Annotated in this window: 54 protein-coding genes; 37 read left to right on the plus strand and 17 right to left on the minus strand. The window is 57.8% G+C overall.

Annotated elements, in window-relative coordinates:
* Positions 1-141 precede the first annotated feature (141 nt).
* The 12 genes from EKM88_RS12065 (at position 142) to EKM88_RS12120 (ending at position 12,020) form a co-directional block, all read left to right on the plus strand.
* Positions 142-507: a thioredoxin family protein gene (locus EKM88_RS12065; RefSeq protein WP_404819980.1), complete on the plus strand. Its 366-nt coding sequence runs from the start codon at positions 142-144 to the stop codon at positions 505-507.
* Positions 497-1,240, plus strand: coding sequence for a threonine/serine exporter family protein (locus tag EKM88_RS12070; protein WP_125706512.1), 744 nt, complete (start codon positions 497-499; stop codon positions 1,238-1,240). The genes EKM88_RS12065 and EKM88_RS12070 overlap by 11 nt, the downstream gene beginning before the upstream one ends.
* A 23-nt stretch (positions 1,241-1,263) precedes the next feature.
* On the plus strand, positions 1,264-1,725 hold the full coding sequence (locus EKM88_RS12075; protein ID WP_125706514.1) for a threonine/serine exporter family protein: 462 nt from the start codon (positions 1,264-1,266) through the stop codon (positions 1,723-1,725).
* 980 nt (positions 1,726-2,705) lie between these two features.
* Entirely contained in the window at positions 2,706-3,902 is a 1,197-nt protein-coding gene (locus EKM88_RS12080) for an ABC transporter substrate-binding protein (RefSeq protein WP_164512102.1), read from the plus strand.
* Positions 3,903-3,927: 25 nt separating this feature from the next.
* Positions 3,928-4,806 (plus strand): branched-chain amino acid ABC transporter permease, encoded by an 879-nt coding sequence (locus tag EKM88_RS12085; RefSeq protein ID WP_125706518.1) that lies wholly within the window; start codon positions 3,928-3,930, stop codon positions 4,804-4,806.
* A gap of 2 nt (positions 4,807-4,808) precedes the next feature.
* Positions 4,809-5,783 carry a branched-chain amino acid ABC transporter permease gene (locus EKM88_RS12090; protein WP_125706520.1) on the plus strand — a complete coding sequence of 325 codons (975 nt, stop codon included), beginning with the start codon at positions 4,809-4,811 and terminating at the stop codon, positions 5,781-5,783.
* Positions 5,752-6,534, plus strand: coding sequence for an ABC transporter ATP-binding protein (locus EKM88_RS12095; RefSeq protein ID WP_125706522.1), 783 nt, complete (start codon positions 5,752-5,754; stop codon positions 6,532-6,534). Before EKM88_RS12090 ends, EKM88_RS12095 begins: the two co-directional genes overlap by 32 nt.
* Positions 6,527-7,225, plus strand: coding sequence for an ABC transporter ATP-binding protein (locus EKM88_RS12100; protein WP_125706524.1), 699 nt, complete (start codon positions 6,527-6,529; stop codon positions 7,223-7,225). Before EKM88_RS12095 ends, EKM88_RS12100 begins: the two co-directional genes overlap by 8 nt.
* A 519-nt stretch (positions 7,226-7,744) precedes the next feature.
* Entirely contained in the window at positions 7,745-8,407 is a 663-nt protein-coding gene (gene deoC, locus EKM88_RS12105; protein ID WP_125706526.1) for a deoxyribose-phosphate aldolase, read from the plus strand.
* Complete coding sequence (locus EKM88_RS12110; protein WP_125706528.1) at positions 8,407-9,600, plus strand: phosphopentomutase; 1,194 nt, start codon at positions 8,407-8,409, stop codon at positions 9,598-9,600. The genes deoC and EKM88_RS12110 overlap by 1 nt, the downstream gene beginning before the upstream one ends.
* 20 nt (positions 9,601-9,620) lie before the next feature.
* A complete protein-coding gene (gene deoD, locus EKM88_RS12115; protein WP_125706530.1) occupies positions 9,621-10,328 on the plus strand; it encodes a purine-nucleoside phosphorylase in 708 nt (235 codons plus the stop codon).
* 204 nt (positions 10,329-10,532) lie between these two features.
* On the plus strand, positions 10,533-12,020 hold the full coding sequence (locus EKM88_RS12120; RefSeq protein ID WP_164512098.1) for a C40 family peptidase: 1,488 nt from the start codon (positions 10,533-10,535) through the stop codon (positions 12,018-12,020).
* Positions 12,021-12,099: 79 nt separating this feature from the next.
* Here the strand turns inward: EKM88_RS12120 and EKM88_RS12125 are convergent, their stop codons facing one another.
* The 3 genes from EKM88_RS12125 to EKM88_RS12135 are packed head-to-tail and all read right to left on the minus strand — an operon-like array spanning position 12,100 to position 15,954.
* The gene (locus EKM88_RS12125; RefSeq protein ID WP_125706534.1) at positions 12,100-12,924 is read right to left on the minus strand and encodes a sce7725 family protein; all 825 of its coding nucleotides are present in this window, start codon (positions 12,922-12,924) and stop codon (positions 12,100-12,102) included.
* The gene (locus tag EKM88_RS12130; protein ID WP_125706536.1) at positions 12,921-13,592 is read right to left on the minus strand and encodes a hypothetical protein; all 672 of its coding nucleotides are present in this window, start codon (positions 13,590-13,592) and stop codon (positions 12,921-12,923) included. The genes EKM88_RS12125 and EKM88_RS12130 overlap by 4 nt, the downstream gene beginning before the upstream one ends.
* Positions 13,582-15,954 carry an ATP-dependent DNA helicase gene (locus tag EKM88_RS12135; RefSeq protein ID WP_125706538.1) on the minus strand — a complete coding sequence of 791 codons (2,373 nt, stop codon included), beginning with the start codon at positions 15,952-15,954 and terminating at the stop codon, positions 13,582-13,584. The genes EKM88_RS12130 and EKM88_RS12135 overlap by 11 nt, the downstream gene beginning before the upstream one ends.
* A 684-nt stretch (positions 15,955-16,638) precedes the next feature.
* Between EKM88_RS12135 and EKM88_RS12140 the strand changes: the two genes are divergently transcribed.
* From EKM88_RS12140 to EKM88_RS12165, 6 genes are all read left to right on the plus strand, one after another.
* A complete protein-coding gene (locus EKM88_RS12140) occupies positions 16,639-17,283 on the plus strand; it encodes a hypothetical protein (RefSeq protein WP_125706540.1) in 645 nt (214 codons plus the stop codon).
* Positions 17,284-18,129: a sulfite exporter TauE/SafE family protein gene (locus EKM88_RS12145; RefSeq protein WP_125706542.1), complete on the plus strand. Its 846-nt coding sequence runs from the start codon at positions 17,284-17,286 to the stop codon at positions 18,127-18,129. It begins immediately after the preceding gene.
* Positions 18,129-18,494 (plus strand): DUF1634 domain-containing protein, encoded by a 366-nt coding sequence (locus EKM88_RS12150; RefSeq protein ID WP_125706544.1) that lies wholly within the window; start codon positions 18,129-18,131, stop codon positions 18,492-18,494. The genes EKM88_RS12145 and EKM88_RS12150 overlap by 1 nt, the downstream gene beginning before the upstream one ends.
* Positions 18,495-18,597: 103 nt before the next feature.
* Positions 18,598-19,527 carry an L-lactate dehydrogenase gene (locus EKM88_RS12155; RefSeq protein ID WP_125706546.1) on the plus strand — a complete coding sequence of 310 codons (930 nt, stop codon included), beginning with the start codon at positions 18,598-18,600 and terminating at the stop codon, positions 19,525-19,527.
* Positions 19,528-19,668: 141 nt separating this feature from the next.
* On the plus strand, positions 19,669-19,959 hold the full coding sequence (locus EKM88_RS12160) for a type II toxin-antitoxin system RelB/DinJ family antitoxin (RefSeq protein WP_225418480.1): 291 nt from the start codon (positions 19,669-19,671) through the stop codon (positions 19,957-19,959).
* Entirely contained in the window at positions 19,956-20,243 is a 288-nt protein-coding gene (locus tag EKM88_RS12165; RefSeq protein ID WP_125706548.1) for a type II toxin-antitoxin system RelE/ParE family toxin, read from the plus strand. The genes EKM88_RS12160 and EKM88_RS12165 overlap by 4 nt, the downstream gene beginning before the upstream one ends.
* 298 nt (positions 20,244-20,541) lie before the next feature.
* Here EKM88_RS12165 and EKM88_RS12170 read toward each other — a convergent pair whose 3' ends face one another.
* The 9 genes from EKM88_RS12170 to EKM88_RS12210 form a co-directional block, all read right to left on the minus strand.
* Positions 20,542-21,399 carry a MurR/RpiR family transcriptional regulator gene (locus EKM88_RS12170; protein ID WP_125706550.1) on the minus strand — a complete coding sequence of 286 codons (858 nt, stop codon included), beginning with the start codon at positions 21,397-21,399 and terminating at the stop codon, positions 20,542-20,544.
* A gap of 11 nt (positions 21,400-21,410) precedes the next feature.
* Positions 21,411-22,103 (minus strand): N-acetylmannosamine-6-phosphate 2-epimerase, encoded by a 693-nt coding sequence (locus EKM88_RS12175; RefSeq protein WP_125706552.1) that lies wholly within the window; start codon positions 22,101-22,103, stop codon positions 21,411-21,413.
* A 21-nt stretch (positions 22,104-22,124) separates the two neighbouring features.
* The gene (locus tag EKM88_RS12180) at positions 22,125-23,702 is read right to left on the minus strand and encodes a PTS system mannose/fructose/sorbose family transporter subunit IID (RefSeq protein ID WP_125706554.1); all 1,578 of its coding nucleotides are present in this window, start codon (positions 23,700-23,702) and stop codon (positions 22,125-22,127) included.
* Between the two features lie 12 nt (positions 23,703-23,714).
* Positions 23,715-24,182 carry a PTS system mannose/fructose/N-acetylgalactosamine-transporter subunit IIB gene (locus EKM88_RS12185; protein ID WP_125706556.1) on the minus strand — a complete coding sequence of 156 codons (468 nt, stop codon included), beginning with the start codon at positions 24,180-24,182 and terminating at the stop codon, positions 23,715-23,717.
* 15 nt (positions 24,183-24,197) lie between these two features.
* Entirely contained in the window at positions 24,198-25,067 is an 870-nt protein-coding gene (murQ, locus tag EKM88_RS12190; protein WP_125706558.1) for an N-acetylmuramic acid 6-phosphate etherase, read from the minus strand.
* Positions 25,068-25,227: 160 nt separating this feature from the next.
* Positions 25,228-26,157 (minus strand): DUF7916 family protein, encoded by a 930-nt coding sequence (locus tag EKM88_RS12195; RefSeq protein ID WP_125706560.1) that lies wholly within the window; start codon positions 26,155-26,157, stop codon positions 25,228-25,230.
* Positions 26,158-26,176: 19 nt separating this feature from the next.
* Entirely contained in the window at positions 26,177-27,607 is a 1,431-nt protein-coding gene (locus EKM88_RS12200) for a PTS transporter subunit EIIC (RefSeq protein WP_125706562.1), read from the minus strand.
* Between the two features lie 18 nt (positions 27,608-27,625).
* A complete protein-coding gene (locus EKM88_RS12205) occupies positions 27,626-28,105 on the minus strand; it encodes a PTS sugar transporter subunit IIA (RefSeq protein WP_125706564.1) in 480 nt (159 codons plus the stop codon).
* A gap of 170 nt (positions 28,106-28,275) precedes the next feature.
* Complete coding sequence (locus EKM88_RS12210) at positions 28,276-29,127, minus strand: PRD domain-containing protein (protein ID WP_125706566.1); 852 nt, start codon at positions 29,125-29,127, stop codon at positions 28,276-28,278.
* 519 nt (positions 29,128-29,646) lie between these two features.
* Between EKM88_RS12210 and EKM88_RS12215 the strand changes: the two genes are divergently transcribed.
* From EKM88_RS12215 to EKM88_RS12260, 10 genes are all read left to right on the plus strand, one after another.
* Positions 29,647-30,225, plus strand: coding sequence for a uracil-DNA glycosylase family protein (locus EKM88_RS12215; RefSeq protein ID WP_125706568.1), 579 nt, complete (start codon positions 29,647-29,649; stop codon positions 30,223-30,225).
* Between the two features lie 211 nt (positions 30,226-30,436).
* On the plus strand, positions 30,437-31,189 hold the full coding sequence (locus tag EKM88_RS12220; protein ID WP_125706570.1) for a MurR/RpiR family transcriptional regulator: 753 nt from the start codon (positions 30,437-30,439) through the stop codon (positions 31,187-31,189).
* Positions 31,190-31,385: 196 nt separating this feature from the next.
* Entirely contained in the window at positions 31,386-32,723 is a 1,338-nt protein-coding gene (locus EKM88_RS12225; protein WP_125706572.1) for a PTS sugar transporter subunit IIC, read from the plus strand.
* A gap of 85 nt (positions 32,724-32,808) precedes the next feature.
* Complete coding sequence (locus tag EKM88_RS12230) at positions 32,809-34,266, plus strand: 6-phospho-beta-glucosidase (RefSeq protein WP_125706574.1); 1,458 nt, start codon at positions 32,809-32,811, stop codon at positions 34,264-34,266.
* 3 nt (positions 34,267-34,269) lie between these two features.
* On the plus strand, positions 34,270-34,578 hold the full coding sequence (locus tag EKM88_RS12235) for a PTS sugar transporter subunit IIB (RefSeq protein WP_125706577.1): 309 nt from the start codon (positions 34,270-34,272) through the stop codon (positions 34,576-34,578).
* A gap of 24 nt (positions 34,579-34,602) precedes the next feature.
* Positions 34,603-35,529, plus strand: a complete 927-nt coding sequence (locus tag EKM88_RS12240) for an ROK family protein (protein ID WP_125706578.1) — start codon at positions 34,603-34,605, stop codon at positions 35,527-35,529.
* A gap of 122 nt (positions 35,530-35,651) precedes the next feature.
* The gene (locus EKM88_RS12245; protein ID WP_125706580.1) at positions 35,652-36,230 is read left to right on the plus strand and encodes a TetR/AcrR family transcriptional regulator C-terminal domain-containing protein; all 579 of its coding nucleotides are present in this window, start codon (positions 35,652-35,654) and stop codon (positions 36,228-36,230) included.
* Positions 36,231-36,373: 143 nt separating this feature from the next.
* Positions 36,374-37,015 carry an SDR family oxidoreductase gene (locus EKM88_RS12250; protein WP_125706582.1) on the plus strand — a complete coding sequence of 214 codons (642 nt, stop codon included), beginning with the start codon at positions 36,374-36,376 and terminating at the stop codon, positions 37,013-37,015.
* A 278-nt stretch (positions 37,016-37,293) separates the two neighbouring features.
* The gene (locus tag EKM88_RS12255; RefSeq protein WP_404819981.1) at positions 37,294-37,512 is read left to right on the plus strand and encodes a P8 family protein; all 219 of its coding nucleotides are present in this window, start codon (positions 37,294-37,296) and stop codon (positions 37,510-37,512) included.
* Positions 37,513-37,678: 166 nt separating this feature from the next.
* Positions 37,679-38,089 carry a peptide deformylase gene (locus tag EKM88_RS12260; protein ID WP_125706584.1) on the plus strand — a complete coding sequence of 137 codons (411 nt, stop codon included), beginning with the start codon at positions 37,679-37,681 and terminating at the stop codon, positions 38,087-38,089.
* Positions 38,090-38,138: 49 nt separating this feature from the next.
* Here the strand turns inward: EKM88_RS12260 and EKM88_RS12265 are convergent, their stop codons facing one another.
* Both EKM88_RS12265 and EKM88_RS12270 read right to left on the minus strand, forming a co-directional pair.
* Positions 38,139-38,819 (minus strand): DUF554 domain-containing protein, encoded by a 681-nt coding sequence (locus EKM88_RS12265; protein WP_125706586.1) that lies wholly within the window; start codon positions 38,817-38,819, stop codon positions 38,139-38,141.
* 520 nt (positions 38,820-39,339) lie between these two features.
* The gene (locus tag EKM88_RS12270) at positions 39,340-39,714 is read right to left on the minus strand and encodes a DUF1093 domain-containing protein (RefSeq protein WP_125706588.1); all 375 of its coding nucleotides are present in this window, start codon (positions 39,712-39,714) and stop codon (positions 39,340-39,342) included.
* A gap of 149 nt (positions 39,715-39,863) precedes the next feature.
* Here EKM88_RS12270 and EKM88_RS12275 point away from each other — a divergent pair, with 149 nt between their 5' ends.
* From EKM88_RS12275 to EKM88_RS12310, 9 genes are all read left to right on the plus strand, one after another.
* A complete protein-coding gene (locus EKM88_RS12275) occupies positions 39,864-40,706 on the plus strand; it encodes a PfkB family carbohydrate kinase (RefSeq protein WP_125706590.1) in 843 nt (280 codons plus the stop codon).
* Position 40,707: 1 nt separating this feature from the next.
* Positions 40,708-41,253 (plus strand): ECF transporter S component, encoded by a 546-nt coding sequence (locus EKM88_RS12280; RefSeq protein WP_125706592.1) that lies wholly within the window; start codon positions 40,708-40,710, stop codon positions 41,251-41,253.
* A gap of 103 nt (positions 41,254-41,356) precedes the next feature.
* Complete coding sequence (locus EKM88_RS12285) at positions 41,357-42,808, plus strand: peptide MFS transporter (protein ID WP_125706594.1); 1,452 nt, start codon at positions 41,357-41,359, stop codon at positions 42,806-42,808.
* A 23-nt stretch (positions 42,809-42,831) separates the two neighbouring features.
* A complete protein-coding gene (pepF, locus tag EKM88_RS12290) occupies positions 42,832-44,628 on the plus strand; it encodes an oligoendopeptidase F (protein ID WP_125706596.1) in 1,797 nt (598 codons plus the stop codon).
* Positions 44,629-44,882: 254 nt separating this feature from the next.
* The gene (locus tag EKM88_RS12295) at positions 44,883-45,776 is read left to right on the plus strand and encodes a metal ABC transporter solute-binding protein, Zn/Mn family (protein WP_225418481.1); all 894 of its coding nucleotides are present in this window, start codon (positions 44,883-44,885) and stop codon (positions 45,774-45,776) included.
* A 1-nt stretch (position 45,777) separates the two neighbouring features.
* Positions 45,778-46,047, plus strand: coding sequence for a 30S ribosomal protein S14 (gene rpsN, locus EKM88_RS12300; protein WP_125706598.1), 270 nt, complete (start codon positions 45,778-45,780; stop codon positions 46,045-46,047).
* A 26-nt stretch (positions 46,048-46,073) separates the two neighbouring features.
* Positions 46,074-46,193 (plus strand): putative metal homeostasis protein, encoded by a 120-nt coding sequence (locus EKM88_RS13370; RefSeq protein ID WP_164512100.1) that lies wholly within the window; start codon positions 46,074-46,076, stop codon positions 46,191-46,193.
* Between the two features lie 86 nt (positions 46,194-46,279).
* A complete protein-coding gene (gene rlmH, locus EKM88_RS12305) occupies positions 46,280-46,759 on the plus strand; it encodes a 23S rRNA (pseudouridine(1915)-N(3))-methyltransferase RlmH (RefSeq protein ID WP_125706600.1) in 480 nt (159 codons plus the stop codon).
* Between the two features lie 186 nt (positions 46,760-46,945).
* Entirely contained in the window at positions 46,946-47,536 is a 591-nt protein-coding gene (locus tag EKM88_RS12310) for a hypothetical protein (RefSeq protein ID WP_125706602.1), read from the plus strand.
* Between the two features lie 241 nt (positions 47,537-47,777).
* Here the strand turns inward: EKM88_RS12310 and EKM88_RS12315 are convergent, their stop codons facing one another.
* The 3 genes from EKM88_RS12315 to EKM88_RS13525 form a co-directional block, all read right to left on the minus strand.
* Positions 47,778-48,008, minus strand: coding sequence for a hypothetical protein (locus EKM88_RS12315; RefSeq protein WP_164512101.1), 231 nt, complete (start codon positions 48,006-48,008; stop codon positions 47,778-47,780).
* Positions 47,986-48,180, minus strand: a complete 195-nt coding sequence (locus tag EKM88_RS12320) for a hypothetical protein (protein ID WP_125706606.1) — start codon at positions 48,178-48,180, stop codon at positions 47,986-47,988. Before EKM88_RS12320 ends, EKM88_RS12315 begins: the two co-directional genes overlap by 23 nt.
* A gap of 317 nt (positions 48,181-48,497) precedes the next feature.
* Positions 48,498-48,701: hypothetical protein (locus tag EKM88_RS13525; RefSeq protein ID WP_225418482.1), on the minus strand; the 204-nt coding region annotated here is incomplete at its 5' end.

The raw sequence follows: 48,701 nt of genomic DNA on the forward strand, positions 1-48,701 counted from the left end.
AACACAGAAGTTAAGCTTCTCTACGCCGAGAGTAGTTGGTGGGTGACTGCCTGCGAGGGTAGGAAGCTGCCGCGCTTTTTGAAAGGACCGTGTCACGGTCCTTTTTTTGTGTCCGCCAGACGCGTCGAGGCGGGGCAAAACATGCTAAAATGGAAGGCACAACGAACAAGGGGAGGCGAGCAAATGGCAATCAGCGTCACAAGTCAAACAATGCCGGCACAGTTAGGTGATGGGGTGACGATCGTCGACCTCTGGGCGCCATGGTGCGGCCCGTGTCGCATTCTGAGCCCGGTGCTCAAGGAACTGGAACAGGAGCTGCCGCTGCGCCTCCTGACGCTGGACGTCAGTTCGGACACGGCGGTCGCCACCCAGTACAACGTGCAGAGCATTCCAACCATGCTGGTGTTTCGCGCGGGGCAGCCGGTGGAGAAGATCACCGGGGCCTACCCGAAGGCGAAGCTCAAGGCCCATTTTGTCAGCCTGTTGGAGGTGCCGGATGGAAAATGAGCTGTTGGCCACCTGCCTGCTGGCGGGGCGGATCATGATCGAGGGCGGCAGCGAAATGTACCGCGTGGATGACACGATGACGCGGATCGCCCGCAATGCCGGCGGCGAGCGCGCGATGGTGTTCACGACCCCCACCGGGCTGTTCATCGCGCTGGATTCGCAACCGCTGGTGCAACTCGCGCCGGTGCGCAAGCGCGGCATTGATATGGAGAAAGTCGCGGGGGTCAATCAGTTGTCGCGCTCGTTTCAGGCGGGCGAGCTGACCTTGGCGCAACTGCGCGCCCGGTTGGTCAAGCTGGACACGAACACGCCGTACTTCCCGGTGTGGCTGCAGGTCCTGGCGGCGGCACTGTGTAGCACGACGCTGATGGTGATTTTTGCCCAGAAGTACGACTGGTTCGATATGCCGCTGGCGGCGGCGGTCGGGGCGCTCGGTTTTTATGCCTATTTGTGGCTCAGCCATGTCACCACGATGCGCTTCATCAGCGAGCTGGTGGGGGCGTTCGTGGTCGGCATCACCGCCTGGGTGGGGGTTCGCCTCGGCTTGGGGCAGAGCCTGGACAATGTGATCATCGGCGCCGTCATGCCGCTGGTGCCGGGCGTGGCTATCACTAACTCGATTCGCGACATGCTGGCGGGGCATCTGCTGTCAGGCATGGCGCGCGGCATGGAGGCGATCCTGAGCGCATGCGCCATCGGGGTCGGGATCGCGCTCATCTTCCGCTTTTTCTAGCGGCGGTTTAAGGGGGAAAAACGATGCCATACGGACTGCAGCTTCTCGTGCAGGTCAGTTTCAGCTACCTGTCCACGGTCGCGTTTGCGATCATCATCAACGTGCCGCGCCGCGCGCTGAACCTCGCGGGCTGGTCCGGGGCCATTGGCTGGCTGGTGTATTGGCTTTTGATGGGCTTGCACAGCGGGCGCATGCTGGCGAACCTGCTCGGCGCTTTGGCCATCGGCGTGTGCGGCATGCTGTTTGCGCGGCGTAAAAAGATGCCGGTGATCATTTTTAACATTCCCGGGCTGGTGCCGCTGGTGCCAGGGGCGACGGCCTACCAGGCGGTGCGCGCGCTGGTGTTGGGCGACATGGAAGTGGCGCTTCAGCTGACGCTGCGGGTGGCAATGGTGGCCGGTGCCATCGCGGTTGGGTTCATGCTGGCGCAACTGCTGGCCGAAACGACTTACCGAATGCAGGCGACAAAGGCCGTTAAGAAGTGATATACTAAGCTCATGCGATGAGTCGAGTAACCAGTAATGGTGAAAGAGCAGCTGGCCGCGGTGCAAGCCACCCGCCGGATTTGCGGGGGTCAGTGGTCCAAGGTTGTGGAGCCAGCGGGCCTTATCTGCGCAAGCAGGTACTGTGTGCGGTGTCAACGATTGAGTTGGCGCCGCGCTTTTTTTATGCCCAGAGCGGAGTGGCGCGGTTATAAGGGTTGGGCTAAGCCAGCCTGACGCTTGCGCCCGCACTTAGGCGCGAGTGGCAGGATGGCTTAGCCCGCACCCTTATGCGCCACGTAGCTCGACGATAGTCCAGAGCGGCGCAAAGCGCACTTAGCGGAACGGGTAGCTTCGCCTGAGTGCTCGGGGCGCGTTCTTGGCACCGGGTGCTCAGGCGTGGCTAGCCGCTTCCGCGTTGCTTTGCGGCGCTCGACGAAGCTCGGACAACAGTCAACATGCCCTGATGCGGCGCGAGGCGAAGCCGAACGGAAGCATGCCCTGCAACGGAAGCGAGCCCGAAAGCCCGTGGCCGAGGCTCCGCGTTAAAAGGCTTCGGGAAACGCCTGAATCTGCACTTTGCTCTGTCTGAAGCCGGTGCACGCCCCCCAAACGGCACCGAATCAGAACGCATTTCGCGTAAATTGCAAAAAAATGAGATAAACAGGTTGACTCGCATGAAATAATAGTGTAAATTCTAACCATTAACTAATCTTCGGAAGGGGCGTTCAGCCATGTTAAAACCAAACACGACTTGTCATATTAACCGCCCCGCCCGGGATTTGGCCTTGTTGTTGAAGCAGAAGGACCCGACTGTTTAGCGTTTGCTAACAAGTTGAGCCCTGTTTTCGCTTTGACGATGGGGCCCACCAAACGACATTTCGTCGGCCTCATTCCATTGCGAATGAGGCCTTTTGTTTTGTCACTGACTCCTGCGGCGGCGCGCACTGCAGGAATCGTTAACTGAGAAAAAGTGGGGAATAATCATGAAGCAAACGATGAAAAAAGTAGTCGCGGCGGCTGCCGCAGTGATGAGCGTTGGGATCATGGCCGGTTGCTCGGCGAAATTCGCAACGACCAAGGGCAACGAAAGCACCGGCGACACCATCAAGATCGGTATGAACATTGAGCTTTCCGGTGCAGCCGGCGGTTACGGCAACCAGATGAAGCAGGGCTTCCAGCTGGCCGTGAAGCAGATCAACGCGAAGGGCGGGATCCAGGTCGGCGACAAGAAGATGAAGATCACGCCGGTCATCCAGGACAACAAGTCCACTACCAGCGGCTCCGCTTCGGTGACTGCCCAGCTGACGGCCAAGGACAAAGTGAGCGCCATCGTCGGGCCGGCCACGACCAATGATGGGACGGCGGCGATCCCGAACCTGACCAAGGCCAGCGTCCCGTCCGTCTCACCATCCGCAACGGACCCGAACTACACGCTTCAAAAGAACGGCAAGGTGCAGCCATACGTGTTCCGTGCCTGCTTCAACAACGACCTGCAAGGGGAAACCGCGGCACACTACGCGGATAACACCATCAAGGCGAAGAAGGTCGCGATCCTAGAGGATAACTCGAGCGACTACGGCACGGGCCTGGCCAAAGCCTTCAAGCAGGCCTTCAAGGGCACCATCGTCTCGACCCAGAGCTTCCAGGAAGGCGATAAGGACTTCAACGCGCTGATCACGGCAATCAAGGCCAAGAACGTCGATGCCATTTACGTGCCGGGTTACTACTCCGAGGCCGGGCTGATCATCAAGCAAGCCCGTCAGGCCGGGGTGGATGTGCCGATCATCGGCTCTGATGGGATGGCGGACCCGAAGCTGGCGCAGATCGCCGGTGCGACTAACACCAACGACATCTACTACACCACGCCATTTTCCACCAAGTCTGGGGAAACCAACGCGGTGGCAAAGGCCTTCATGACCGACTTCAAGGCAGAATACAGTGAAGACGCGCCGACCTTCTCCGCGCTGGCTTACGACTCCGTGCTGATGATCAAGCAGGCCATTGAAGACGCCAAGTCCACGAACTCGGTCAAGATCGCCAACGCGCTGGCGAAGATCAAGGACATGCCAGCCGTCACCGGGACGACCAGTGTGGACAAGAACCACGACCCAGAAAAGCCAATTGTGATCGAATCCATGCAAAACGGTAAGGTGGTTGCTGCAACGGCTGTGAAGTAGGCCGCAACGAAACGGAGGGAACACTGTGCAAACCTTTCTCCAACAGGTGATCAACGGGCTATCGCTCGGCAGCATCTACGCGCTTTTGGCGCTCGGGTACACCATGGTTTACGGCATCATCAAGCTGATCAACTTCGCGCACGGCGACATTTACATGATCGGGGCGTTCTGGGGGTATTACGTGATCAACACCTACCACGTGAACTTCTTCGTCGCACTGATTTCGGCGATGATCATCAGCGCGCTGCTCGGGATGCTGATCGAGGTGCTCGCGTATCGCCCGCTGCGCCATTCACCACGGATCACGGCGCTGATCACGGCGATCGGGGTGTCGTATTTCCTCGAAAACGGCATGTCCTTTCTCTTTGGCGCGGACACCCGGGATTTTCCCCAGGCGGTCGCGCAGCACAACTACCACGTGCTGGGGATCACGGTGTCCAACATCCAGGTGCTGATCCTGGTCACGGCGGTGGTGCTGATGATCGGCCTGCAGCTGATCGTTCAAAAAACGAAAATGGGCACGGCGATGCGGGCGGTGGCCGTGGACCCAGAGGCCGCGGCGCTGGTCGGCATCGATCCCAACCACATCATCTCCTTCACCTTCGGGCTAGGCTCGGCGCTGGCCGGGGCGGCTGGCGTGCTGATCGGGCTGTACTACAACTCGATCGACCCGCTGATGGGGATGACGCCGGGGATCAAGGCCTTCGTGGCCGCCGTGGTCGGCGGCATCGGCTCGATTCCCGGGGCCGCCATCGGGGGCTTTGTCATCGGCTTGCTTGAAACTGGCGTGCAGGCGATCGGCCTGAGTGCGTACAAGGACGCCGCCGTGTACATCGTGCTGATCGTGATTCTGGTGATCCTGCCAAGCGGTCTGCTGGGCAAGAACGTGAAGGAGAAGGTGTAAAAATGGCGACAAAATGGAAAGCAGCGCTGTGCTGGCTGGCACTTGCCGCCGCCGGGTTCGGACTGATCAACGTGCTGATCGGGGTCGGCGTCATCGACACCTTCATTGAAAACATGCTGGTGACCATCGGCATCAACATCATATTGGCCACCGGGCTGAACCTGATCATCGGCTTCTCCGGCCAGTTCTCGCTGGGCCACGCGGGCTTCATGGCGCTTGGCGCCTATGCGACCGCCATCATCACCAGCGCGATGCCAACCGTCGGCGGGTTCTACCTGTCAGTGGCGGTGGGGATTGCCATCGCGATGGTGGTCGCGGTGATCATCGGCATCCCAACGCTGCGGCTGCGGGGGGACTACCTCGCCATCGCAACGATGGGGGCGGCCGAGATCATCCGCGTGATCCTGAATAACCTCAAGATCACCAACGGTGCGGCGGGGATGTTCAACATTCCCGCGCTGGCCGGCTGGCCGACCGTGTACGTGATGGTCTGCCTGACCACGCTGATGATCGTCAACTTCGCCCGCAGCCGGGCGGGACGCGCCATCCAGGCGATTCGCGAGGATGAGATCGCGGCGGAGGCCAGCGGGATCGACCCGACCAAGTGGAAGCTCGCGGCCTTCGTGATGGGTGCCGCCACCGCGGCCATCGGCGGCTCGCTGGACGCAGTGTACATTCAGACCATCGCGCCAGGCAACTTCGGGATCATGAACTCGATCGCTATTTTGATCATCGTGGTGCTCGGGGGGGTCGGCAGCATGACCGGCACATTCATGGCGGCCGCGGTGCTCGGCGTGCTGGACACGGTGCTGCAGAGCTTCGGTGCGCTGCGCATGGTGATCTACGCGCTGGCGCTGATCGCGATCATGGTGTTCAAACCAAGTGGCCTGCTGGGCCGCTACGAGGTGTCGATCCGCGCTTGGCTTGACCGGAAAGGAGTTAACAATGCCGCTTCTAACAGTAACCGCGCTGAGTAAACGTTTTGGGGGCCTGAACGCCGTTGAAGCGGTCGACATGCACGTTGATGAAGGCGAGCTGGTCGCGCTGATCGGCCCCAACGGCGCGGGCAAAACCACGCTGTTCAACCTGCTGACTGGGGTGACGGCCCCGACCAGTGGCAGCGTCACGCTGACCGTTGACGGCAAGCCCGTCAGCCTGCTCAACCGGGCCCCGTACCAAGTCGCCAAGCTCGGCTTGGCCCGCACATTTCAAAACATCCGGCTGTTTGCCCGTCTGACCGTGCGCGAGAACATTCAGGCGGCGATGACGCACCGCTACCATGAGAACTTTTTGGCCACGGTGCTGCGCCTGCCTGCGTACTACAAGAAGGAAGCACTTGTCGGCGGCTGGACGGATGCGCTGCTGGAAGCCTTCGACCTGACGGCGGTGGCGGACCTCGCGGCGGCCAACCTCCCGTACGGCACCCAGCGGCGCGTCGAAATCGCGCGCGCGGTGGCGACGCAGCCGAAGCTGATCTTTTTGGATGAGCCGGCGGCGGGGATGAACCCGGAGGAAACGGCGGCGCTGACCGCGCTGATCCAGCGCCTGAGAAGCGAGTTCCACCTGACCGTGGTGCTGATCGAGCACGACATGAGCCTGGTGATGAAACTGGCCGAGCGTATCTACGTGCTTGAGCATGGCAAGGTGATCGCGCACGGCACGCCGACTGAGATCCAGCAGAACCAGGCCGTGATCACGGCCTACTTGGGAGGTGGCGTCCATGCTTAACGTCTCGAACTTGCAAGTCAATTACGGCGCCATCAAAGCCGTGCAAGGCGTCGACTTCACGGTGGGCGACGGCGAGATCGTCACGCTGATCGGGGCGAATGGGGCGGGCAAAAGCACGATCCTCAAAACCATCAGCGGCGTGTTGCGCCCGGCGGCCGGGCAGGTCAACTACAACGACCAGGACCTGACGAAGCTGTCGGCGGCCAAGATCGTGGCCGCCGGCATCGCACAGGTGCCAGAGGGACGGCACATTTTTGCTGGCCTGAGCGTGATGGAAAACCTCAAAATGGGCGCGTACCTGCAGCCCAAGCACCAGGCCGACACGCTGGCGTCGGTGTTCGATCAGTTCCCGGTGCTCAAGGAACGGCGCAGCCAGGACGCGGCGACGCTTTCCGGCGGTGAGCAGCAGATGCTGGCGATGGGCCGCGCGCTGATGGCGCGCCCGAAGCTGCTGCTGCTCGATGAGCCCTCGATGGGGCTGGCGCCGATCTACATCAACAAGATCTTCGCCATCATCAAGGCGATCCACGCCAGCGGCACCACGGTCCTTTTGATCGAGCAAAATGCCCAGCAGGCGCTGCAGATCGCCGACCGTGGCTACGTGCTGGCCAGCGGCACGGTCAAACTGACCGGCACCGGCCAGGAACTGCTCCAAAGCACCGCGGTTCAGGCCGCGTACCTTGGGGGATAGTGGCTGTCCGGAATCTACCTTAAATTCCCGGACTCCGGTCCAGTCAGTGCCACTTCCAGCTCCGGCGGGTGGCGGCGTGCGTGCCAGCGCTGCTCGCACGCTGCTGGAGGAAGCGTAGCGACCGGAAGCATTGGCTCGCCACCCGCCTCCACCTCCAGTGTCACTGGCTGAACCTCCGTCCTCTGATTGTGAATAACTCAGCCACTCAGAGCCATCGCAATGTGAGCGAATCGGCAGTTATTGAAAGAAGCGCGACGTAGCTTTTTGAAGTAGATTCTAAGGCGATCCGCCCGCAATACCCCAAACCACCTCAGCGAATGAGAAGTCTCTCATTCACTGGGGTGGTTTTTGCGTCCGCGGCGCGTGCGACCCGCTAGTGCCGGTGTGTCTTGACCACTGTGTCACCGATTTTGCACATTTTTAAGCGAAAGTGCTTACATTTGCGGTGTTGCCCACTTTTGTCCCATTGGTTAACATGGTAAGATTGTTGTAGAACCGAAAATTAGAGAGGGGTATTTCATGGACAAGCCATTAGCGAAGTACATCGACCACACACTGTTGAAGCCGGAGGCCACACAGGATCAGATCGATGCGATCTTTGAAGAAGCGAAGCAGTACGATTTTGCCAGTGTGTGCATCAACCCATACTGGGTGGCACGCGCCAAGGCGGCGCTGGCCGGCACGGATGTGAACGTCTGCACCGTCATTGGCTTCCCGCTGGGGGCCAACACGACGCAGGTCAAGGTTTATGAAGCGGGTCTGGCCATCGATGAAGGCGCCAAGGAAGTTGACATGGTGATCAACGTTGGCGAGCTGAAGGCCAAGCACAACGACCAGGTCAAGGCTGACATCCAGGCGGTGGCCGAAGCGGCCCACGCCAAGGGGGCACTGTTGAAGGTGATCATCGAGTGCGTCCTGTTGTCAGACGAGGAAAAAGTGCGCGCCTGCGAGCTGTCTGAAGCGGCTGGGGCAGACTTCGTGAAAACCTCGACCGGCTTTGCTGGCGGCGGCGCAACGGTGCACGATGTGGCCCTGATGCGGCAAACCGTTGGCGATCGGCTGGGGGTCAAGGCCTCCGGTGGCATTCACAACTACCAAGACGCGATGGCACTGATCGAAGCCGGAGCTTCCCGCCTCGGGGCGAGTGCCGGTGTGGCGATCATGAAGGAGGCGCAGGCGTAATGGCAAAGTTCAAGCGCATTATCGGCATCGTCACGGATTCCATCGGGATCGGTGAGGCGCCGGACGCCGCCAAGTACAACGACACAGGCGCCGACACGCTCGGCCACATTGGGGCGCACTTCAACGGGGCCTTGCACCTGCCGAACTGGCAGCGCCTCGGCCTGGGCAACATCGCGCGCGACACCCCGATCCAGGGCGTTGAGCCGATCGATGCCCCGATCGGCTATTTTGGCAAAATGTACGAGATCTCTGCCGGCAAGGACAGCATGGACGGGCACTGGGAAATGATGGGCCTGCCGGTCACCGAACCGCTCGGCTTTTTCCCCAACGGTTTCCCGGATGTGCTGATCAAGCAACTTGAGGACTTCTCCGGGCGCCAGGTGATCGTTAACCTGCCGTACTCCGGCACGGAAGTCATCGAAAAGTACGGGGAGGAGCAGCTCAAAACCGGTGCCTTGATCGTCTACACCAGTGGCGACTCCGTGCTCCAGATCGCGGCGAACACCGCCGTGATCCCCCTGGCGGAACTCTACAAGATCTGTGAGTACGCTCGCAGCATCACCACCGACCAGCCGTACCGCATCGGGCGCGTGATCGCGCGGCCGTTCGTTGGCGACTCCGCGGCGACGTTCACGCGCACCAGCGACCGCCACGACTATGCGCTGATGCCCAACGCCCCAACCGACCTCGACCGCCTGCAGGCTGCTGGCGTGGCGACGTATGGGATCGGCAAGATCAACGACATTTTCTCCGGTCAGGGGCTGGATGACGGCGTGCACACCACCAGCAACGTGGACGGGATGAATCAAACCATCGAAGCGGTCAAGAGTGACCGCGATGGCTTCATCTTCACCAACCTGGTCGACTTTGACGCCATGTACGGCCACCGCCGCAACGCGCAAGGCGACGGCGAGGCGCTGATGACGTTTGACCGCCAGTTGGGCGAACTGCTGGACGTGATGCGCCCAGACGACCTGCTGATGATCACGTCGGACCACGGCAACGACCCGGGCTTCACCGGCACCGACCACACGCGCGAGTACGTGCCGATGGTGGTGTACAGCAAGCAGCTGCCGGGCAACGGCGACCTGGGTGTGATGTCCCCATTCTCTGATATGGGCGCCACCATCCTCGACAACTTCGGCGTGACCGGCAACGGTGTCGGTCACAGTTTTCTCGCCAAGCTCAAGTAATCAACTTCAAGGAGGCCAATATGAGTACTCACATTGATGCACCCGTCGGCGCGATCGCCGATGTCGTTTTGCTCCCCGGGGATCCGCTGCGTGCCAAGTACATCGCGGAGACCTTCTTTGACGATCCCGTGCGCTATAACACCGTGCGCAACGCGTTCGGCTACACCGGCACCTACCAGGGTCGCCGGGTGTCCGTGCAGGCCACGGGGATGGGCATTCCGTCCATCAGCATCTACATCTCCGAGCTGATGCAGGACTACGGCGTCAAGACGCTGATCCGCGTCGGCACCGCCGGCGGCCTCGGCCCGGATGTGCACGTGCGCGACGTCGTGCTGGCGCAGGGGTCCAGCACCGACTCTAGCATTCTGCTGAACACGTTTGGGGCCGGGCTGTACTATGCGCCGCTGGCCGATTACGGGCTGCTGCACGAAGCCGCCGAGATCGCCGCGGCCAAAGGGGTGACCACCCATGTCGGCAACGTGCTCGGGGAAGATCGCTTCTATAATGATGAGCTCGACCGCGAGAAGTTGATCGACTACGGCATCCTCGCCAGCGAAATGGAAACACCGGCGCTGTACCTGCTGGCCGCCAAGCACCACCGGCGCGCGCTGTCCGTTTTGACCGTGTCCAACCACATCATCACTGGTGAGGAAACCACGGCGCAGGAGCGGCAGACCAGCTTCAACGACATGATCGAGATCGCGCTGGGCGTCGCCAAACGCGTGTAACATAAATGAAAAATAACGGTCGTGGACGCCTTGAGGCGCGCCACGACCGCTTTTTTATTGTTAGGGCGCACGAACTTGGACAGGGGCAAACGTGCTTTCCCGTGCAAAAAAAAAGTCAGGGTGTTAATCTAAACTTAAGTCTTTAAGAATCGATAAATATAATTACAAAAGTGACAAGGAAACCCGATGGGAGGATTTACACGTATGGGAAAGACGACTAAGGCACTCGCATTGACCGCAGGGATCGCCGGCGCAGCCGGGTTCGCTGCACTGACGGCCACGCCAGACCAAGTCAGTGCGTCCACCGGCACGGTCACCTATCAGGAAGGGGCCACCACTGTTTGGCAGACGCCAGCCTTCAACCAGGTGAAGCGCTACGTTCTCTACAACCAACAAATCGAGATCCTCGGCCAAAAAACGGTCAACGGCACGGTGTGGTACCAGATCGGGGCCAACGAGTGGATCCCAGAGATTTATCTGCAAGTTGCCGGGACCCCTGCGGCAACCGCCAGCGCGACCCCAGTGACCCAAGCGGCCGCTGCCAGTGCGAGCTCCCAGGCGGGGAACTTCAACCTGACCGTGACCTATCAGGGTGGTGCCACCACCGTGTGGACGGGCACCAGTTACAGCGCGCCAACCGGTCGCTACCTGACCACCGGCCAGACGGTGAGCGCCGTGGCCAAAACCGTCAGTGGCGGCGAAACCTGGTACAAGCTGAGCAACGGCGGCTATGTGCCTGCCCGCTTTGCGCGTGAAACCGGTGCGGCCGTCGCGACGACCCCAGCGGCCACCACGACGCCAGTGGCAACGCCGGCCCAGACCCCGGCTGCGACCACCCCGGCCCCAGCTGTGACGGCCCCGGCCGAGTCGGCCGCACCACAAACGCCAAGCACCCCAGCGCAGACGCCAGCCGCAACACCGACCACGAATACGCCAGCGCAGTCGACGCCAAGCACCACGACCCCGGTTGCCAGCACGCCGGCCGTCACCAGCGGGAGCTACAGCTTGACCATCACCAACCCGGGCAACGTGGTCACCGTTTGGACCACGCCGGCCTACAGCAAGGCCAACGGCACCTACCTCGCTAACGGCGCTCAAGTGACTGCGAACGGTAGCGTTGTCGTTGCAGACGAAACGTGGTACCAGCTGACCACCGGTGGCTTTGTTCCGGCTCAGTTTGCTAAGACTGGGACGACCAGCACGCCGGCCCCGGCCCCAAGCACCTCGACGTCTAACAGCGGGGCAACCACCGGCACGACCACCACGCCGACGCCAGCGCCAAGCACCAGCACACCGGCGCCTGCCCCAAGTACCAGCACGAGTACCGACCGGGCCGCTAAGGTCCAGGCAGTGATCAACCTGGCGATGAGCCTGCGTGGCACGCCTTACGTCTTTGGTAGCAGCTCGCTGAGCGGGTTTGACTGCTCCGGGTTCGTGAAGTACGTCATGGCGCACGCTGCCGGGCTGGACTTGTTGCGCACTTCGGCACAACAGGCAACGCAAGGCACCCGGATCGCGACGTCTCAGGCGCAACCTGGGGACCTGTACTTCTGGGCTAACAGCACCGGCGTTTACCACGTCGGCATTGCGCTGGGCAACGGCCAGTACATTGCGGCGCCAAAGCCTGGCGATGTCGTGAAGACAGGGTCCACCCAGTACTTCCAGCCATCCTTTGCCACACGCGTCCTTTAATTTCAGACCAAAAACAACCGGTTCTCCCGCATTGGGGGGAACCGGTTTTTGCGTTCGGGGATGGTGCGGGGGCACCGTATCAGGCCAGCCAGCGGCCCATGATGGTCAGCCAGTGTTGGAGCTGCAGCTTGCGCACCGTGCCCAGCCCCGGAAAGTGTCGCGTTGCCAGCAGGTCAAGCAGCGTTGTGGTGGCCGGCGTCGCGGCCTGGGGGTGCTCAGCTAGCCACGGGGCCAGCGGGGTGAGCGCCTCGAAGAACTTGGCTTGCGGCTCGGCGAAGTCGGCGTTGTTGACGGAGGTGAAGTGGCGAATGAACAGCGCGCCGCGGTCCGCAAACAGCAGGTGCAAGGCGATGGCACGCTGCGGGTAGCCGTGTTCTGAGTACTGGCGGGTGCTCAGCGGGTAATCGGCCAGCCCGACGCCGGGCTGCAGGGCCAGCGGGTACTGGTAGAACTCGGTTTGCACGCTGGCGTAGTCCTCGGTGCGCGCACGGGTCGGCAGGTGGTCGGTCAGGTAGATGGCCTGAGGGTGGGCAACGCGGCGAAAACGCGCCGCCGCAGGCACGATCACGCGCTGCGTGGGGGGTAGCTGCCGCAACTGGGCCACGGTTTGCACCAGCTGCAACGGGGCGGGCTGGGGGTCAAACCAGCGGGCCGGCTGCACCCAGTCGTCATAGGTGATGGTGGCCTGCGGTGCCGCCAGCAGCCCATACTGGCCCACTGCGGGGTTTTGGATGACGAACAGCGGATGATGCGCCTTGCTGAACGCCGCCACGCAGCGAGCCAAACTGGGCGTATCCTTGACCGGTTCGATGACGGGGATGATGGTGGGGGCCAGCTGCTTCACCAGCTGGGTCAGCGCCAGCAGGTCGTACTGACGGCCACGGATCAGCGGGTAGTAGTTCATCGGCCGGCCGCCTGGCGCTTGTAGGCGGCGAGCTCCTCGACCAGCGCGTCCACCTCTTCTTGAAGGGTCGCGACCGCAGTGGCGGTCATCGTGTCGGCGAAGCGGTCGTAGAGGTTGGCCTCGGGGTCGTACACGCGGTACTCGGCTGTGCGCCGACGCAGCTCGCGCAGTAGGGCCTCATCGCTGAACCCGCCCAAGCCACGCTCGACCTGCTTGGCCTTTTGGACTTCGCGGTTGAGACTGGCCAAAAAGCGCGTCATCAGCGCGGCCTCCGGCACCTGCAGGGCCTGACGCCGCGCCGGCTTGGCGATCGTCAGCTGGCCCGGCAGCGGAATGGGGGTCAGGCTGGCCGCCACGCGCGCGGCATCGAACGCCTGGTAGACCATGACGCCGATGCCGGCGGGGATCTCCGCCTGAACGCTGGCGTACAGCTTGGCCGGCAGCACGAAGTAGTTGTAGTGGCCGATGAAGCTCAGCTTGGCCTTGCTGTGAAAATCGCTTTTGGTCACCTTCAGCTCAAAGCAGCGCCACGTGTCGCCTTGGCGCACGAGCGTGTCCACGATGCCCAGGTCGTCTGGCATCGTCACCTCCTCCACGGCGATCGCGCCCTGCTCCTCCCAGTAGGCGTACAGGGTTTTCTCTAAGTCCAGGGTCAGGTCAGTTTTCATGCGGATGCGCCTCCCAAAAGTCGGTGAGTTGTGCGGCCAGGTCGTCGATGCCCCGGCTGACCGTGGCGTGCGCCCAGTGCGGCGGAAACAGGCTGGCGTAGCGCGGCTGGGCGAACCGCGCGTCCATCAGCAGGATGACGCCGCAGTCGTTGGCGCCGCGAATGACGCGCCCGCCCGCCTGCAGCACATTGTTGAAGCCGGGCAGCTGGTAGGCGTACGCGAACCCGTCCTTGGCCTGCGCGTCAAAGTAGGCGCGCAGGCGGTCGGTTTCTGGGTTGAGCCCCGGCAGGCCGACCGAGATGATGGCCACGCCGATCAGCTGGGTGCCGCCCAGGTCGATGCCCTCGGCAAAAATGCCGCCAAGCACCGCAAACCCCAGCACCGGGGCGGCATTCGCGGTGAAGCGAGCCAAAAAGGCGGCGCGGTCTTCCGCAGTCATCTCGCTGGTTTGGGCACAGGTCGGCTGCTCGGGTGCCGCGGCGCGAAAGGCCGCCAGCACCGTGGCCATGTACGCGTGCGACGGCAGGAACACGAGGTAGTGGCCGGGCCGCGTCGTCACCATCAGCAGCAGGCTGGCCACGATCTGCGGTAGCGTCTGTGTGCGCATGCGGTACGTCGGCGTGATGTCCTGCGTCACCGTCACCAGCAGGTTCTCGGCCGGAAACGGCGAGCGGAGCCGGTACGCAAGGCTGTTGGCGGCGCCGCCCAGAATGTCCTGATAGTACGGCAGCGGCGACATCGTGGCCGAAAACAGCACCGCCCCGCGGCCCTTGGCCATGCAGGCGTCCATGAACGCGCTGGGGTCCAGGCACAGCTGCTTGAGCGTCACCTGACCGGCTTCGATCGCGATCTCCGTCTCGTACGCGTCATTGTACAGCTCGGCGATGCGCAGGTAGCTGGTCGCGTCAAAAAAAACCGGCAGCACCGCGTCTACCACCGTTTGGTCGCGCGTGTCCGGCGGCTCGCCCAGCCAGTCGTGCACCGCCCCGGTGAAGCGCTCGACCGCCTGAATGAACGGCTCGACCGCCGCGGCCTGAAAAGTCAACGGCGCCGAATCGACGCTCAGCGCCACCGTGTCAAAGGCGGTGATCAGCTGGGTGACCGTCCGCTTGACGGCCGAGAGGGTACCACCCTTGTGCGGCGCGAGTGCGGTTTTGAGCGCGACAAAGGCCGAGTCAGCCAGTTCGGCCGAGTACATCGCCCGCGCCCGCGACACCAGGTTGTGCGCCTCGTCGACCAGAAAGAAGTTGCCGTCATCCGGCGCGGCAAAGAAGCGCTGCAAGTACACCGCCGGGTCGAACAGGTAGTTGTAATCGCAGATGATGACATCGCAAAACAGCGACGCGTCCAGCGAAAACTCAAAGGGGTCCAGCGTGTGCTTTTGCGCGTACTGCTCGATCACCGCGCGCGTCAGCTGGTTTTCGTGCCCCAGCAGGTCTTCCAGCGCCGGCCGCAGCCGGTCGTAGTAGCCCAGCATGTACGGGTTTTGGGTCGGGTCGTCCGGCTCCGAGTCAAAACGGATCGTGTCCTTGGCCGTCAGGGTGATGGACTTGGCCACCAGCCCCTTCGTGGCCAACAGCGCCATGGCCTGCTCCGCCACGCCGCGCGTGCTTTGCTTGGCCGTCAGGTAAAACGCGCGGTCGATCAGGCCCGTGCCCATCGCCTGTACCGTGGGAAACAGGGTGGAAATCGTTTTGCCGGTGCCGGTCGGGGCCTCGACAAACAGGCGGGTGCTCGCTGCAATGGTTTTGTACACCGCCACCGCTAGCTCCCGCTGCCCGGCGCGGTAGGCCGGGAAGGGGAAAGTCAGCGCGGCGATGGACGCGTTGCGCGCGGCGACAATGTCCGAGCGCAGCTTCAGCCAGGCTGCCCACTCATGGCAGAGGTCCTCGAAAAACAGCGCGAGGTCCGCCGCGCTTTGCACCTCCGTGAAGCGCGTCAGCTCATCCGTGTCCGTCTGGTAGTACAGCAAGTCGAGCTCGACCTCCGGCAAGTCGCGCGCGACGCACAAAAAATGGCCGTACACGCGCGCCTGCGCCCAGTAGCGGTCTTTCGTGTTCGGCGTGACCGCCGCCCAGTCGCGGGCGCTGGTTTTGATCTCCTCGATCACCGTCAGGTCGTGGCTCGTGTCGATGCCATCGGCTCGGCCGTCCACCGTGTAGTCGGTGCCGTTTACCGTCACGGTTTGGGCCAGGTAGACTTCTTTTTCATAGTGGTCGTGGTGGCTGGCCTGCAGCCGCCGGTGGATCTGGCCGCCGAGCAGCGCCGTGTTGTTCGACGCCGTGGTGGTGGGGTCTAAGTCCCCGGAGCGGACCACGAGCTCGACCAGCTCGCGGATCCCAATACGATGTGTGGTGGACATAGTGACCTCCAAAGAAAACCAGAGCAGAGCAAAGCGTACTTAGCAGGTCGGCTAGCCTAGCCAAGTCACTTGGGGCGCATTTGGCCCCGAGTGACTTGGCGTAGCTAGATGCACCTGCGTTGCTTTGCATAGCTCGACGAAGACCAGAGCGGAGTGGCGCGGTTATGAGGCTTAGACCGCACCCTCATGCGCCACGCAGCTCGACGAAGAGCGGAAAGAAGTAAGCGAGGCAGAAAGTCCGTGGCCGAGATTACATGGTTATAAGAGAAAAGGCTTGGGGCGTACTTGGGCCCGAGTGCTTAGGCGTGGCTAGCCGCTTCCGCGTTGCGCCACGTAGCTCGACGAAAACCAGAGCGAAGTGGCGCGGTTATGAGGGTTGGGCTAAGACAGCCTGACGCTTGCGCCCGCGCTTAGGCGCGAGTGGCAGGATGGCTTAGACCGCACCCTCATGCGCCACGTAGCTCGACGAAAACTGGCAGTAGCAATCCCGTCACAACACGTGCAGGTGCAAAAGCCCTCGGCAAAAATAACCCTATCCCTCCTATTATAGAATGCTTGTTCCCCTAACGGAACCCTCACCTTGAATCTCCCCCCTGAACAGGCTATCATGAGCCTATTACAGAAAACTCGCGCGAAACGCCTGCAGTTCGCGGCGCTGCGTGAATGAATGAAGGAACGGTGACCATGCAAATCAATGTGAATGCATTTCAAGAGGCGATTTTAGCTGGCAACTACGAAACTGCGGTGACGGCCATCACCCCGGAGACCTTGGCCCAAACCACGCTGGCCGAAGCCATGACCCCGGTGTTTGCGGCCTTTGACGCTGCGATCGACGCCGGCAAGTTGGTGCAGGCTGACCTGGTGATCGAAAGCGCCGAGCCGACCACGGTGCGGCTGGAAACTGGCGTGATCAACCTGCCGTTTGCCGACAGTAAAAAGGTCAACAACTTCCTCGACGAAGCCGAGCTGGTGCCGCTGACCATCAACCTGATCGTCAGCTCGCCGTACGTGAACCAGTCTGGCCTGCGCATCGACCGTGTGGCTACGGCCGACACGTACGTCGCCGCCCCGGCCGCTCAGCAGGCCGCGATCGTGGCCAGTGTGAGCGAAAAACTGATCCGCATCGAGGCCGAGCGCACCGCGCCGAAGCCGGTGGCCAAGCCTTCCCCAGCGCAGGCGGCCACGAAGCGAACCACCACGCGCCGCACCGCGACCAAGAAGCCCGCAGCCAAGAAAGCTACCACCAAGCCGACCGCGAAGAAACCCGCCGCAAAGAAGCCGGCGGCCAAGAAGACCACGCGCAAGCCTGCCGCGAAGAAGGCCGATTAGATGGTCGTGCAGAGCTTGCTGTTGATGGGCGTCGGCGTGTTTGCCGGCATCCTCGGGGCGCTTTTGGGGCTGGGCGGCGGCATCATCATCACGCCGGTGCTGACGCTGATCATGGGCCTGCCGATCCAATACGCAATCGCGGCCAGCGTGATCGCCGTGATCGCCACGAGCTCCGGTGCCACGATCGCCTACCTCAAAGATGAGATGCTGAACCTGCGCGTGGCGATGTTTCTGGAGATCGCGACCACCATCGGGGCGGTGCTCGGGGCGGTCGTGACCGGGTTGGTCAATGCGCAGGTGCTGTTCGTGCTGTTTGGCGCGCTGCTCCTGTTTTCCGTTTACAACATGATCCGCAAGATGCGCCGCGGCCCGGAGCGGGCCAAAAACGCGGTGCCGGACGCCGCGGCGGCCAAGTTGCGGCTCAACGGGGCGTATTTTGACCAAAACACCCAGACCGAGGTCAACTACCAGGTGACCAACGTGCCGGGCGGGTTTGCGATGATGTTTGGCGCCGGGCTGGCCTCGGGGCTGCTCGGCATCGGCTCTGGCGCGTTCAAGGTGCTGGCGATGGACACGATCATGAAAATGCCGCTCAAGCCGTCGACCGCCACCTCCAACCTGATGATGGGCGTGACCGGGGCGGCCAGTGCGACGGTGTACTTTTTTAACGGCAACCTGCAGCCGGTGATCGCCGCGCCGATCGCCATCGGCATCCTGGTCGGGGCGACGCTAGGCTCGCGGCTGATGCAGCGGCTGCCGACCAAGGTGTTGCGGCTGATCTTCATTCCGGTCATCACCTACATGAGCTTGCAGATGCTGCTGAAAGGATTCGGGGTGCTCAACTGATGGATGCCAAAATGAAAGACGAAATTGAAGCCATCGAGCTGATCATCGGCAAAATTCTGCGCATCGGCGTGCTGATCGCGGCCGCCGTGATCCTGATCGGCCTGGGGCTGCTTTTCGTGACCGGCACCGGCTATCCGGCCGGTGTGCACCCGAGCCGCCCTGCGGCCATTTTGGCCGGCGTTGCGGCGGGCAAGTCGTACGCGGTGCTGATGCTGGGGCTGTTCTTGCTCATCCTGACGCCGGTGCTGCGCGTGGTGGTGTCCATCTACGCGTTTGCCAAGGAAAACGACCGGCTGTACGCCTGGATCACCACCGCAGTCCTGATCATTCTGCTCGGGGCGATGGGGATCGGCTACCTCGGCTAGACGAAGGCCTGCGCAAAGTCGCGGGCCTTTTTGCTTGCGCTTTGGCGCACAATGCGTCACGCTTACAAGGAAGTGAGCAAAGTTCTCAAAGGAGGAAAATCCAATGAAATCTGCCAATATTATCCTGATCGGTGACGGCGCCATCGGTTCCAGCTACGCCTTCAACTGCCTGACCACCGGCGTCGGCAAGAGCATCGGCATCATCGACGTCAACCGCGAGCGCGTGCAGGGGGATGTCGAGGACCTGGCCGACGCCCTGCCGTACGTGTCCCAGAAAAACATCTACGCGGCCAGCTACGAGGACTGCCGCTACGCCGACATCGTCGTGATCACGGCCGGCGTGGCCCAGAAGCCGGGCGAGACGCGCCTGCAGCTGCTGCAGAAAAACGCTGCGATCATCACCAGCATCACCAAGTCCATCATGGCCAACGACTTTGACGGCATCATCCTGGTGGCCTCCAACCCCGTGGACATTTTGACCGAGCTCGTGTTGCGCCTGTCCGGCCTGCCGAAGAACCAGGTGCTGGGCTCTGGCACCGCCCTGGACACCGCACGCCTGCGCTCGGAAATTGGGCGCCGCTACAACGTTGACGTGCGCTCCGTTCACGGCTACATCATGGGCGAGCACGGCGACTCCGAGTTCCCGGTGTGGGACTTCACCACCATCGGCGGCCAGCCGATCCGCGAGTACGTGCCGGCCAACCGACTTGACGCGGACCTTGAGGCGATCAGCACCCAAGTCAAAACCGCCGCCTACTCGATCATCCAAAAGAAGGGCGCGACCTTCTACGGCATCGCGGCCAGCCTCACCCGTCTGACCGCCGCCGTACTGAACGACGACCGCGCCGCCTTTGCCATGTCCGTGCATCTCGACGGCGAATACGGCCTGCACGATGTGTCGATCGGCGTCCCGGTGCTGCTCGGTGCCAACGGTCTGGCCCGCATCATCGAGCTGGACCTGAACGATGCCGACATGAAGCGGCTGCGCGACTCTGCGGAGATCCTCAAAGCCAATCTGCAGTCGGTGCTTTAGTTTAGACGTGCGATGAAGCCAGCCTGAAGGGGTTGGCTTTTTATTTTTAGATCAATCAGAGTGATTTGTTGACGAGTGTGTAAATAACGTTGACATTGTCATCAAAAATGGTATTATACCTAAATAAAAGGAGGGATAGATATGACGACGAAGATGACACCAAAAGACAAGCGCGTCACGATTCAGGCGCGAACGGATGCTGAGACGAAGGAACAGGCGCGGCAAACGTTTGAGGCCATGGGGATGGATCTTAGCACGGGGATCAATATTTATCTCAAACAAGTTGTGCGTGAGGGACGCTTGCCGTTTACGCCAAGTGCCGCTGATCCACTGGAAGCGACGTTAGCCGACGCCTTGGCTGACGTGAAGGCTGGCCGAACTGAGCGCTATCAAAGCATGACCGATTATCAGGCGGCAATGGATCAATTATGAGAGCCATTGAACTGACGGCCACGTACAAGAAGCAATATAAACGCCTTAAGCGCGCAGGGTGGAACATGACGCTACTGGATCAGACGATCAATGCGCTGGTCACGGAGAACGTCGCTGAGTTGACGCGGTTGTGGGACCATGAGCTGAAGGGGAATAAGCGAGGAATTCGCTCGCACGTTGGCCAGCGTGCGAGCGATTGGGTCGTTGAATATACCCTTGAGGAAGATGGGACGCTTGTTTTGCTACTTCAGACGGGTTCGCATCATCGGGTTTTGAGGCTGTGAGGATGCGCGTGTAAAAAATACGGGCCTTTGCGTTCGAGAGAAATCAAAAATGCCACATTATTACCGTGGCGCGTCTAGATATTAAGCGCATCTCGTATATTTTTGTCGTAAAAAAAATAAGTTCTTCATTCGTAGTGAATTAACCGCACACTGCGATAGAGCCAAGCGAGCGTCTTTGTGAGAGGCTCGTTTTTTCGTGTTTGGATTTTAGTTCGAGTAAGTACAATTACAGATGATTTGAACGTACAGGAAAGGCCAGCGTCATTAGGCGCTGGCCAGATAGTGGGAGCTAGATTAATTAATGTTTGTTACTTCGCTTGTATTTCATGACGGCATTTCTTAACTCGTAGAATTCATCAACAACTTTGTCGCCAATCGTCTCATAAAGACCCATGAATAGTGTATCTACAACAGCTAATTGCGAAATGCGCGTCCCCATGTTGCCGACACGGAATACGTCTTCGAGTACGGGGGTTGAGAGTACGATATCGGCTAGTTTTGTCAGTGAAGATTTTTGCAGTGTCGTGATGGCGATCACCGTGATCCCCTGAGTCTTAGCAAATTCCGTTAGTTGAATGATCTCTTCGGTTTCACCACTCGTAGAAATTAGAATTAGTGGATCTCCAGGGCTCATTGACAAGATGATTGAGAGCATGTAATGAAAATCTGCGTGTGTTCTAACGTGTAGACGCAACTTTGTGAGTTTGTGAGTTAAATCTTCAGCCACGATAAGCGAGGCACCAACGCCAAAGACGGCGATAGCAGTACTGTCTTTGACTACATCGATTGCGGCTTGGACTTGCTTAAGATCGAGTGTCTCAGTGAGCCCATCGACGGCCTGGCGATCGAGTGCGGTTGCGTTGTAGAAAGATTCGGCAAGCGTCAGCTGACCGATATGTTCCTTCTGAACAAGATTGAATCGGAAGCCATCCTCACTGCTCATTTCTTGAGTTAACCGGATCTTAAAATCCTTGAATCCTTTAATCCCAAAATGTTGGCAAAATCGAACAACACTGGCTTTGCTTACACCGGCGCCTAAGGCAAACTGATTGATTGTCATATGAACAATCTGACTAGCATTGGCTAGTACGTAATCGGCAATCTTACTTTCACGATCAGATAGGTTCTCGGATTCCTTGATGCGGTTAAGTAGCATCTAATCACTTCCTAGTTCAGGTTTGTAATTGACTCCACAAACCCCTTCGTAATGACCTCAGGACGGGTAATGGCGGAACCAATTACCACACTGGTTGCGCCAGCTCTATAAGCGGCCCTGAGTTCATCATGGGTGAGGATATGGCCCTCAGCTATCACTGGAACACCGAGAGTTGTCATGTCGCGTATTAAGGTTGGATTGAAGACGGAGTTGCCCTCAGACTCTTTTGTGTAGCCAGCGAGTGTTGAAGAAACGATATCTACGCCACTTGCTACAGAATACCTTGCACTCTCTAGATTATCACAGTCTGCCATAATCATGACATTTGGAAATTTTTTATGCATCTCCGAGACGATATCTGGGAGTGTTGCGTTATCCGGTCGCACTCGTTGCGTACCATCAAGCGCAACGATATCGGCTCCGGCAAGCGCAATAGCCTCTGCGCTGGAGAAGGTTGGAGTGATGTATACGTCAAACCCATCGTACCACTGCTTGTAGATACCGATAACCGGAAGATTAACCTTATCCTTAATGGCGCGAATATTTTCAGGCTCAGTAGCTCGAATTCCTACTGCGCCACCGCGCTCGGCAGCATCGGCAAAAGCTGCCATAATTTCTTGGCCGTACATTGCCCAACCTTTGCGCGCCTGACAAGAGACAATCAGGCCATTATGCAGTTTTTCCAACATCTTTTGATTTAACATATCTGACACTCCTATTTGCGATTAGAGAATACCAAGTAACTTACCGCCAAGACCGATAATGAAGCAGATCAGCATCAGCCAGTAGATCGCCTTTGTGTTTTTCTTCAGGCCAAGATAGAACAGTAAGGTGATCAGCAGTGGCAATAAGCTTGGGAAAATCTGGTCCAAAAGCGCCTGTAATTCAATGGTTTTTCCGGCGCTCACCCATTTTGCAGTCAGCTTAATCGCGACGAAGTTAACAACCATTGCACCAGTTACCATCATGCCGACGATAGTAGCGCCTTGAACGAACTTTTGAATTAAATCGGAGTTCTTCATTTTGCTGATCAGCTTGACGCCAAATTTATAGCCCCAGAAGATTCCGAAGTAACGAGAAGCGATATTTAGTGCAACGTTTGGCACGATAAAGAGAATGGGGCCGAGGATATTACCATTCATTGCTAATCCTGCGCCAATTGCAGCGAAAATCGTCATAAAGGTTGCTTTGAATACCGAGTCGCCGATACCGGACAGCGGACCCATAAGGGCAGTCTTAGTGGAAGTGATAGTGGCGTCAGTAATTGGTTTTCCCAAAGCCTTCTGTTCTTCCAGTGCAGCGGAGACGCCCAATACAATTTGTGCGGTATATGGGTGGCAGTTGAAGAATTCATTATGGCGTTTGAGCGCTTCGATGTATTCTGCTTTATCTGTGTACAGACGACGGAGAACTGGTACCATCGCGAAGTCAATTCCCAAGCTCATGTAGCGTTCATAGTTAATTGTTGACATGCTGAAGAATGAACGCCAGAACACATGCCACAGATCCTTTCGGGTCAGTAAATGTTGTTCATCAGAATTGGTTGCAGTTTCTGTTTTTGTTTCAGAGGTAGCTTCGTTTGACTTGCTAATCGATGCAATACCAACAGCAACCGCAAGCCCAAGAAGAGAGATGGCAAGGACGTTGAGTTTCAGATAAACAGCGAGGACAAAGCCAGCAAGGAAAAAGCCCCAGTACCGATTGAAGTCCATCATTTTCAGGAGCATTGCCATCCCGATGGCTGGAAGTAGACCTGCAGCAATTGATAGGCCACCCGATACCCAGGCCGGCATTGCGTCATTGATACCTTTAACGAAGCCACTACCGAAGTGAATCGCGAGGAAGGATGCGATGAAGAAGATGGCGAAAAATACTAATATACCGGATAGATGAAGTAACTCCATCCGTTTGGTGTCACCTTTTTCGATTGCCTTATCCGCACGGTGAACTAGATAGATGTTGACGTTCCAAGCAAGCATAATCAGAAATTGGGCAAGAATGCCGATAGGTAAAGCCAGTGAGATCCCTAGTGAAGTGGAATGTGACTCAATGGCGTAGATGGTGCCAATAATACCGGCAATCTGTGCGTTTGGTGGTACGGAACCACCAATGGGCAGTACACCCATGAACATGAGCTCAACACTCGCGCCCACAATAAGGCCAGTGTGAAGATCGCCCATGAGAAGACCAATTAGCGGGCCGGCGAAGATTGGCCGACTAATCATCCAGTACCCAAATCCGTAATTTTCAGTAATAAGTGCAGCAACGAAAATACTTAGTAGAATGGATGCCATTATTGACATGTTCGGTTCCTCCTAAAGTTTTTGTGCGAGATCTAATACGTTGTCTGATGGTGCTGTTCTCATATCCAGTAGCACGCCAAGGGTAGCTAGCTGTTTGAATAAGGCGACTTCTTCTTCGTTTAGGTAAATTGTCTTGGCGTACTCTTTTCGATCGGATCGGAAATACATCCCACCGACATTGATTGATGAGATGTTGACGCCGGCGGAGACAACATCAAGAATGACTTTTGGCCCTTTTACCACGATAAACGTTGAGGGGTAGTTAGGCTGACTGAGATAATCGATTGCTTCTTGCGTGTCAAAGGCAAGAAACTTTTTACCTGAGGGTACTGCCATCTCTAACAGATCTTTTTGAAATTCATCGTGTGCAACAACGTCATCAATCACCATATATTGATCGGCTGGATAATCTTTAGACCAAGAGTAAGCAACCTGGCCGTGGATCAGACGTTCATCGATACGAATAAGTGCAATTCCCATGTGTTAGTCCTCCTGTTAGATGAGTTCTGCGACTGTGTGTGTCTGAAGTAACTTACTAGCTTCATCTGCGCTAATACTGTTTCGAAGCATTACAATTGCTATGCCGACGTGATGGCCACTATCTAATAAAGCACGCTCTATTTCTTCAGCAGTCGCGTCAGTGATCTCTTTAATGATGGCACGAGCGCGTCGTTCTAGTTTTTCATTGCTAGGCTTGACGTCAATCATCAAATTGCTATAGACCTTACCGAAGCGAATCATAGCGATGGTAGAGATTGTGTTCAGAATTTCTTTTTGAACGGTGCCGGAAGCTAAGCGTGTTGATCCAGTTAAAATTTCAGGACCTGTCGAAGCTTCAATAGAGATCTTTGCGATAGCCCCAATTTTTGAACCAAAGTTGTTGGCGATGGCGACCGTAGTTGCGCCAACCTCATTGGCGTAATTTAGCGCGCCAATGACATAGGGTGTGCGGCCGCTTGCCGCAATACCGATAACCGTATCTTTTGAATCTGTATGAAGCTTAATGAGATCATGCTTTCCAAGTGACACATTGTCTTCGGCACCCTCAGCAGCTTGAAACATCGCGTCGTGCCCGCCGGCTAAAATGCCAACAACTTGGTTTGGTTCTGCGTTAAAAGTTGGGACACACTCTGCGGCATCAAGAACGCCTAGTCGGCCACTGGTACCGGCACCGATGTAGATAATTCGGCCACCAGACTTCAAGCTATTGACGCAAGCATCGACTGTTAGACTGATGTTTTCGTAAGTGCGGGCAATAGCAGCCTGAATGTCATTATTTTTTTGGTTCATTAACGCCGCAATTTCAACATTCGTCATGGATTGAAGATGCATGCTTTGAGGATTTCTTGCTTCTGTTTCTAACATGTAAACGCCTCCTTTCAAGGAGATACTAGCACTGGATGAACTAAGTTTCAACAAAAAACCAAAAAAACGCAGAACTAAGTTTCTTTTCGCTCGTTTTAAAATTGACATGCAAAAACAACTCCCCGAAAAATTTCGGAGAGTTGTTGGCGTATTAGGGGAGTTAACGGTTGATCGAACGTGCCATACGTTGAATAGTATGACGCTCGCCACGGATTGCCTTTGAAACGGCGTAGAGGTTTTCAACGGGGGATTCGAAGCCCCACGCAGAGTCTCCGACATGTTGCATGTCAACACCGCAGATTTTGTTACGGATGGCGATTTGTTGGAGTACCTCGTGCCCAGCGCCTTCTTGGCTGGTACCAATTGCGCTCATGACCAAGCCACCCATGCGGTGAACTTGCTTAACAACGGCAGTCAATTCGGTTTCATTGAAGCCGGGAACCGTGCCGACTGCTGGCGCCAGAATAACATCGGCTCCGGCTTCGATAAACTGCTTGGCGGTCTCTGTTGTCATCAGAGGTTCATCTACTCCTGATGCGTGCATCTTACCGGCAATAATGAGACCATTGAAGAACTGTTTTGCAAGTGTAATGCTGTGAATGGTTGCTTCGTTTGTGACGCCGGTACCGGGATTGCCGGTCAAAACCATGAACTGAAAGCCCATCTCTTCGGACTTTTTGATGACGGCCTCGCTTGCGCGGCAACCTTCTTTGATGGCAATTTGCTTTTCAAGCATATTGGGGTTTTCGCCAATGGGTTCAATATTGATCCCGATTGGACGGCCCGTGTATTTGCGGAGCCTATCGATACTTTCTTTTCCATCGTGGGTGGCTGCGGCGTACAAATCGCGTTCACCTGGATACAGACCAAAGATCTTCGGATCGTAGACGTCTAGCCGGTTGCATAGAATTAGATCCGCACCGAATGCTGCGGCAATTTCTGCGGTTGTGATGCTGTCCAGATTCTCTTGGGTGACAATGTTTTCACTCATGATGATGCGGCCTTCAGAGGCCTTAATGCTTTGTTTGAGTTCTGCACCGGTAAAGTGTAAGGCATCACTGGTGCTAGCGCTGATAAGTCGTTTAACCATAGTCTTTTCTCCTTGGGCGTTAGGCGTTCTTATTTACAGTTTCATCGGTCACAGGCTCTGTCTCGTCATCGTCGAACATTGACTCGTCGAATTTCCAGAAGTAGTTGAGCAGAAAACCGGCAGCAACGGTGATAAAGGCGCCAATGATCGCTGAGACGAAATTGTTGCCACCGTTAGGATTAATGAATTGCGGTAAGCTCAAAAGAGAAACGGTAACGAGCGAGAAGACCTTAACGTGCAGTAGGCTGAAGAATAGACCACCAATGCCGGAGGCGATAACAGACGGAATGATCGGCTTCTTCATTTTAAGCATTAGGCCGTAGACCGCGGGCTCGGTTATGCCTGATGCCGCGATGGAGAATGCAGAAGAGGCCGCAAGACTACGCGTGCTACGCTTTTTAGCTTTGAGTAAGATAGCGAGCGTCATCCCTAACTCAGCAAAGTTCCAAACCGCGAAGGTGACCCATAGGAACGGATCGTATCCAAGGCTTTTCAGACTTGCAAAGGCAACTGGGAAAAAGACCCAGTGAGAGCCGGTGATGATGAAGAAGGGAATCAGCAGAGAAAGTGCGGTGATACCAACGATTGGCGCCTGGTTGTAGACCCAGAGTGCGCCGTTCGCGATGTAGCTCGCAAGCGTTTCACCAATTGGCGCGGTAACGAGCAAAGACAGCGGTCCCATAATCAATAGCACTGGGAAGTTTTTGACGAGCCCTAGTTTATTAAAGAACGGGCGATCAAAGAGCTTTTCAATCATTGATTGGACCCAAACTGTGATAAGGATTGGCACAAGCGTGGTCTCGTAGCTGAGTGCTGCAACTGGAAGACCGAAAAGGTGAATCGCGCCGCCGGCAGCCACTAACTTTGCAAAGTCTGGATGCATCAAAATTCCGGCCAAAATCAGACTCAGAATTGGATTTGCTTTGAAGTAACGCGCCGCGCCATATGCGACCATGAATGGCATGAAGTGGAACAGTGAGTCCCCCATCATGTGAAGCAGAATGTATGTCTGGCTACCTTGGGCAATGACATGAGTGACGGTCAGCAGGTTGAGCAGAGCCAGGAATAACCCGGTCATTGCTAAGCCACCAATCATGGGCGTTAGAGAGTTCGAGATTGCATCTAAAACACTATTCAGGACACGTTTAGGTGTCCAGGGCTCTTTGGGTGCCGGCTCAGAGCTGGTAGTGGTGGTTGGCGCGCCGCCCATTTGCTCGCTCATATAGTTATAGATTTTGTCGAGGTATTCGGGCATCACAACCTGAAGTTTGCCATCAGAGGAAGTTGCCTGGACAACACCATCAAGCTTACTTATCTTTTCGAGTTGTACCTTCGAATCGTCTTTGATCCGCAAGCGCAGGCGGGTGTAGCAGCGAGCAACACTTTGAACGTTACTGAGCCCACCCATTTCGTCGATAAGTTGTTTACCAATTTCTTCGTATTTTTCCATGATTATCTCCTCGAAAAGTTACTTGTATTGAAGCTCACCCAAAACTTGAGCCGCAGTGACCGTTGTACCGGATTGGATTTTGGGGAAATTTTTGAGTAACGCCATGTTAGTGTAGATAACAACGATGGTGGTCTCACGCCCTGACGCCTTTATTTGCGCTAGATTAGCATCAGCCAGTGGCATGCCGGGTTTGACTTTGTCGCCGATCTTGACGTGAAGTGTGAAAGGCTTGCCCTCTAGCTCGACAGTGTCGAAGCCCATATGAATGAGAACTTCTAGGCCTTGCGCTGTCTTCACGGAAATGGCATGTTTTGTTGGGAAAATCATGTTGATTGTCCCAGCAACGGGCGCTGTTACGACACCATTAGACGGTACGACGGCGAATCCATCGCCCAGTGCCTTTGACGAGAAGACCTTGTCAGAGACCTCGGTGATGTCGAGCAGTGAACCGGCACATGGACTCGCCACTCGGGTATCTTTTTTACCTAAACCAAACATAGGAACCTCCAAAATTTGTGTGAATAGCCGTTGCGTAGAATATGGCGAAACAGTAGATTATCTGGGAATAATCAGCAATTAAGGTAAGTAAAAAGGCAATACCCGCAACGCAAAAGAGAGTCTCTCTCTTTCGCATCGACTGAGTATTGCCAACTAAATGTCACAAGCCATTAATCGATGATATGAATGATGTGGATGATGAGGAATAGTCGATCGGAATCGTTGAACTGGTAGCTGATATGCTGTTCCAGGTAAGCAACAATTCGTTCGAGCGTTTTTCGGGCGTCCGGATACTGCGCCGACATCTGTCGTAGTAGTTGCCTATCTGCCTTCGCTTGCCCGCGTCTGCGGTGCTCCGCTTGGGTGCTCAGCAGCAAGTAATACAGGTGGGTGGCCATCCGAGACGTGGCGACTGAACTTTCCGAGAAGCGATTCCCGAAGTCTTCTGCCATAATCTGATTGACGCCGGCGAGGATTTCTAGGCAATCGGCAACTGAATGGACCGCAGTGTCAGCCCCGTTCAGCTCATGCTCGATGAGATGCATCGCGATAAAGGCCGCCTCGTCATCTGGCGGGGTTACGCCAGACAGGCGTTCAATCATACCAAGGGCACGCTTTCCGACCTCATACTCTTTGGGAAAGAAACGCTGAATATCGAACAGCATTGGATTTCGTAGAAGTACGCCGTTTTGCATACGCTGGACGGCAAAGTAGATATGGTCGGTAAGTGGGACCAGGAGATGACCATCGAAATCCTTTTGGATGTTTTGTCGGGCTATGCCAACAAGCATATCCGTGAGTTCGAAGTACGATCGCGGAATCTCACTTGCAAGTTCCTTGAATGAGTCGACCCATTCTTCATCATGTGATACGGGCAAGAAAATATGATCTTCAGGCTGAGGAACATAGTCGGTTCCTGCAGTGGACTTAAAGCCAATTCCTTTGCCCCAGATAATCTGCTGCTTGTCATCGCCATCTTCTACAAGTAAAACATTGTTGTTTAATACCTGTAGGATTTTCAAAATGGTCTCCAGAGAGTTGCTTGGGGTGACAAACAGATGGTTCTTGTTAAGCGCTTACTGAGACAGCGTAAAGTATTTCAAAAAATATGTCAACTGAGTCTGCCCACTTTTTCTCCTGAGGCATGGTGTTATTAATTTGACGTGAGGTAGACCGAATGTACGCATGGGATTGACCGAATGCGGCCCTCAATAGCTGCTGGAACCCCTGCCAGTGGTAAGCGGCAAGCATTACTTTTTTTGAAGAAAGATAGCGCCTGTAGGGTGCTGTACCAATACGTCGAAATGAGGTCAAAATTTTTGGCTTAATTTTTGGCGACTTGATAACCGGCGACTAGGTGGCCTGATCCAGGAAGAATGTTGACCTAGACGGCGCCATTTGGCTTGAAGAGCCTGCAGTGCGCATCAGGTGCCAAGACTGCTGGAATGATATTTTGATTGAAGTAGTCTACTGGCGACTTAGTACGGCAAGTATTGGTTTGGTTCCAGTGGTACACTAAACCCCATAACAGGAGGCGCTCAATGGACAAAGCAGACGAGATCTTTAAGGCGATCCAGGCGGACCCGGCCAACGCCGCGTACACGGCGGCGGGGATCCAGCCGCTGTACCACATCGAGGCGAGTGCGACGGTGCTCCTGATCAGCCAGGCGCCGAGTCGCAAGGCGCAGGAGTCGATGGTGTTTTGGAACGACCCCAGTGGGGACCGGCTACGCGAGTGGATGGGCGTGACGCACGATGAGTTTTACACGGCGGGTAAGCTGGCGGTGATGCCGCTTGATTTTTACTACCCCGGCAAGGGCAAGAGTGGGGACTTGCCACCGCGCAAAGGCTTCGCGGAGAAGTGGCACCCGTTGCTGCGGCCGCTGATGCCCAATATTGAGCTGGTGCTGCTGGTTGGGGCCTACGCGCAGAAGTTTTACTTGGGCAAAACGGCGCAGCGCACGCTGACGGACACGGTGCGCCACTACGCCGACTACCTGCCGAACTTTCCGCTGGTACATCCGTCCCCGTTGAACTATGGCTGGATGAATCGCAACCCTTGGTACGGTGAGACGGTGCTGCCGGCGTTGCGCCAGGCGGTGCGGCATGCGTACCGGTGAGCGACTGCGCGTGGCGGTGAACGCAGGCCCGTTTTTGTGTCATCGGCGTTGTTAGGGGTGACAATGTTGCCGCTTACGGTTGTGTTTTAGCCCACAAATGCGCATGATAGAGGCAGCGGCCGTTCACCAGCGCGGCCCCAATGATTCAGGACGTTGACCGACGGTGCGGCCAGCGCCCATTGTGGTGAGCCAGGGGTAAAGGGGGAGCAGGATGTTTCCGTACGACAAGCTACAGACGCTCAACGAAATTGAGACCGTTGTGTACAACTACATCATCAAGAACGCACAGGCGGTGGAAACGATGCCGATTCGTCAGCTGGCGGAGGCCGCGCATGTATCGACGGCCACGATCCTGCGGTTTGCCGACAAGATGGGCTATGACGGTTACTCCGAGCTGCGGTTTGCGCTCAAACAACAGCGCAAGAACCAGCAGGCGGCTCAGACCACGGATCATTATGACATTGCGATCCCCTTGGTCGATTTTTTCTCCAAGGTCAATTCCACCGACTTCAACAAGCTGATCGACTCGGCGATGGCGATGATCGCGCACGCGCCCATGGTCCTGTTCTTCGGCTTAGGCTCGGGGAACTCGCTGGCGCAGTACGGCGCGCGCTTTTTCTCCAACGCGGGGAAAATGGCGCTACCGGTGTTTGACCCGTTCCAGCCGTTTCCGACGAACTCACCGCTGCCCAAGGACACGGTCGTGATCGTGATGTCGGTGTCGGGGGAGACGCAACAGACGCTGGAGTTCGTCACCAAGATCAAGCCGGAAGACGTGAAGATCATCGCCGTGACCAATTCCGGTAACTCGACGCTCGCCAAGATGGCGGATCTGTGCATCAGCTACTATATGCCGGAGATTCGCCACGCGGATCTGAACCTGACCACTCAGGTGCCCGTGGTGTACTTGATCGAGCTGATCGCCCACCGCCTGGACGAGCTGAACGGCCCCGTGTCACAGTGAGACCCTGCAATGCAACCTAGACCACTTGTCACCCGTTACATTTTGGTAACGGGTATTTTTATCTGAAACCGGTTCCAACAAATCGGCAACCGCTTCCAAAAACAACCTGGACCAGTTATGCTAAAAGCATGATGAATCATCAAGGTCTTGGCCAGACCATAAGCACTTATTCAATGACAAACGGGGGTTGTTAGTAATGAATAACTTTATCAACAACAAAGTGCTCCCTCCGGTGATGAAGTTCGTGAACACGCGGGCAATCAGTGCCCTGCGTGATGGGATGCTGTACGTCATGCCATTCACGATCGTCGGGTCGATTTTCCTGATCCTGGCGAACTTCCCGGAGCAGCACGTTGCCGACTGGATGACCAACTCAGGGTTGTCCGCTTACTGGAACGTTGCCTTTAACGCATCATTCGCGATCATGGCGTTCATCGCCGTTATCGGGATCGCTTACTCGTGGGTCAAGTCCGCGGGTTACGAACCACTGCCAGCCGGCTTGCTGGCTGGGATCTCCTTCCTGCTTGTGATGCGGCCAAGCAACCCGGCTACGGTCGGGGGCAAGGTTCTCGCGACTGCGGATCAGATGGCCCAAACCGGCTTCATCGACCGCGACTGGCTGGGTGGCAAAGGGATGATCGCCGCCATCATCGTTGGGATGATCACGGGGCTCGTCTACACCTGGTTCATGAAAAAAGACATTCGGATCAAGCTGCCAGAACAGGTGCCGGCTAACGTTGCCAGCTCCTTCACCGCGCTGATCCCGGCAGCGGTCCTGATCACCGGCTGGTTGGGCGTTTACGTCTTCTTCGACAAGCTGCTGAACACGACCATGACGGGGTGGATCTACAGCTTCATCCAGACGCCACTGCAAGGGCTGACTGACTCCTTCGGCGGCACGCTCGCCATCGCGTTCCTGGTGCCATTCCTCTGGTTCTTCGGGGTGCACGGTGCCACGATCGTCGGCGGGATCATGGGCCCACTGTTGCAGGCCAATGCGCTTGAAAACCAAAAGATCTTGGACGCCGGTAAGGCTTTGACCACGGCTAACGGCGGCCACATTGTGACCCAACAGCTCATGGACCAATTCATGACTGTGACCGGTTCTGGGATGACCATCGGTTTGGTGATCTTCATGGTCTTCTTCGCGAAGTCCAAGCAGTGGAAGGACTTGGGCCGGTTGTCCATCGCGCCTGCCCTGTTCAACATCAATGAACCGATCCTGTTCGCCAGCCCAATCGTCATGAACCCGATCCTCGGGATCCCGTTCTTCCTGGCACCACTGCTGTCTGCGACGCTGACCTACTTCGCCCTTCGGTTCGGCCTGATCGGGCTGTTCCCAGGGACAATGGTGCCTTGGACCACGCCACCAGTGATTTCCGGCTTCCTGATCGGGGGCTGGCAAGCCGCTGCTTGGCAGGCTTTGATGCTGGTCATGACCTTCTTCATCTACCTGCCGTTCGCCCGTAAGCAAGACGCGCTGAACGTGGCAGTTGAATCTGGTGAAGCGATCGATGGATCAAGCAAGAACTAATTAACTTCCGTAGCCATCTGGCCAAGCGTTGGCGGATGGCTATGTTTGTTCACGCGACAATGACAACTGATAAAGGAGTACGCTGATGGCGAAATTACGCAAAGATTTTCTCTGGGGCGGCGCGGTTGCGGCGCACCAACTGGAAGGCGGCTGGCAGGAAGGTGGCAAAGGCGTCAGCGTGGCTGATGTGATGACCGCCGGCGCCAACGGCGTAGACCGCCGGATCACGGATGGGGTGGTCGCGGGGGAAAACTACCCGAACCATGAGGCCATCGACTTCTACCATCGCTACAAGGAAGACGTGCAGCTGTTCAAGGAACTGGGGCTCAAGTGTTTTCGGACCTCGATCGCTTGGACCCGGATCTTCCCGAATGGCGATGAGGATGAACCGAACGAGGCGGGGTTGCAGTTTTACGATGACCTGTTTGATGAGTTACACCGCAACGGCATTGAGCCCGTCATCACCCTGTCACACTTCGAGATGCCGTACCACCTGGTGACTGAGTACGGCGGCTGGCGCGACCGGCGCGTGATCGACTTCTTCGTGAAGTTTGCGACCACCGTGTTCAAGCGCTACAAGGGGAAGGTCCACTACTGGATGACCTTCAACGAGATCAACAACCAGGCGGACGCCTCAAGCACCTTTGCCCTGTTCACGAACTCCGGCCTGTTGATCAAGCCAGGGGAAAACGCGGCGGCCGTGATGTATCAGGCCGCCCATTACGAAGTGGTCGCCAGCGCCCTGGCGGTGCAAGTCGGCCACCAAGTCGACCCGGCGAACCAGATCGGGGCGATGATCGCGATGGTGCCGTTTTACCCGGCCAGCGCCAAGCCTGAAGATGTGATGAAGGCGGAGCGCGCGATGCAAAGTCGCTACTGGTTCGCCGATGTCCAGTGCAACGGCCGCTACCCGGCGTGGCTGACCAACTACCAGCACGCCCAAGGCTACGACCTGGACATCACGCTGGCCGATCTGGATGTGCTGCAGGCGGGGCCGGTCGATTACATCGGCTTCTCCTACTACATGTCCATGGCGGTGCAGGCCCAGGCGGACGAGCCGGCCTCGTACGCTTACCGCGACGCCAATGACATTGTGGCAAATCCCCACGTGGCCCGCTCCGACTGGGGCTGGCAGATTGACCCGGTCGGCCTGCGCTACGCGATGAACTGGTTCACCGACCGTTACCGCAAGCCGCTGTTCATTGTGGAGAACGGCTTTGGCGCGATCGATCAGCTGACCGCAGACCACCAGGTGCACGATGACTACCGCGTCGATTACCTGCGCGCGCACATCGAGCAGTTCAAGCTGGCCGTTGAAGTCGATGGCATCGACCTGATCGGCTACACCCCGTGGGGCATCATCGATCTGGTGTCCGCCGGCACCGGTCAGATGGACAAGCGCTACGGCGTGATCTACGTTGACAAAAACGATGCCGGGACCGGCACCCTGGCGCGTTACAAGAAGGATTCTTACTACTGGTACCAACAAGTGATCGCAACGAACGGTGACGACCTCACGGCGGTCACCCCAAAGGAGTCTTAAACGATGGCAAAAGTAACGATTATGCTGGCCTGCGCGGCCGGCATGTCCACCAGCTTGCTGGTGTCCAAAATGAACAAGGCCGCAGAAGCGAAGGGCGTTGACGCGCACATTTTCGCCATTCCGGCCAGCGACATTGACAACAAGATGACGAGTGACCACCCGGATGTCCTGCTGCTCGGCCCACAGGTGCGCTACATGGAGGCGCAAGTGCGCGGCCGCGTGGATGTGCCGGTGGCCGTCATCAACATGCAGGATTACGGCATGATGAACGGTGAAAAGGTGCTGACCAGCGCGCTTGACTTGCTGGCTTAACGAGAGAGAAAGCGGGAATGAGACATGACGAATTACGTGGCCTTTGACATCGGCGGCACCAACACGCAGTACGCGCTGGTGACCGACACCGGGGCGCTGCGCGACCAAGGCAGTTTTCCCACCGGCCAGATGCGCCAGGACAACCTGAATGCGCTGGTCAAAACCGTGGCCCGCTACCAGGCCGACGCGGACATTGCCGGCATCGGCGTCAGCGCGCCCGGCATCATCACCAAAGACGGCTACATGATCACCGGCGGCGCCGTCATGAGCCTTTACGAGTTCCCGCTGGCCCAGACCCTGAGCGACATGCTTGACCTGCCGGTGCACGTCGAAAATGATGCGAACGCGGCGGCCATTGCCGAGCACTGGCTCGGCAACGCCCAAGACGTCAGCGATTATATCTGCCTGGTGCTCGGCACTGGGATCGGCGGCGGCATCGTGCTGAACAACGCTGTGTACCGCGGTGCGCACGGGATGGCCGGTGAAATCGGCTGGAGCATCACCCACGACCTCGATTACACGCACAACTTTGAGGCGGCCTCGCTGAACTTTTCCGCCGCCGTGGTATCTGGCCTGGTGCGCCGCTACAACGCTAGCCTGGCGCAGTTTTCGCCGATGGCCCAGCCGCTGGCCGACGCCGCGGACATTCTGGCCCTGGCGCATGAGCACGACCGCATCGCCAGTCCGATTTACCGCCAGTACCTCGATGACGTGACCGTGATGCTGTTGAACCTGATCGGCACGCTGGACCCTGAACGGATCCTGATCGGCGGTGGGATCTCCGCCAACGATCGCTTCATGGCCGAGCTGCAGGTGCACTTTGACGAGTTCATCGCGCGCCACGAAAGTCTCAACCGCGTCAGCCCACGCCTTCACTTCAAGCTGATGCCGGCCGGGCTGCGCAACAATGCCGGCCTGATCGGCGCCGTGTACCCCCTAACACAGGCCTGATGACGACACCCATCCCGCACACCTCCCGCGGGGTGGGTGTTTGTGCGTACGTCTTGACACGATGGGCAGCCGCGCCCCAAAGCGGTATACTTGAGCCGACTTCAGTTCAAGGAGGGATCTAGATGGCCACCAAGACCCAACAGCGTATCACCGAAGCCACCAAGCAGCTGGTGGTGGGGACCCCATTTAGCGAGATCAACGTCACCAGCATCATGAAAACGGCCGGGCTAAGGCGTCAGACCTTCTACGATTACTACCGCGACAAGTACGATGTGCTGGGCGACATTTACCAGCACGAAATCGACGCCGCGGTGCAGTACTGCGGCAATTACCGCTATTGGCCGCGCACGCTGCACACGATGCTCGCGTATTTTGCCACCAACGCCGCGTTTTACCGCGTGGCCCTGGCCATTGACGAGCAAAATGCGCCGGAGGACGTTATCCTTGGGCACCTGCAACACATGATCGGGCAGATCCTGCACGACATGGGAGCGGCCGAAACGGTCACCGTGGATGAGGTCTACATCGCCTTTTTGCAGGGGATGCTGAGCCACGCGTTCGTGGCCGCCCTCAAGGCCTGGCTCAACGACCTCAAGCGGCCGCCGGTGACCACGCTTGAGGCGCAGCTGAGCACCTTTTTGACCGATGGCTTCAACGGCTTCTTGGCCCGCGCCAAGCATCCGATCGCCTTGGCCCAATGACCCAACGGACAGTTCGCGCGAACTGTCCGTTTTGCTTACTAAAAAGCAGTGGTAGGCTAGCCTTGTGAATCGGTAAGTGGCCTCGCGCCACATGATCAAGCACGCAGTTCCCGCTTGGGCCGCGCGCTGAAAGGAAGGCTATCATGAGTAAAATTTTAATTCTGGGCGCCCACGGGCAGATCGCCCGTCTGGCCACCCACCAACTGCTGACCACCACGGATCACCAGCTGCGTCTGTTTTTGCGCCGGGCCAACCGGCTGACGGCGACGGATGTCACACGTGAAACGATCATTGAAGGGGACGCCAGCAACCCACTGAGCCTGCAGGCCGCCATGGCCGGTGTCGACGTCGTGTACGCCAATCTGGCCGGCCACAACATCGCCGCGCAGGCCAAGGCCGTGGTTCAGGCCATGGACGCCGCTGGGGTGCGGCGGCTGATCTGGATCTCCACCCTCGGGATCTACGACGAAGTGCCAGGCGCGTTCGGCCGCTGGAACCACCAGCAGCTGGACGGCGGGTACCTGGAGCCTTACGCCGCGGCCGCTCAGGTGATCGAGGCCAGCGACTTGGCCTACACCATCATCCGCCCGGCCTGGCTGTCCAACCGCGACCTCGTCAGCTACGAGCTGACCCAAAAGGGTGAGCCGTTCAAGGGCACCGAGGTTTCGCGCAAGAGTATCGCCGACCTCGTGGTGCGCTTGATCAACCACCCCGAGCAGGCGGTCCGCCACTCGCTGGGGGTCAACCAGCCCGACACGGATGGGGATAAGCCGTCGTTTTACTGAAACGGGAATAAAGCGGGCCAGCCTCGCGTGTGAGGCTGGCCGGCGAATCAAATCTGCCGGCCATGACCGATAAGCGTCATGGTTGGCGACCCAGCTAGGTCATTTGGTGACCTAGCTTTTTTCTGCAATCACTGTGTTTTGCACCGCGCATATAAGAAAACCGATATCACTTTATTAGCACTTGAATTCCGATAGTGCTAATTTCTTGCGCCATCCCCCATGAAACGCGTTATAATGAGGCCGTGCAACAAAGTAAATAGACAATGGAGGGAATTATCATGGCAGCAGATGTTGAAAAGACGTTAGTGCTTGATGAACCTATGAACACGGTGTTCGACTGGAGCGACAGCGAGACCCCGGTTCGCGACGCATTGTGGAATTACTACATGGAGCAAAACAGCCGCGATACCATCAAGACTGAGGAAGAAATGAAGCCAGTCCTAGACATGTCCGATGATGACGTGAAGGCACTGGCCGAGAAGTTGCTGAAGAAGTAGCGTCTCGCCCCCAGGCACCCAGCGAAAGCTGTGGTGCTTTTTTTGATGTGTGTAGACTGGCAATCAGGCGCTCTGAATAGCCACCAGCTCGTGCAGCGCTTGCCGCCGCAGTTGACGCCTCTGCCAGGATTGCGTAGGATGAAGGGACCACACAAGGAGGCGCATCATGATTCGAGCGATTAACCGCGATCAGACCCTGCTGGCCCGGCCGAGCCGGCTGGCGACACCCAAGGATGCGGCGGTCATCCAAGACCTCAAGGACACGCTGGCGGCCAACCGCGCGGGGTGCGTTGGCATGGCGGCCAACATGATCGGTGTGTCGGTGCGCGCCATCATCGTGGCGATGGGGCCGCTCAACGTGCCGATGGTGAACCCGGTCATCACGGCCAAAACGGGCCCGTACCAGACACAGGAAGGTTGCCTCTCGCTTTTGGGCGAGCGGCCGACGACGCGGTACGAAACCGTCACCGTGCACTTTTTGACCGAGCAGTTCCAGCCGCAGACACAGACCTTCACCGGCTTTGTCGCGCAGATCATTCAACACGAGGTGGATCACTGTGAAGGCATCGTGATCTAACGCAAACGGCGCCGTCCCCGATCGAGTGGGGGCGGCGCCGTTGTCTCTTTTAGAAAAAGTGCATCAGGATGAAAAACACCGGCGGCACCGCCAGCGCAGGCAACAGGTTCAGCGTGCTGATCTTGGTCAGCCCCAGCAGGTTGACACCCGAAGCGAAGATCAACACGCCGCCGACCACGGACAGCTCCGTGATCAAGGCACTTGAGATGGTGCCGCGCAACAGCAGCGTCAGCAGGTAAATGCTGCCTTGCCAGGTGAACAGCACCGGCGCCGCCAGCATGATGCCCAGGCCAAACGTCGAGGCTAAGACGATGGCGGTGATGAAATCCAGCGTGCCGTTGGTGAACAGGAAGGTGTAGTCGCGGTTCAGCGCCGCCTGCATCGGTCCGACAATGGACAGTGTGCCGATGCAAAATAGTAAGATGGCGGTCGCCAACCCCGAGGCGAGCTGTGACTGGGCGTGTCTGCGGTGCATGAGCCCGTCAAAGCGCGCCTCAAGGTCCAACGCCTGGCCGATCACCGCGCCAAGCGCGAGGCTGGCCAGGAACAGGACGGGGTACTTGCTGTGCGGCATGGCCTGAATGGCGGTATTGGCGCCCAGCACTAGGACGGCCAGGCCCATCGCCTGCATCAGGATGGTGTGAAATTTGTCGCCGATGCCACGCTTGAACGCGGCGCCGATCGCCGTGCCGCCAATAATCATGGCGGTGTTAAACAGGGTTCCCCACATACTGCTACCTCCGGTGTCGTATTGCTCCATTGTACGCTTTGTGGCGGGGCGGTGGTGGGGGAAATTGGGCGGGTGGCGCAGACCATCAAAAAAGCCCAGCAAGGCTGGGCCGGTCAACTCACGTCAGGCGAACCTGACACACGGGCGTCAACACGCTGGTCGATGGATCAGCGCTGGGGGGTGACACCCGCGGAATCGTTATGCAATGACAGTGTCATTATAAGCCTAGCTGGTCATTCCGTAAACCCTTGCACACTGGTTGCAAAGGAACATAAAAAACATTGGTCCCATCAAATAATGACCAATCGCGGCCACACCCAAGCCATAGACCGTCCCGATTGCATGAAAATTGCCGGAATTGGTGCCCTTGATTCACCCACACACCGCAGGCTCCTGCACGGTTGCGGTCTCGGGACGACCCGTGATTCGGAAATTGTTCCGTGTCTAGCGCGGGGTGTTATGCTAGCGGCACCCCGCGCTGGGCCAAAAAAAGATCAGCACTGGGCTGATCTTGGTCGGGTTATTGAATTTTGGCGAGCGCCTTGGCAGGAATCGCGCTGGCCTCGACATAGTTCGGGCCTTCAAGCACGCGCTTCTTGCTGATCTTGGCCTTGATGTACTTGCCCACGGTCAGGGGCTGAGGATCCTTGCCGGTCACTTCGAAGGTTTGGGTCTGGGTCGTCCCGTCGGCCATCACAAAATCAAAACTGTAATTATATGAGTAGTAGCCTTTTTGGACAACGCCCTGGTTGTCAACGGTTTCCTTTTTTTCTGGGGTCGTCGTGACTTTGGCGTAGCCGACCGTTCCGGTGTAGGTGTCATTGTAGTATTTAAAGCCGAACCAGCCACCGGCCAGCACGAGGACCAGGAGCAAAATGCCAAGAATCTTTTTCATGGGTCAATGCCTCATTTCTTATTCGATGTTTTTATGATAGCCCGTTCGCGGTGACGATACCAGCGCTTTCGCCTTCCAGTTTTGTCACCTAGTGGTGGTCAAACCGCCACGGGGCGATTACAATGAAGCAATCGGAGGTGTTTCTGAAAATGACTCAGCGACCTGCAGTGCTACTCAGTGAGGACCTCAGCGGCGTGGGCGGGGTCTCGATGACGGCCGCCTTGCCGCTTCTGACGGTGCTTGATGTGATGCCGTGCGCGCTGCCCACGGCGCTGCTGTCCACGCACACCGGTGGGCTCGGGGCCAACACGATGCTGGACCTCGCACCGGCGATGCCGGGGATCCTCACGCATTGGCAAACGCTCGATCTAGCCGTTCAGGCCGTGGTGATCGGCTACCTGAGCCAGCCGGCAATGGCCGTGTGGCGGCAGTGGTTACCGCGGGTTCAGGCGCCGTTGCGGCTGGTCGACCCGGTGATGGGAGACCACGGCCGGTTGTACCGCGGCTTTGATGCCGCCGCAGTGGCATCAATGCGCCAGCTGGTGCAACACGCCACGCTGATCACGCCCAATGTGACGGAGGCCCAGGCGCTACTCGACCAGCCCCTGACGGCGGGCCCGTGGCCCGTGGCCCAGGCCCAGCAGCTGGCCGCGGCAGTGGCGGCGCGCTTCGGCGTGGCGGTGGTGTTGACGGGCGTCCCGCTGGCAGATGGGGCGCAGGCCGTGGTGGGCCACACCGCCGCCGGGGCCTTTACCCACACCTTGGTGCCGGTGCCGGGGGACTATTTTGGCACCGGCGATATTTTCACCAGTGTGCTGGCTGGGGCCCTTGTGCGCGGGCAGGCGCTGGAAGCGGCCGTGACCTTGGCCGAGACGTTCATTCACAAGGCGCTGGTGGTGACCCACCGGCGCCGGCTCGACCCACGGCTGGGCGTTGCGTATGCGGCGGCCTTGCCGTGGTTGCTGACCCAGATACCCCCACAGGAGGATTAAAATGACTCATGCACACCGACTGCGCCGCTTAATTATGACGGGCTTGATGGCCGCCATTATCTTCATTGGGATCTCGTTGCTGCGGATCCCACTCCCGGCTTTAGTCGGCCGGCCCTTCATTCACTTTGGCAATCCGCTGATGATCCTGGCCATTCTGTGGCTTGGTGGCGGTTATGGCTTTGTCGCTGGGGCGATCGGGCTGGGCGGGTTCGACCTGCTCAACGGGTACGCCGCCACGAGCTGGCTCACGGTGCTTGAGGTGGCCGTGATGGCCGTGGTGCTGACGCAGGCCAGCCGCGCGCTGAAGCTGCCGGATCACCCGCGGCGCATCGTCGCCATCGGGGTGATCGGCGGGCTGACCAAGCTGGTCACGTCGTATTTGGTCGGCATCGTTGAGGCACTGATGGTTGGCACCAAGGCCACGGTCGCGATGGTCGCCGCGTTTTTGAGCCTGCCGGCGACCGCCATCAACTCGGTGGCAACAGCCATCATCGTGCCGGTGCTGTACCTGGCGCTCAATGCGCTGGTGCGCCGGCGCCTGCAGTAAACCGAGTGCCACAGCGGGGCCGCGCAATGCGGCCTTTTTTTTTGACTGAAAATGAGTACACCGTGAGAAAAGTGTGATAGGGTAGCTCTACGGAGGTGAGGACATGGCAAAGACAACGGCGCGGCACCCACCCGCGTTCCAAACGTTAGCGCTGGCGTCTTTGGGCACCGGCTTTGCGACCTACGGGGTGTCGGCGATCCTGATCCTGTACCTGTACGCCCCCAGCGGCGTGGGGCTGGGATTCAGCCGGATCGCGGCGACGCAACTGATGGCGGCGTTCACCGCGGTGGGTTACCTAGCCGGCATGGCGGGCAGCTACGCGGCGGACCGGCTGGTGGGGATGCGCGCGCCCCTGTGGATCGGTAACGGCATCAAAGCGGTCGGCATCGCGCTGTTGGCAGTGCCGCATGGCGGGACCACCGCGCTGTATGCCAGCCTGGTGCTGCAGACCATCGGCGCAGGCGTGGCCGGCCAGTGCCTGAATGCGCTGGCCGGGGCGCTGTATCCGGCCATCAGCCCGCTGCGTGACGCGGCGTTTGCGCTGCTGTACATCACGGCCAATGTCGGCGCGGCGGCCCCGCTGGTGACCGGCACCATCGCGCTGACTTGGGGTTACGCGGCTGGCTTTCTGAGCGCCGCGGTCGTGCTGGTCGTCAGCCTGCTGCCGTATGTGTGGTTGCAAAAGCGGCTGTTCGAGTCGCTTGGCGTGCGGCCCCCGGCGCCGCTCACACCAGCCGAACGCCAGCGGCTCGGTCGTCAGGTGCTCCTGGCCACGCTGGTGGGGACTGCGCTAGTCGCGCTGAGCGTGGCGCAGCGCTGGCTGTCGGCCGCGCGGCTGGCCACCGGCATCGGCTGGCTCAGCCTGCTGCTGCCGGTGATCGCGAGTGCCGCGATGCTACGCAGCCCGCAAACCACGGTTCCAGAGCGGCGGCGCATCCGCTACTTCAGCGTATACTTGGTGGGCAACAGCATCTGCATGATGGTGTACGGCCAGTCAACGGGCATCCTCGCGCTGTACGCCGCGGAGCGCGTGCGCCTGACCTGGGGCGGTCTGCACCTGACGCCCGCCGCGTTTCAGACCATTCCGGCAGTGCTGGCGATCGTTTTTGGTCTCGCAATGAGCCTCGCGTGGGCGCACCTGGGCCGCCACCAGCCCAGTGACGGCCTCAAGTTCGGCCTCGGGGTCCTGTTCTGGGGGCTGGGCCCACTGTTCATGGCCGGCCCGCTGGCGTGGTTTGGCCCGCACACTCGGGTGTCCCCACTGTGGCTCGTCGGGTTCTATGTGCTCATCATCTTGGGTGAGTCACTGACGGCACCGATCGGCACGGCGATGGCGACGCGCATTGCGCCGGTCGCGTTTGCCACGCAAATGGTGACCGTCTATGCGCTGTCGCAGGCGGCCGGCGCGGGCCTGTCCGCGCTGTTGGTCCGGTGGTATCTGCCGGGGCACGAGGCGGCGTATTTTCTCGGCATTGGCGGATTGACCAGCCTGTATGGGTTGGGGTTGTGTTATTGGCACCGGCGCCTTGAGGCCGGCAGTTTAAGTGGGCTTTAGCCCGCCGAAAAGGGGTAACGAAAATGGCAGAACAACTCGCACGACAAGACGCACCGCAGGAGTTAACGTGGAACCTGGCCGACCTGTTCGCAGACACCGCGGCCTTTGACGCCGCGCTGCAAACGCTGGCCGCTGACACGACGGCGTTGGCTGCGGCTGAGGCAACGTTCACGCAGGATGCCGGGCAGGTGTTGGCGGTGATCCAGCGGTTTTACGCGAGCCAAACGGTGCTGGAGCAGGTGTACGCCTACGCGTCACTGAGCACGGCGCAGGACCAGACGGACAGCGCGGCCCAGCAGCTGCTGGCCAAGGCGCAGGCGGCCGCCACCGCGTTCAGCGCCGCCACGGCCTGGCTGGAGCCGGCGCTGATCGCGCTGAGCGCGGACCAGCTGACGGCGTTTGAGGTGGCAGAACCTGAGCTCGCCGCGTATCACTACCAGCTGACCGTGATCCGCCAGCGTCGCGGGCACGTGCTGGACACGGCCCAAGAGGAGCTGTTGGCCACCCTGGGGCAGACGCTGGACGCACCGGGAACCATTCAGGAAACGCTTGACGATGCCGACCTGACCTTCGGCGACATTGACTGGCACGGCGCGCAGGCGCTGACCAAGGGCCTGTGGGGTCAGCTGGCCACCCAGGCGCCGCGGCCGGTGCGTGAACAGGCCGCCCGTCAGATGGCAACGAGCTACGTCGCGCATCAGTACACGTTTGCGCAGACCCTGAACGCCCACGTGCACACGCAAAACGCGCTGGCGCAGTTGCGCCACTACGATTCGGCTCGCCAGATGGACCTGAGCGAAAACCAGCTGCCCGAAAGCGTCTACGACACGCTTTTGCACCGGACGCATGCGCATCTGAACCTGCTGCATCGCTACTACGCGCTGATCAAGCGCGCGCAGGGGCTTGAGACGCTGTACCCATACGACACGCACATGCCGCTGGGCGGCACTGAGCCGCCGCTCAAGCCGACCTATGAGGACGCCAAAACTACGGCGCTGGCCGCCTTGGCGCCGCTGGGTGAGGACTACCTGGCGCACCTGCAAGACGAGTTCGACCACCGCTGGGTCGACGTGCTGGAGACGCGCGGCAAGACCTCGGGTGGGTTCCAGCTCGGCGTTTACGGCGCGCACCCGTACATCCTGCTCAACTGGGCGGACACGTACAGTGACATGAGCACGCTGGTCCACGAGTCCGGCCACGCGCTACACAGCGTCTACGCCTTTGCCGCGCAGCCATCGTGGGACGCCAGCTACCCGATTTTTACCGCCGAGATCGCGTCCACCACCAACGAAAGCCTGCTCAACGCGTACCTGCTCGATCAGTCCAAAGGCGATCGGGCCACCACCATCTACCTGCTGACGCAAAGCGTGGATGACTTTGTGGGCACGCTGTACCGTCAGGCGCAATTCGCCGAGTTCGAGCAGTTCATGTACGAAACCGAAGCCGCCGGGACGCCACTGACCCCGGACACCCTGACGCCGAAGTGGCAGGCGATCGCCGAAGCTTACAGTGGCCCGGCGCTGAGCCAGGTGCCGTGGGCCACCGCCGGGTGGGCGCAGATCCCGCATTTCTTCTATAACTACTACATGTATCAGTACGCGACCAGCAAGGTGATCGCCGTCAGCTTCGCGCACCGCATCCTGACCGAAGGCGCACCAGCCGTGGCCGAGTACAAGGCGTTCCTGCAGGCCGGCGGCAGCGCCGATCCGGTCACCGTGTTGAAGCGCGCCGGCATCGACGTGACTCAGCCGACCTACCTCGATGAAGCCTTCGCTGAGTTTGAGGCGCAGCTGAATGAGCTGGAAGCACTGCTGAAGTAGCGTGGCACACACATTGAGTTGAAGTGGAACCGAGACGACTTGACGCGTTGTCTCGGTTCTTTTTGTTACCCGCCAATGCGTCGGTTGACCGCGCGCGACCTGCGTGCTATCCTGCTAAAGTTGCTTATCCGAAACCATTACGATTAACGAGGCGTTAAGCGTAATGCGGGCGGGGCTTGACTTTTGCCGCCGCGCTGGTAAGATATTAATTATTAATCGTAACCGTTACGCTTTAGGAAAACAGGGGGATCTCAATGAAGTGGAGAACGTGGCTTGCGCTCGCCGGATTGGCGTTCGGCGCAAGTATGCTGCTCAGTGGCTGCCAAACAAAGGCAAGTCAGGACAAGGGCCTGCAGGTCGTGGCGAGCGTCGATTTTTACGGTGAAGTGGCCAAGGCCGTTGTCGGCACGCACGGCACCGTTACCAGCGTTATCGACAAGCTCGACGTCGACCCGCACGACTACGAGCCGACCACCGAAGTGGCCAAAACCGTGGCGAATGCCGATATCGTGATCGATAACGGCGGCGGCTACGATAGCTGGATGACCAAGCTCATCGCGGCCGATAGCGGGAACACCACCACCGTCACCGCCGCCAAGGTCGTCGGGATCAAGGACGGGGAGAATGAACATATCTGGTACAAGCCCGACGTGATGCCCAAAATGGCCACCGCGCTGGCCAAGGCGTTTGGTCAGCGCGACCCGGCCCACAAGCAGGCCTACGCGGATAACGCCGCGGCCTACATCAAGAAGCTGCAGCCGCTGTTGAAGCAGATCGATGCGCTGAAGGCCCGCGCCGTCGGTCAAAAAGTAGCGGTGTCCGAGCCCGTATTCAGCAACGCGCTGAGCTACCTGGGCTACACCATCGTCAATGACCATTTTGCCCAGGCGGTTGAGGAAAGCACCGACCCGAGCCCCAAGGACATCCGGGCGCTCGAAGCACAGATACAGGGCAAGCAGATCGCCTTTTTCGTTCAAAACACCCAAGTTGAAAGCAAAATCGTCACCAACATCGTCAAGCAGGTGCGCGCCGCCGGCATTCCGGTCCTGCAGGTGACCGAAACCATGCCCGCCGGTAAAACTTACACCAGCTGGATGACCGCCCAGTATAACCAACTCAAAGCGATTCAAACCAAACAAGGAGACTAACATGGCCAAAACAAGCAAAATCGAAAAAGCCAAGCGCCAGCAAGCGCTCGTGCTGAAGTACGCCGCCAAACGTGCGGCCCTCAAGCAGGCCGGCGACTACGCCGGCTTGGCGAAGCTGCCCCGCGACTCAAGCCCCGTGCGCCTGCACCACCGCGACACCCTGGACGGCCGCCCGCACGCCTACATGCGCAAGTTCGGCCTGTCCCGCTTGAACTTCCGCACCCTCGCCCACGCCGGCCAGATCCCCGGCGTCAAAAAGGCAAGCTGGTAAGCCAACCCATCTGAAGGAGGCCCCTCATGGCAACGAAACCCACTGACCTCGCGACCGCTCGGCGCGAGATGAAAAGCCCCAACATCAAGACCCGCAAGCGCGCGCTCCGCACCATCAAGGACGCTAAGCGCCAGGGTAAAGCTTAACCGATAGGCGGTCGCTCACCATTCACGGAATGCGAGGCGGCCGCCTTTTTGGTATCATACAGGCAGACAAGAAACGGGGGAGACACGTGAATATTAAGATCATCGGTGTGGGCAAGCTGAAGGAAAAGTACTTCAAGGACAGCATCGCCGAGTACCGCAAGCGCCTGACCAAGTTCGCCAAGGTCGACATCGTGGAGGTGCCCGACGAAAAAGCCCCGGAGTCGCTGTCCGACGCCGAAATGGCTAACGTCAAAGCCCTTGAAGGCGCGCGCATCCTCGGCAAGATCAAGGACAAAGAGTGGGTCATCGCCTTGGCCATCGAAGGCAAACAGCGCAGCTCCGAGGCCTTCGCCAAGGAACTCGAAGACCTGACCACCTACGGCCACTCCGACATCACCTTCGTCATCGGCGGCTCCCTGGGCCTGTCGCCCGCCGTCATGAAACGCGCCAACAACACCCTGAGCTTCGGCAAGCTGACCATGCCGCACCAGCTGATGCGGCTGGTGCTGATCGAGCAGGTGTACCGGGCGTTTATGATCAATATTGGGAGCCCGTATCATAAGTGAGGCGGTTACTTAGCCAAGGCCGGTGAATACCGTTTTACCACTCTTTAATGAGCGACGGCTGTATTTCAATATCCGTTTCCTACAAGTGTGGTAGTGATATGGGAAAAGTCCAATGGGTACTTCTGGCGGCTCAGGAATAATGTGTGATTTTGACAATTAATAGGTTCACGGTTGAAGGTGTGGAAAATGATAAAAGATGATCAAGCAGCTGAATTGAGACCGAACACACAGGAAGTACTATTTTTAACGCTTGCGTTTAATAGATTCTACGATCTATACGATGAAATAGTAAAAAGTGATAAGTTCTGGGAGCAAGCGCCATTCATTCGTTTCTCAAAAATTAGAGATGTGTTTAACATTTATGGTGAAGTCTTACACTATGAGCCAATCAAATGGGTAATTGAAGACATGCGCGTTTCGAGGCCACCAAAAGAAGCGGAAATCGCGGAAGGATTATTTAGATCTCTTCGAAATTTGTTCTCTCATTTTCCAGTTTTTACTAGTTGGGATGACGTATGGTTTAATCATGATTTGCTGAACTGGGATAAATCAAATCAGAGTATCTATAAGTTTTTCCATGGACATTTAAACGATTCTGAAGTTAAGTACCGGTTTTGGGATAGTAATAGGGAGAAAATGACTTACCTATCGATCAGATTTCCAAACCAGTTACATGATAAAATTATGCTCGCAGATGTGTTAACAGAAAAAGAAGGAGTGGAATTCTCACTGATATTAATGAAAAAGGTAATGGACTATTGCGTGACATCAGAGTAGCTGTGTGATTCAAATTGAATTGTATATACATTGAGAGCACGATAAAAATCACTTTTATTGTACCTCTGTTCGTCACAGAGGTTTTTTCGGACTACGCGCTGTCGTGATTGTTATGCCAACCCGTATTGCAGTTGATTCAGTTGAATCGTGACTTACTGCGACGTGCAGGGGGTTAGATACGACAAAACAGGCGCTGCTTTGTCCACGCGTTCAGTGTGAAGCAGTGTCTGCTCTGTCGTGTCTAGTGTTTGAGAGCTTTAACTCTTAATGATGGTACTTCAGTCCAGTGCTCGATCAAATTCATCAGATTTGGCAAACCATCGCTAAGATCTGCATTGCCGGTCAAGAAGCCGTCAGCGTGTGCAAAAACTTTGCTGATTAAGGCCTGAGCCTGTTTAGTTTCAGGACGTTGTGCGGCACTTTTGAGAGATGTCATGCAGGCGGGGTAATCATAAGAAGAGTCGATGAACATTCCAATATTCTTCATCTGCGTTTTCCGGCACTGGACGTATGTAGTAGCTTGTTGAACTGTACTGGTAAAGATCGGGATAAGCTTCTTCGAAATCTAATACAGCACGAAATCCGTGTTCGATTTCGTCATGGTCAGCTTTTTTTGCTTTAAAGCCAGAGTGTTCAGTTTTCATGTGATCATATCCTTTCAATGGCGTGGGCTGATACTCACTTGACTCTAAGAGAATATTATCGTAGCTGAAAGATGAACACGACGCATCTTTGAGATGTGTTGGAGAAGGACTGAAATAATAGTCTAATTTCGTCCAGGTCAATGCATGATCTCATGCGAAAGTGATTTGATGATTTTCAACGTCAATACTGCGAAGTCTTCTGGTGATTCTTGAAAATTTCGGTTTACCCATTCATCAATCATGCTAGTAAAGATACCGCTGATTAAGGCTAACGCATACGCTTCTGGTACGACCAGATGTGCGATAATGTAATTCGATCAACTTGCTTTGATTGTCGCGGTGAGTTTGCCAGGAAAGGCAACGTCGCCGCGATTTGGATCTAGTAGCAAGGAAAACAATTGGTCCTGGCTACGTAAATATGAAAACAGTGGACTGATTTGTTTTTGAAGACGGCATATAGCTTTACCAAGTAATGCGAAGTTTTTGACACCACTCGGCGAAGAAATTGCCCAAGGTCGGCG

It is taken from the genome of Lacticaseibacillus daqingensis (genome assembly GCF_003946115.1).
In the GTDB taxonomy this organism is placed as follows: domain Bacteria; phylum Bacillota; class Bacilli; order Lactobacillales; family Lactobacillaceae; genus Lacticaseibacillus; species Lacticaseibacillus daqingensis.

Bases quoted from the DNA above. Each gene is read 5' to 3' on its own strand.
- EKM88_RS12065 (WP_404819980.1), top strand. From the start codon at position 142: ATGCTAAAATGGAAGGCACAACGAACAAGGGGAGGCGAGCAAATGGCA.
- EKM88_RS12070 (WP_125706512.1), top strand. From the start codon at position 497: ATGGAAAATGAGCTGTTGGCCACCTGCCTGCTGGCGGGGCGGATCATG.
- EKM88_RS12075 (WP_125706514.1), top strand. From the start codon at position 1,264: ATGCCATACGGACTGCAGCTTCTCGTGCAGGTCAGTTTCAGCTACCTG.
- EKM88_RS12090 (WP_125706520.1), top strand. From the start codon at position 4,809: ATGGCGACAAAATGGAAAGCAGCGCTGTGCTGGCTGGCACTTGCCGCC.
- EKM88_RS12095 (WP_125706522.1), top strand. From the start codon at position 5,752: ATGCCGCTTCTAACAGTAACCGCGCTGAGTAAACGTTTTGGGGGCCTG.
- EKM88_RS12100 (WP_125706524.1), top strand. From the start codon at position 6,527: ATGCTTAACGTCTCGAACTTGCAAGTCAATTACGGCGCCATCAAAGCC.
- deoC (WP_125706526.1), top strand. From the start codon at position 7,745: ATGGACAAGCCATTAGCGAAGTACATCGACCACACACTGTTGAAGCCG.
- EKM88_RS12110 (WP_125706528.1), top strand. From the start codon at position 8,407: ATGGCAAAGTTCAAGCGCATTATCGGCATCGTCACGGATTCCATCGGG.
- deoD (WP_125706530.1), top strand. From the start codon at position 9,621: ATGAGTACTCACATTGATGCACCCGTCGGCGCGATCGCCGATGTCGTT.
- EKM88_RS12120 (WP_164512098.1), top strand. From the start codon at position 10,533: ATGGGAAAGACGACTAAGGCACTCGCATTGACCGCAGGGATCGCCGGC.
- EKM88_RS12125 (WP_125706534.1), bottom strand. From the start codon at position 12,924: ATGAACTACTACCCGCTGATCCGTGGCCGTCAGTACGACCTGCTGGCG.
- EKM88_RS12130 (WP_125706536.1), bottom strand. From the start codon at position 13,592: ATGAAAACTGACCTGACCCTGGACTTAGAGAAAACCCTGTACGCCTAC.
- EKM88_RS12135 (WP_125706538.1), bottom strand. From the start codon at position 15,954: ATGTCCACCACACATCGTATTGGGATCCGCGAGCTGGTCGAGCTCGTG.
- EKM88_RS12140 (WP_125706540.1), top strand. From the start codon at position 16,639: ATGCAAATCAATGTGAATGCATTTCAAGAGGCGATTTTAGCTGGCAAC.
- EKM88_RS12145 (WP_125706542.1), top strand. From the start codon at position 17,284: ATGGTCGTGCAGAGCTTGCTGTTGATGGGCGTCGGCGTGTTTGCCGGC.
- EKM88_RS12150 (WP_125706544.1), top strand. From the start codon at position 18,129: ATGGATGCCAAAATGAAAGACGAAATTGAAGCCATCGAGCTGATCATC.
- EKM88_RS12155 (WP_125706546.1), top strand. From the start codon at position 18,598: ATGAAATCTGCCAATATTATCCTGATCGGTGACGGCGCCATCGGTTCC.
- EKM88_RS12160 (WP_225418480.1), top strand. From the start codon at position 19,669: ATGACGACGAAGATGACACCAAAAGACAAGCGCGTCACGATTCAGGCG.
- EKM88_RS12165 (WP_125706548.1), top strand. From the start codon at position 19,956: ATGAGAGCCATTGAACTGACGGCCACGTACAAGAAGCAATATAAACGC.
- EKM88_RS12170 (WP_125706550.1), bottom strand. From the start codon at position 21,399: ATGCTACTTAACCGCATCAAGGAATCCGAGAACCTATCTGATCGTGAA.
- EKM88_RS12175 (WP_125706552.1), bottom strand. From the start codon at position 22,103: ATGTTAAATCAAAAGATGTTGGAAAAACTGCATAATGGCCTGATTGTC.
- EKM88_RS12180 (WP_125706554.1), bottom strand. From the start codon at position 23,702: ATGTCAATAATGGCATCCATTCTACTAAGTATTTTCGTTGCTGCACTT.
- EKM88_RS12185 (WP_125706556.1), bottom strand. From the start codon at position 24,182: ATGGGAATTGCACTTATTCGTATCGATGAACGTCTGATCCACGGCCAG.
- murQ (WP_125706558.1), bottom strand. From the start codon at position 25,067: ATGTTAGAAACAGAAGCAAGAAATCCTCAAAGCATGCATCTTCAATCC.
- EKM88_RS12195 (WP_125706560.1), bottom strand. From the start codon at position 26,157: ATGGTTAAACGACTTATCAGCGCTAGCACCAGTGATGCCTTACACTTT.
- EKM88_RS12200 (WP_125706562.1), bottom strand. From the start codon at position 27,607: ATGGAAAAATACGAAGAAATTGGTAAACAACTTATCGACGAAATGGGT.
- EKM88_RS12205 (WP_125706564.1), bottom strand. From the start codon at position 28,105: ATGTTTGGTTTAGGTAAAAAAGATACCCGAGTGGCGAGTCCATGTGCC.
- EKM88_RS12215 (WP_125706568.1), top strand. From the start codon at position 29,647: ATGGACAAAGCAGACGAGATCTTTAAGGCGATCCAGGCGGACCCGGCC.
- EKM88_RS12220 (WP_125706570.1), top strand. From the start codon at position 30,437: ATGTTTCCGTACGACAAGCTACAGACGCTCAACGAAATTGAGACCGTT.
- EKM88_RS12225 (WP_125706572.1), top strand. From the start codon at position 31,386: ATGAATAACTTTATCAACAACAAAGTGCTCCCTCCGGTGATGAAGTTC.
- EKM88_RS12230 (WP_125706574.1), top strand. From the start codon at position 32,809: ATGGCGAAATTACGCAAAGATTTTCTCTGGGGCGGCGCGGTTGCGGCG.
- EKM88_RS12235 (WP_125706577.1), top strand. From the start codon at position 34,270: ATGGCAAAAGTAACGATTATGCTGGCCTGCGCGGCCGGCATGTCCACC.
- EKM88_RS12240 (WP_125706578.1), top strand. From the start codon at position 34,603: ATGACGAATTACGTGGCCTTTGACATCGGCGGCACCAACACGCAGTAC.
- EKM88_RS12245 (WP_125706580.1), top strand. From the start codon at position 35,652: ATGGCCACCAAGACCCAACAGCGTATCACCGAAGCCACCAAGCAGCTG.
- EKM88_RS12250 (WP_125706582.1), top strand. From the start codon at position 36,374: ATGAGTAAAATTTTAATTCTGGGCGCCCACGGGCAGATCGCCCGTCTG.
- EKM88_RS12255 (WP_404819981.1), top strand. From the start codon at position 37,294: ATGGCAGCAGATGTTGAAAAGACGTTAGTGCTTGATGAACCTATGAAC.
- EKM88_RS12260 (WP_125706584.1), top strand. From the start codon at position 37,679: ATGATTCGAGCGATTAACCGCGATCAGACCCTGCTGGCCCGGCCGAGC.
- EKM88_RS12265 (WP_125706586.1), bottom strand. From the start codon at position 38,819: ATGTGGGGAACCCTGTTTAACACCGCCATGATTATTGGCGGCACGGCG.
- EKM88_RS12270 (WP_125706588.1), bottom strand. From the start codon at position 39,714: ATGAAAAAGATTCTTGGCATTTTGCTCCTGGTCCTCGTGCTGGCCGGT.
- EKM88_RS12275 (WP_125706590.1), top strand. From the start codon at position 39,864: ATGACTCAGCGACCTGCAGTGCTACTCAGTGAGGACCTCAGCGGCGTG.
- EKM88_RS12280 (WP_125706592.1), top strand. From the start codon at position 40,708: ATGACTCATGCACACCGACTGCGCCGCTTAATTATGACGGGCTTGATG.
- EKM88_RS12285 (WP_125706594.1), top strand. From the start codon at position 41,357: ATGGCAAAGACAACGGCGCGGCACCCACCCGCGTTCCAAACGTTAGCG.
- pepF (WP_125706596.1), top strand. From the start codon at position 42,832: ATGGCAGAACAACTCGCACGACAAGACGCACCGCAGGAGTTAACGTGG.
- EKM88_RS12295 (WP_225418481.1), top strand. From the start codon at position 44,883: ATGAAGTGGAGAACGTGGCTTGCGCTCGCCGGATTGGCGTTCGGCGCA.
- rpsN (WP_125706598.1), top strand. From the start codon at position 45,778: ATGGCCAAAACAAGCAAAATCGAAAAAGCCAAGCGCCAGCAAGCGCTC.
- EKM88_RS13370 (WP_164512100.1), top strand. From the start codon at position 46,074: ATGGCAACGAAACCCACTGACCTCGCGACCGCTCGGCGCGAGATGAAA.
- EKM88_RS12310 (WP_125706602.1), top strand. From the start codon at position 46,946: ATGATAAAAGATGATCAAGCAGCTGAATTGAGACCGAACACACAGGAA.
- EKM88_RS12315 (WP_164512101.1), bottom strand. From the start codon at position 48,008: ATGTTCATCGACTCTTCTTATGATTACCCCGCCTGCATGACATCTCTC.
- EKM88_RS12320 (WP_125706606.1), bottom strand. From the start codon at position 48,180: ATGAAAACTGAACACTCTGGCTTTAAAGCAAAAAAAGCTGACCATGAC.